The sequence below is a fragment of the Streptomyces sp. NPDC024687 genome (assembly GCF_055559055.1).
The window spans coordinates 115,344-167,242 of sequence record NZ_JBVHLJ010000015.1 but is presented as its reverse complement, the minus strand read 5'-3'; the positions used below and the strand labels follow the sequence as shown (position 1 = coordinate 167,242).

General features: G+C 70.5%; 39 protein-coding genes, 1 tRNA gene, 1 rRNA gene and 1 pseudogene (1 of these 42 only partly in view). 23 read left to right on the top strand and 19 right to left on the bottom strand.

Translation table 11 applies throughout. The annotated features are described in order from the left end of the window. The 3 genes from rrf to ACZ39I_RS39120 form a co-directional block, all read left to right on the top strand. Positions 1-91: ribosomal RNA gene (gene rrf / locus ACZ39I_RS39130) — 5S ribosomal RNA — on the top strand; the annotation flags it as partial. Positions 92-205: 114 nt separating this feature from the next. Continuing rightward, positions 206-868, top strand: a complete 663-nt coding sequence (locus ACZ39I_RS39125; RefSeq protein WP_467250114.1) for a DegT/DnrJ/EryC1/StrS family aminotransferase — start codon at positions 206-208, stop codon at positions 866-868. Between the two features lie 75 nt (positions 869-943). Continuing rightward, a tRNA-Thr gene (locus ACZ39I_RS39120) sits at positions 944-1,019 on the top strand. A gap of 47 nt (positions 1,020-1,066) precedes the next feature. Here the strand turns inward: ACZ39I_RS39120 and ACZ39I_RS39115 are convergent. Then, positions 1,067-3,820, bottom strand: a complete 2,754-nt coding sequence (locus tag ACZ39I_RS39115) for a SpoIIE family protein phosphatase (protein ID WP_467250109.1) — start codon at positions 3,818-3,820, stop codon at positions 1,067-1,069. Positions 3,821-4,216: 396 nt separating this feature from the next. Here ACZ39I_RS39115 and ACZ39I_RS39110 point away from each other — a divergent pair, with 396 nt between their 5' ends. The 9 genes from ACZ39I_RS39110 (at position 4,217) to ACZ39I_RS39070 (ending at position 18,577) form a co-directional block, all read left to right on the top strand. After that, a complete protein-coding gene (locus ACZ39I_RS39110; RefSeq protein ID WP_467250107.1) occupies positions 4,217-9,688 on the top strand; it encodes a HAMP domain-containing protein in 5,472 nt (1,823 codons plus the stop codon). Positions 9,689-9,932: 244 nt separating this feature from the next. Continuing rightward, on the top strand, positions 9,933-10,616 hold the full coding sequence (locus ACZ39I_RS39105) for a response regulator (protein WP_467250106.1): 684 nt from the start codon (positions 9,933-9,935) through the stop codon (positions 10,614-10,616). 143 nt (positions 10,617-10,759) lie between these two features. Continuing rightward, positions 10,760-13,483 carry a DNA translocase FtsK gene (locus ACZ39I_RS39100; protein ID WP_467250104.1) on the top strand — a complete coding sequence of 908 codons (2,724 nt, stop codon included), beginning with the start codon at positions 10,760-10,762 and terminating at the stop codon, positions 13,481-13,483. Positions 13,484-13,727: 244 nt separating this feature from the next. Then, entirely contained in the window at positions 13,728-14,564 is an 837-nt protein-coding gene (locus tag ACZ39I_RS39095) for a helix-turn-helix domain-containing protein (RefSeq protein WP_451477123.1), read from the top strand. Between the two features lie 92 nt (positions 14,565-14,656). Next, on the top strand, positions 14,657-16,153 hold the full coding sequence (gene rimO / locus ACZ39I_RS39090) for a 30S ribosomal protein S12 methylthiotransferase RimO (protein ID WP_467250102.1): 1,497 nt from the start codon (positions 14,657-14,659) through the stop codon (positions 16,151-16,153). After that, complete coding sequence (gene pgsA / locus ACZ39I_RS39085) at positions 16,150-16,989, top strand: CDP-diacylglycerol--glycerol-3-phosphate 3-phosphatidyltransferase (RefSeq protein ID WP_467250101.1); 840 nt, start codon at positions 16,150-16,152, stop codon at positions 16,987-16,989. Before rimO ends, pgsA begins: the two co-directional genes overlap by 4 nt. Beyond that, on the top strand, positions 16,986-17,531 hold the full coding sequence (locus ACZ39I_RS39080; protein ID WP_467250099.1) for a CinA family protein: 546 nt from the start codon (positions 16,986-16,988) through the stop codon (positions 17,529-17,531). Before pgsA ends, ACZ39I_RS39080 begins: the two co-directional genes overlap by 4 nt. A 109-nt stretch (positions 17,532-17,640) precedes the next feature. After that, complete coding sequence (locus ACZ39I_RS39075; protein WP_352382446.1) at positions 17,641-18,021, top strand: helix-turn-helix domain-containing protein; 381 nt, start codon at positions 17,641-17,643, stop codon at positions 18,019-18,021. Positions 18,022-18,229: 208 nt separating this feature from the next. Beyond that, a complete protein-coding gene (locus ACZ39I_RS39070) occupies positions 18,230-18,577 on the top strand; it encodes a hypothetical protein (RefSeq protein ID WP_467250096.1) in 348 nt (115 codons plus the stop codon). Here the strand turns inward: ACZ39I_RS39070 and ACZ39I_RS39065 are convergent. The 3 genes from ACZ39I_RS39065 to ACZ39I_RS39055 all read right to left on the bottom strand — a co-directional run bounded on the left by ACZ39I_RS39065 (position 18,525) and on the right by ACZ39I_RS39055 (position 25,496). After that, positions 18,525-19,289, bottom strand: coding sequence for an SDR family NAD(P)-dependent oxidoreductase (locus tag ACZ39I_RS39065; protein WP_467250094.1), 765 nt, complete (start codon positions 19,287-19,289; stop codon positions 18,525-18,527). The genes ACZ39I_RS39070 and ACZ39I_RS39065 overlap by 53 nt on opposite strands. 32 nt (positions 19,290-19,321) lie before the next feature. Beyond that, complete coding sequence (locus ACZ39I_RS39060) at positions 19,322-20,194, bottom strand: Fpg/Nei family DNA glycosylase (protein ID WP_467250092.1); 873 nt, start codon at positions 20,192-20,194, stop codon at positions 19,322-19,324. A 343-nt stretch (positions 20,195-20,537) separates the two neighbouring features. Further along, the gene (locus ACZ39I_RS39055) at positions 20,538-25,496 is read right to left on the bottom strand and encodes an ATP-dependent helicase (protein ID WP_467250090.1); all 4,959 of its coding nucleotides are present in this window, start codon (positions 25,494-25,496) and stop codon (positions 20,538-20,540) included. 190 nt (positions 25,497-25,686) lie between these two features. Here ACZ39I_RS39055 and ACZ39I_RS39050 point away from each other — a divergent pair, with 190 nt between their 5' ends. Next, the gene (locus tag ACZ39I_RS39050) at positions 25,687-26,442 is read left to right on the top strand and encodes an AzlC family ABC transporter permease (RefSeq protein WP_467250088.1); all 756 of its coding nucleotides are present in this window, start codon (positions 25,687-25,689) and stop codon (positions 26,440-26,442) included. Continuing rightward, a complete protein-coding gene (locus ACZ39I_RS39045) occupies positions 26,439-26,747 on the top strand; it encodes an AzlD domain-containing protein (RefSeq protein ID WP_467250086.1) in 309 nt (102 codons plus the stop codon). The genes ACZ39I_RS39050 and ACZ39I_RS39045 overlap by 4 nt, the downstream gene beginning before the upstream one ends. An 81-nt stretch (positions 26,748-26,828) precedes the next feature. Here ACZ39I_RS39045 and ACZ39I_RS39040 read toward each other — a convergent pair whose 3' ends face one another. Then, positions 26,829-27,773: a hypothetical protein gene (locus tag ACZ39I_RS39040; protein ID WP_467250084.1), complete on the bottom strand. Its 945-nt coding sequence runs from the start codon at positions 27,771-27,773 to the stop codon at positions 26,829-26,831. Between the two features lie 79 nt (positions 27,774-27,852). Between ACZ39I_RS39040 and ACZ39I_RS39035 the strand changes: the two genes are divergently transcribed. Together ACZ39I_RS39035 and ACZ39I_RS39030 are read left to right on the top strand one after the other, a co-directional pair. Further along, entirely contained in the window at positions 27,853-28,047 is a 195-nt protein-coding gene (locus ACZ39I_RS39035; RefSeq protein ID WP_467250082.1) for a DUF3046 domain-containing protein, read from the top strand. Positions 28,048-28,174: 127 nt separating this feature from the next. Next, positions 28,175-29,434 (top strand): AI-2E family transporter, encoded by a 1,260-nt coding sequence (locus ACZ39I_RS39030; RefSeq protein WP_467250080.1) that lies wholly within the window; start codon positions 28,175-28,177, stop codon positions 29,432-29,434. A 10-nt stretch (positions 29,435-29,444) separates the two neighbouring features. Here the strand turns inward: ACZ39I_RS39030 and ACZ39I_RS39025 are convergent. Further along, positions 29,445-30,273 (bottom strand): annotated as a pseudogene (locus tag ACZ39I_RS39025) (hypothetical protein). Continuing rightward, positions 30,273-30,500: a hypothetical protein gene (locus ACZ39I_RS39020; protein ID WP_467250078.1), complete on the bottom strand. Its 228-nt coding sequence runs from the start codon at positions 30,498-30,500 to the stop codon at positions 30,273-30,275. The pseudogene ACZ39I_RS39025 and the gene ACZ39I_RS39020 overlap by 1 nt, the downstream one beginning before the upstream one ends. A gap of 333 nt (positions 30,501-30,833) precedes the next feature. On the opposite strand from ACZ39I_RS39020, the gene recA reads away from it, so the two are divergent. Both recA and recX read left to right on the top strand, forming a co-directional pair. Continuing rightward, positions 30,834-31,958, top strand: coding sequence for a recombinase RecA (gene recA / locus ACZ39I_RS39015; protein WP_352382424.1), 1,125 nt, complete (start codon positions 30,834-30,836; stop codon positions 31,956-31,958). Between the two features lie 4 nt (positions 31,959-31,962). Next, the gene (recX, locus tag ACZ39I_RS39010; protein WP_467250076.1) at positions 31,963-32,892 is read left to right on the top strand and encodes a recombination regulator RecX; all 930 of its coding nucleotides are present in this window, start codon (positions 31,963-31,965) and stop codon (positions 32,890-32,892) included. 402 nt (positions 32,893-33,294) lie between these two features. Here the strand turns inward: recX and ACZ39I_RS39005 are convergent, their stop codons facing one another. From ACZ39I_RS39005 to ACZ39I_RS38975, 7 genes are all read right to left on the bottom strand, one after another. Further along, positions 33,295-33,831, bottom strand: coding sequence for a cupin domain-containing protein (locus ACZ39I_RS39005; RefSeq protein WP_467250074.1), 537 nt, complete (start codon positions 33,829-33,831; stop codon positions 33,295-33,297). A 76-nt stretch (positions 33,832-33,907) separates the two neighbouring features. Beyond that, the gene (locus ACZ39I_RS39000) at positions 33,908-33,955 is read right to left on the bottom strand and encodes a hypothetical protein (protein WP_309506048.1); all 48 of its coding nucleotides are present in this window, start codon (positions 33,953-33,955) and stop codon (positions 33,908-33,910) included. A 116-nt stretch (positions 33,956-34,071) separates the two neighbouring features. Then, entirely contained in the window at positions 34,072-35,676 is a 1,605-nt protein-coding gene (locus tag ACZ39I_RS38995; protein WP_467250072.1) for an FAD-dependent monooxygenase, read from the bottom strand. Positions 35,677-35,864: 188 nt separating this feature from the next. Next, positions 35,865-36,776 carry an amino acid ABC transporter permease gene (locus ACZ39I_RS38990; RefSeq protein WP_467250070.1) on the bottom strand — a complete coding sequence of 304 codons (912 nt, stop codon included), beginning with the start codon at positions 36,774-36,776 and terminating at the stop codon, positions 35,865-35,867. Then, on the bottom strand, positions 36,773-37,441 hold the full coding sequence (locus tag ACZ39I_RS38985; protein ID WP_467250068.1) for an amino acid ABC transporter permease: 669 nt from the start codon (positions 37,439-37,441) through the stop codon (positions 36,773-36,775). Before ACZ39I_RS38985 ends, ACZ39I_RS38990 begins: the two co-directional genes overlap by 4 nt. A gap of 106 nt (positions 37,442-37,547) precedes the next feature. Then, entirely contained in the window at positions 37,548-38,393 is an 846-nt protein-coding gene (locus tag ACZ39I_RS38980; RefSeq protein WP_467250066.1) for a glutamate ABC transporter substrate-binding protein, read from the bottom strand. 109 nt (positions 38,394-38,502) lie between these two features. Beyond that, positions 38,503-39,279: an amino acid ABC transporter ATP-binding protein gene (locus ACZ39I_RS38975; protein ID WP_352382412.1), complete on the bottom strand. Its 777-nt coding sequence runs from the start codon at positions 39,277-39,279 to the stop codon at positions 38,503-38,505. A 302-nt stretch (positions 39,280-39,581) separates the two neighbouring features. Here ACZ39I_RS38975 and ACZ39I_RS38970 point away from each other — a divergent pair, with 302 nt between their 5' ends. Continuing rightward, positions 39,582-40,268 (top strand): response regulator transcription factor, encoded by a 687-nt coding sequence (locus tag ACZ39I_RS38970; protein ID WP_403672931.1) that lies wholly within the window; start codon positions 39,582-39,584, stop codon positions 40,266-40,268. A 283-nt stretch (positions 40,269-40,551) separates the two neighbouring features. Continuing rightward, the gene (locus tag ACZ39I_RS38965) at positions 40,552-41,934 is read left to right on the top strand and encodes a sensor histidine kinase (RefSeq protein WP_467250064.1); all 1,383 of its coding nucleotides are present in this window, start codon (positions 40,552-40,554) and stop codon (positions 41,932-41,934) included. Here ACZ39I_RS38965 and ACZ39I_RS38960 read toward each other — a convergent pair. After that, complete coding sequence (locus ACZ39I_RS38960; protein ID WP_467250062.1) at positions 41,924-42,919, bottom strand: TAXI family TRAP transporter solute-binding subunit; 996 nt, start codon at positions 42,917-42,919, stop codon at positions 41,924-41,926. The genes ACZ39I_RS38965 and ACZ39I_RS38960 overlap by 11 nt on opposite strands. 536 nt (positions 42,920-43,455) lie before the next feature. Beyond that, positions 43,456-44,700: a cation:proton antiporter gene (locus tag ACZ39I_RS38955; RefSeq protein ID WP_467250061.1), complete on the bottom strand. Its 1,245-nt coding sequence runs from the start codon at positions 44,698-44,700 to the stop codon at positions 43,456-43,458. Between ACZ39I_RS38955 and ACZ39I_RS38950 the strand changes: the two genes are divergently transcribed. Next, positions 44,680-45,315 carry a response regulator gene (locus ACZ39I_RS38950; protein WP_467250059.1) on the top strand — a complete coding sequence of 212 codons (636 nt, stop codon included), beginning with the start codon at positions 44,680-44,682 and terminating at the stop codon, positions 45,313-45,315. The two genes, ACZ39I_RS38955 and ACZ39I_RS38950, sit on opposite strands and share 21 nt — an antisense overlap. Here the strand turns inward: ACZ39I_RS38950 and ACZ39I_RS38945 are convergent. Continuing rightward, a complete protein-coding gene (locus ACZ39I_RS38945) occupies positions 45,302-45,724 on the bottom strand; it encodes a hypothetical protein (protein WP_467250057.1) in 423 nt (140 codons plus the stop codon). The genes ACZ39I_RS38950 and ACZ39I_RS38945 overlap by 14 nt on opposite strands. A 100-nt stretch (positions 45,725-45,824) precedes the next feature. Further along, on the bottom strand, positions 45,825-48,713 hold the full coding sequence (locus ACZ39I_RS38940) for a SpoIIE family protein phosphatase (RefSeq protein WP_467250055.1): 2,889 nt from the start codon (positions 48,711-48,713) through the stop codon (positions 45,825-45,827). 169 nt (positions 48,714-48,882) lie between these two features. Between ACZ39I_RS38940 and rutA the strand changes: the two genes are divergently transcribed. Further along, positions 48,883-49,956 carry a pyrimidine utilization protein A gene (gene rutA / locus ACZ39I_RS38935; RefSeq protein WP_467250053.1) on the top strand — a complete coding sequence of 358 codons (1,074 nt, stop codon included), beginning with the start codon at positions 48,883-48,885 and terminating at the stop codon, positions 49,954-49,956. A 46-nt stretch (positions 49,957-50,002) separates the two neighbouring features. On the opposite strand, the gene argG is transcribed toward rutA, so the two are convergent. Further along, entirely contained in the window at positions 50,003-51,457 is a 1,455-nt protein-coding gene (gene argG / locus ACZ39I_RS38930) for an argininosuccinate synthase (protein ID WP_352382392.1), read from the bottom strand. Positions 51,458-51,602: 145 nt separating this feature from the next. On the opposite strand from argG, the gene miaB reads away from it, so the two are divergent. Beyond that, positions 51,603-51,899: the beginning of a tRNA (N6-isopentenyl adenosine(37)-C2)-methylthiotransferase MiaB gene (gene miaB, locus ACZ39I_RS38925; RefSeq protein WP_467250051.1), read on the top strand. It continues 1,230 nt past the right edge of the window; 297 of the gene's 1,527 nt are visible here — the first part of the coding sequence; the start codon lies at positions 51,603-51,605; its stop codon lies beyond the right edge, outside the window.

Here is a 51,899-nt window from a genome sequence, read left to right as displayed (position 1 = left end):
GCCCGGTTACATTTCGAACCCGGAAGCTAAGCCTTACAGCGCCGATGGTACTGCAGGGGGGACCCTGTGGGAGAGTAGGACACCGCCGAACAATCATTCAAAGGGTTGGATCCTGAACTTCGGTTCGGGGTCCAACCCTTTTTTGTTGGGCGTCACTTGAAGTTCACGTTGCGCAACCACCATCGTCGGCATGGGTACTGCTGCAATGCTCAGGGCCGCCGGCGTCGGAGTCGGTGACGAGGTCGTCGTACCGGCCTTCGGGAACGTGGAGGTCGCCGAGGCGGTGACACTCGCTGGTGCGCTTCCGGTGTTCGCGGACATACATCCGGTCAGCTACTGCCTTGACGCGTCCGCTGTCGAAGCGGCCATAACTCCGCGTACGGCGGCCGTCGTTGTCGTACACCGATTTGGGCGGCCGGCCGATATGGCAGGGCTCCTCGCGGTCGGGGGGCGGCGTGGGCTGTTGGTGCTGCAGGAGGGTGAGTCCGAGGCGCCGTACGACGAGATCGCTCAGCGTCGCGAGCGGGCCGGCTATCTCGACGGGAGGTTGCGCGGGGTGCGCACACCCGATGGCGGGGACGGGCACACCTACCAGCAGTACGTCGTGCGGGTTCCCGGTAACGGGCGGCCGGACCGGGATGCGTTCGCCCGGGCCCTGCGGAGCAAGGGAGTTGCGTGCCGCGTGCCGGTGAAGACGCCCGTGCACCGGTTGCCCGAATTCCGGCGTTGTGTGTCGCTGCCGGAGACGGAGCGAGCCGCTGACGAGACGCTTGCGCTGCCGGTGGAAGCTTCGCTGACCAAGCGGGACATGCAGCGCGTCGTGACCGCGTGCAATGCGCTCGGTGGACTGCTTCAGCCTGCTTCCTGAGCGAGTTGGGAGCACGGGTCTGTACGGGGTATGATCTATTCCGTTGCCGCGAGGGAAACCTCGAAAAGGCGACAGGCCCCCTTAGCTCAGTCGGCAGAGCGTCTCCATGGTAAGGAGAAGGTCAACGGTTCGATTCCGTTAGGGGGCTCCAGTCAAAAGGCCCCGCCCATTCGGGCGGGGCCTTTTTTGCGTTCTCCCTCAATCCTGCTGCAGGCCCGGGACACGCATGGCCAGGATCGCCATGTCGTCGGACGGGGCGTCCGAGGCGAAGCGCTCGACCGCGCGCATGATGCGGGCCGCGACCGCGCCGGCCGTCAGGCCCGTGCAGGTGGTGAGGACGTCGGCGAGACCGTCGTCGCCCAACATGCGGGTGCCTTCGCGGCGTTCGGTGACACCGTCCGTGACGCAGAGAAGGACGTCGCCCGGGTCGAGGGTGACCGTCTCCTCGTAGAGCTCCAGGTCCTCCATGACGCCGAGGAGCGGCTGGGGTTCGGCGGCCGGTTCCACGGTGCCGTCCTGGCGCAGGCGGAGCGGGAGCGGGTGGCCGGCGCAGACGACCTTCAGGCGGGCGCTGCCGTCCGCCTGCGGCCACAGCTCGCCGTAGAGGAGGGTCAGGAAGCGGCTGCGGGCGCCCTCGTCGAGGATCGCGGAGTTCAGACGCTCCAGGACGGCCGGGCCGCTCAGGCCCTCCCTGGCCAGGAGACGGAGGGCGTGCCGCGCGAGGCCCGTCACCGCCGCCGCGTTCGGGCCCGTGCCGCAGACGTCGCCGATGGCGAAGCCGTACGCGCCGTCGCTGATGGGGAAGACGTCGTAGAAGTCACCGCCGACCTCGTTGCCCTCGCCGGCCGCGCGGTAGATGACCTCGACCTCGACGCCGTCGATCTCGGGGAGCTCGGGCGGCAGGAGGCTGCGCTGGAGGGACTGGCTGATGGCCGTGCGCTCGGAGTAGAGGCGGGCGTTGTCCAGGGCGAGTGCGGCCCGGCGGGACAGGTCCTCGGCCAGTTCCAGGATTTCCTGGCGGAAGTGTTCGTCGGCGGGCTTGCCCAGGGTCAGCATGCCGATGACGCGGTTGCGGGCGACCAGGGGGAGCACGACGGTCTCGCCGCCCACCGCGGAGGCCGTGGCGAGCGTGGGGCCGATTCCGGAGGCGAGCTGGTGGGTGGGGCCGCCGCTGAGGCCGAGGCTGCGCATGGAGCTGCGCAGGGCCGCCTGGTGGGCCGCCTCGCCCGGCGCTGACCAGACCCGGGCGCCGGGGGTGGGAACCGGGTCCGGGGGCTGGACCTTCGACAGCAACGACTTGATGCCGTCGATGAGTTCCTCGTCCTCGTGCAGGACGTAGGACAGATAGGGATCCGAGGCCTGGTCGGCGATCGTGTAGACGGCGCACCAGGTGGCCAGGGTGGGGACGGTCATCTGGGCCATGAGGGCCAGCGTCTGGTCGCGGTCCAGGGTGCCGGCGAGGAGGTCGGACGCCTCGACGAGGAAGCTCAGGGAGCCGCGGCGCAGGCGTTCGAGTTCGCCCAGGCGGGCCGACTCGACGGCCAACGCGATGCGGTCGGCGGCGAATTGGAGGCGCAGGGCCTCTTCGTTCGAGTATCTGCCGGGGCCTTCGGCGGCCACGCCGAGGGAGCCGGTGAGGCGGCCCTCGACCTTCAGCGGGACTGTGACCACCGAGCGCATCCCGGTGCCGTTCAGGAGCGGTACGGCGCCGGGTACGGCCGAGAGGTCGTCGTGGACGGCCGGCATGCGGGCGGAGCCGTAGCGGCCGGGGCCTGCCTCGACGGGCACGCGCGCGAAGCGCTGGCGGGCGGAGGGCAGGCCGGTGGAGGCGCGGACCTCCAGCTCGGTCTCGTCGTCGGTCGCGAGGAGCAGGAAGGCGGAGTCGCCGTCGAGCATGTCGCGCGCGCGTTCGACAGTGCGCTGAAGGAGGCCGTCGAGGTCGTCCGGGGCCGGGGAGCCGATGAACACCTCGAACGGGTCGGTGCTCTGGCCGTCGGAGGAGGTGTTCGTGTCGGAGGCGGGGCCGCGCAAGGGCGTCTGGAGTACAGCGCGTTCGTGGTCGCGGACCAGGAGGCAGACGGTGGACGGCTCGCCGCCGGTGTCACGGACGCGCAGGTGGGAGGCGTAGACCGAGGTGACGCGGCCGTTGGATGCCCTTATGCCGTAGCTGCCCTCCCAGCGCGAGAGGTGGAGTGCCTCGACGATTCCGGTGCCGGTGCCGGGGGTGTGCGGCCAGGCTGCGAGGTCGGTCAGGGGCTTGCCGATGACCTGTTCGGCGGCATAGCCGAAGAGCTCCTCGGCGTCCTCGTTCCACGAGGTGATGGCGCACGTACGGTCGATCTGGATGACGGCCACGCGGACGCGGCCGTCGGCCAGCGGGAGGAGGTCCGCGGGCAGGGCCGGGCCGGCCGCGCGGGTGCCGACGGGGCGTCCGGGGAGGACGAGCTGGAACCAGACCTGCTTCTGGGTGGGTGTGTACTCGACGCCCCAGCGGGCGGCGAGCGCGGCGCAGAGCTGGAGACCGCGGCCACCCTCACGGTCGAGGTTGCCCATGTTGACGGCCTGGCCCTGGAGCGGGATCTCGCGCTCCGGATAGTGGTCGGCCACTTCGATCCGTACACCGTCGTCACTGCGCAGGCACAGAACATCGGCGGCGGTGCCCGCGTGCACCACGGCGTTGGTGACGAGTTCGCTGGTGAGGACCACCGCGTCGTCCACGATGTCGGCGAAGCCCCAGCCCTGGAGTGTGTCGCGGACGAAGGAGCGGGCGGTGGCTACCGATCGTCCGACGGGCTCGAAGCTGGCGGCCGCGCGCGCGGTGATCACAGAACTCCTCGACCGGTTGTCGACGTGCAGGGCTGCCTGACCGACCGGCTCGTGCCGCTGTTGCGGCAGGCCGCCCGTCGGCCGGGGGTCCGGGGGCTGTCCCCCCGGGATCAGTCCGGTGGTCATGTGTGCGGCCGCCCTCCGATGCCCGCTCGTGCTCGTGCCACCGCCCAGGCCGGACGGACCGGCTCGGCTGGACAGCCGCATGCAAGGTTACTTACCTTCGACGGCCATGCGGATGCCGGTCTGCAGTGTTTCCGTCCGGAGGGTGTGCGGACGATGTGCGAAGCTGCCGAACTGTTATGGCCTGGTTCAACCAGGGTGAAACACTGGGCAAGCTCCTGAAGAAGGTTCGGGCAGGCCGAGTGGCTTGCGCGTACGGCGGGCAGCAGCCCGTGGTGCGGCTTTGCATGCCTGGCTGACATATCGCTGTAGTAAGCAGAAGTGCGCGGCGTCAACCGGTGCGCCGCGCGGTATCACCCGAGCACAGCAGTAACGGTCGACCCCTGCGGGAGGGACACAGTGGAGTCTGGCGCAGCGACGCGGGGCACTAAAACGCGCGCGAAAGACGGACAGTCCCCGAGGGGCCGGCGCACACCGCGGAGCGGGACCACCGCGGTGGACACGGCCGCCCTGGACCGGCTGATGGCGGCGCTGGTCTCGATGCGTGACGGGAACTTCCGCAAGCGGCTCACGGTGTCCGGCGACGGCGTGATGTCGGAGATCGCGGCCGTTTTCAACGAGGTGGCCGACCGCAACCTGCACCTGACGGGTGAGCTGTCGCGGGTGCGGCGCATGGTGGGTCGTGAGGGAAAGCTCACGGAACGGCTGGAAACAGGCGCCTGTGAGGGCTCCTGGGCGTCCGCCATCGATGCCTCCAACGCGCTCGTGGACGACCTCGTACGGCCCGTCTCCGAGGTCGGCCGGGTGCTGTCCGCGGTCGCGGAGGGCGATCTGTCGCCCCGCATGGAGCTCAGGACCCAGGCGCCGGACGGGACGGGGCATCCGCTGCGCGGGGAGTTCCTGAAGGTCGGGCGGACTGTAAACAACCTTGTCGATCAGCTCTCGACGTTCACCGACGAGGTCACCCGGGTGGCCAGCGAGGTCGGTACCGAGGGCAAGCTCGGTGGCCAGGCACGCGTGCGTGGCATGTCGGGCTCCTGGAAGGACCTGACCGAGTCCGTCAACACGATGGCGTACCGGCTGACGGCCCAGGTGCGGGACATCGCGCTGGTGACCACGGCGGTGGCCAAGGGGGATCTGTCCCGGAAGGTCACGGTTCACGTGGCCGGCGAGATGCTGGAGCTGAAGAACACCGTCAACACGATGGTGGACCAGCTCTCGTCCTTCTCGTCCGAGGTGACCCGGGTCGCGCGCGAGGTGGGTGTCGAGGGCGAGCTCGGCGGCCAAGCGCAGGTGCCGGGTGTGGCCGGGGTGTGGAAGGACCTCACCGATTCGGTGAACCTCATGGCCGGCAACCTGACGGCCCAGGTCCGCGGGATCGCCCAGGTGACGACGGCGGTGGCCAGTGGTGACCTGTCGCAGAAGGTGACGGTCTCCGCACGCGGCGAGGTCGCACAGCTCGCGGACACGATCAACCAGATGACCGAGACGCTGCGGATCTTCGCGGACGAGGTCACCCGCGTGGCCAACGAGGTCGGTGCCGAGGGGCAGCTCGGCGGACAGGCGAACGTGCCGGGCGCGGCGGGGACGTGGAAGGACCTCACCGATTCGGTGAACACGGTCTTCCGGAACCTCACCACGCAGGTGCGGGACATTGCCGCCGTGACCACGGCGGTGGCCAACGGTGACCTGTCGCAGAAGGTCACCGTGGACGTGGCCGGCGAGATGCTGGAGCTGAAGAACACCGTCAACGGGATGGTGGACCAGCTGTCCGCGTTCGGTGCCGAGGTCACGCGCGTGGCGCGCGAGATCGGTGTCGAGGGCGAGCTGGGCGGGCAGGCGCAGGTGCCCGGGGCGGCCGGCACCTGGAAGGACCTCACCGACTCCGTCAACACGGCGTTCAGGAATCTCACCGGACAGGTGAGGAACATCGCCCAGGTGACGACGGCGGTGGCCAACGGTGACCTGTCGCAGAAGGTCACCGTGGACGTCTCCGGCGAGATGCTCCAGCTGAAGAACACCGTGAACACGATGGTGGACCAGCTCTCCGCCTTCGCCGACCAGGTGACGCGGATGGCCCGGGACGTGGGTACCGAGGGCCGGCTCGGCGGTCAGGCCGTCGTGCCCGGGGTCTCCGGGACCTGGAAGGAGCTCACCGACTCCGTCAACTTCATGGGCGGCAACCTCACCTCGCAGGTGCGGCAGATCGCCCAGGTGACGACGGCGGTGGCCCGGGGTGACCTGTCGCAGAAGATCGACGTGGACGCGCGCGGCGAGATCCTGGAGCTGAAGAACACCATCAACACGATGGTGGACCAGCTCTCCGCCTTCGCCGACCAGGTCACCCGTGTGGCCCGGGACGTGGGCACCGAGGGCCGGCTCGGCGGTCAGGCCCAGGTGCCCGGTGTGGCCGGTGTCTGGCGTGACCTGACCGACTCCGTGAACGGAATGGCAGGAAACCTTACTGCCCAGGTGCGCAACATCGCCCAGGTGGCCACCGCGGTGGCCCGGGGTGACCTGTCGCAGAAGATCGACGTGGACGCGCGCGGCGAGATCCTGGAGCTGAAGAACACCCTCAACACGATGGTGGACCAGCTCTCCAGCTTCGCCGACCAGGTGACGCGGGTGGCCCGCGAGGTGGGCACCGAGGGCATCCTCGGCGGCCAGGCCGAGGTGCAGGGTGTCTCCGGCACCTGGAAGGACCTCACGCAGTCCGTGAACTTCATGGCGAACAACCTGACCATTCAGGTGCGCAACATCGCCGAGGTCACCACCGCGGTCGCCAAGGGCGACCTCTCGAAGAAGATCACCGTCGACGCGAAGGGCGAGATCCTCGAGCTCGTCACCACCGTCAACACGATGGTGGACCAGCTGTCGTCCTTCGCCGAGCAGGTGACTCGGGTGGCCCGTGAGGTGGGCACCGAGGGGCAGCTGGGCGGTCAGGCGCGGGTACCGGGTGTCACCGGCATCTGGAAGGACCTCAGCGACAACGTGAACCTGATGGCCAACAACCTGACCATGCAGGTGCGCAACATCTCCCAGGTCGCGAACGCGGTCGCCAACGGCGACCTCACGCGGACGGTCACGATCGAGGCGCGCGGTGAGGTCGCGCAGCTCGCCGACACCTTCAACACCATGGTCAAGACGCTGAGCTCGTTCGCCGACCAGGTCACCAAGGTGGCCCGAGAGGTGGGCACGGACGGCATCCTCGGCGGCCAGGCGCGGGTGCCCGGTGTGGCCGGCACCTGGAAGGACCTCACCGAGTCCGTGAACCAGATGGCGTCCAACCTGACCGGTCAGGTCCGGAACATCGCCATGGTGACCACGGCCATCGCCAAGGGTGACCTGACCAAGAAGATCGACATCGACGCCCGCGGCGAGATCCTGGAGCTGAAGACGACCATCAACACGATGGTCGACCAGTTGTCGTCCTTCGCTGAGGAGGTCACCCGGGTCGCCCGCGAGGTGGGTACCGAAGGACAGCTCGGCGGCCAGGCACGCGTGCGTGACGTCGACGGCACGTGGCGCGACCTGACCGAGTCCGTGAACGAAATGGCAGGAAACCTTACTCGGCAGGTGCGGGCCATCGCGCGGGTCGCCACCGCGGTGACCCGGGGCGACCTGAACCTGAAGATCGACGTGGACGCGTCCGGCGAGATCCAGGAGCTCCAGGACTACATCAACAAGATGATCGCCAACCTGCGCGACACCACGATCGCCAACAAGGAGCAGGACTGGCTCAAGGGCAACCTGGCCCGTATCTCGGCGCTCATGCAGGGCCGCCGGGACCTGGAGGACGTGGCCTCGCTGATCATGAGCGAGCTGACGCCGGTGGTGACCGCGCAGCACGGCGCGTTCTTCGTGGCGATGCCACTCCTGGACGGCAAGGACATGAGCACCGAGGCCGAGGACCAGTACGAACTTCGGATGCTCGGGTCGTACGGCTACTCGATGGGCTCCATGCCGACGTCGTTCCGGCCGGGGGAGGCGCTCATCGGGACGGCCGCGGAGGAGAAGCGCACGATCCTGGTGGAGAACGCGCCCAGCGGCTATCTGAAGATCTCCTCCGGTCTCGGAGAGGCACCGCCCGCGCAGGTGATCGTCCTCCCGGTGCTGTTCGAGGGCAAGGTGCTCGGCGTCATCGAGCTCGCGTCCTTCACACCCTTCACACAGATCCAGAAGGACTTCCTCAACCAGATCGCCGAGATGATCGCGACCAGCGTCAACACCATCTCCGTCAACACCAAGACCGAGGTGCTGCTGAAGCAGTCCCAGGAGCTGACCGAGCAACTGCGGGAGCGGTCGGCCGAGTTGGAGAACCGGCAGAAGGCCCTCCAGGCGTCCAACGCCGAGCTGGAGGAGAAGGCCGAGCTGCTGGCCCAGCAGAACCGCGACATCGAGGTCAAGAACACCGAGATCGAGGAGGCGCGGCAGGTCCTGGAGGAGCGCGCCGAACAGCTCGCCGTGTCCATGCGGTACAAGAGCGAGTTCCTGGCCAACATGTCGCACGAGCTGCGGACGCCGCTGAACTCGCTGCTGATCCTCGCCAAGCTGCTCGCCGACAACGCGGACTCCAATCTCACCCCGAAGCAGGTCGAGTTCGCCGAGACCATCCATGGCGCGGGCTCCGACCTGCTCCAGCTCATCAACGACATCCTCGACCTGTCGAAGGTCGAGGCGGGCAAGATGGACGTCTCGCCGACGCGTATCGCGCTCGTGCAGCTCGTGGACTACGTGGAGGCCACCTTCCGGCCGCTGACCGCGGAGAAGGGCCTCGACCTGTCCGTGCGGGTCTCGCCCGAGCTGCCCGCCACCCTGCACACCGACGAGCAGCGGCTGCTCCAGGTGCTGCGCAACCTGCTGTCCAACGCAGTGAAGTTCACCGACTCCGGAGCCGTCGAGCTGGTCATCCGGCCCGCCGGGCGGGAGGTGCCGGTCGCGATCCGGGAGCAGTTGCTGGAGGCCGGTTCGCTGCGTGACCCGGACGCCGACCTGATCGCGTTCTCGGTGACCGACACCGGTATCGGTATCGCGGCCAGCAAAATGCGGGTGATCTTCGAGGCGTTCAAGCAGGCCGACGGCACGACCAGTCGCAAGTACGGCGGCACCGGACTCGGGCTGTCGATCTCGCGCGAGATCGCGCAACTGCTCGGCGGAGAGATCCACGCGCAGAGCGAGCCGGGACGCGGATCGACGTTCACGCTGTATTTGCCGCTGCACCCCAGCGAACTCCCGCCGCAGGGCTACCAGCACTCCATGCCCGCCCTGGAGGCCGGCGACCTCGTGGCGTCCGCGTCGGAGAACGGGCGGTCCGGGGGCGAGGTCGAGACGCCGGCCGAGGTGAGGTCGTACCAGGAGACACAGAACGGTGCCGCGGCGCTCTTTCGGCGTCGTCGCAGGACCGCACCGGCCCTCGAACAGCGGATCGGGCAGCCGGACCAGTGGTCGGCGGTGGAGCACCAGAGCACGCCGCAGCCGCGCCGGGGCATCCGGTTCGGCGGCGAGAAGGTGCTGATCGTCGACGACGACATCCGCAATGTCTTCGCGCTGACCAGCGTCCTCGAACAGCACGGACTGTCGGTGCTCTACGCGGAGAACGGCCGTGAGGGCATCGAGGTGCTGGAACAGCACGAGGACGTGGCGGTCGTCCTGATGGACATCATGATGCCCGAGATGGACGGTTACGCGACGACCAACGCGATCCGCAGGATGCCGCAGTTCGCCGGGCTCCCGATCATCGCGCTGACCGCCAAGGCGATGAAGGGCGACCGGGAGAAGGCGATCGAGTCGGGCGCCTCCGACTACGTGACCAAGCCGGTCGACCCCGATCATCTGCTGTCGGTGATGCAGCAGTGGATGCGGGGGGAGTGACGGGAATCAGCGAAGTTCACGTGGAGTTGCTGACTCAGTGTGTCCGGCGCCGTGTAGAAGTACGGGATTCGGGGAACCTTCTGGTCTCCCACTACGTTTCTGCTTCGTGCACAGTGACATCACGGTGACAGGGTGTGGCGACAGACAGGGTGCGGCTACGATGACCGGCACAAGGACGGGCGGCGAAAGGGAGTCGTCCCCAGGGGCGGCACCCGGTGCACATCCGGGGCGAGGAGGGCGGGCCATGGTGCAGAAGGCCAAGATCCTCCTGGTCGATGACCGGCCGGAGAATCTGCTGGCGCTGGAGGCCATCCTCTCCGCGCTCGATCAGACACTGGTGCGGGCATCGTCCGGGGAGGAAGCGCTCAAGGCGCTGCTCACGGACGACTTCGCGGTGATTCTGCTGGACGTCCAGATGCCGGGCATGGACGGTTTCGAGACCGCGGCGCACATCAAACGGCGGGAGCGGACCCGGGACATCCCGATCATCTTCCTCACCGCCATCAATCACGGGCCGCACCACACCTTCCGGGGATACGCGGCCGGTGCGGTGGACTACATCTCCAAGCCGTTCGACCCGTGGGTGCTGCGCGCGAAGGTCTCGGTGTTCGTCGAGCTCTACATGAAGAACTGCCAGCTGCGGGAGCAGGCGGCGCTGCTGCGGCTCCAGTTGGAGGGCGGCGGAGGCAAGGTGGCGGTCGGGGACGCGAAGGAGCCGGCGGGTCTGCTCGCCGAGCTGTCCGCGCGGCTCGCGGCGGTCGAGGAGCAGGCCGAGGCACTCTCCAAGCAACTCGACGACGAGTCGGCGGACGCGGCCGCGGTCGCCACCGCGGCCCATCTCGAACGCAAACTCACGGGGTTGCGGCGGGCGCTGGACGCGCTGGAGCCGGGCACCGGGAGCTCGCCGTCGGTGCCCTCGCAGAACTGATCGGAACTGACGCGTGGCGCAAGTGTTCCCGCGCTTCCCGCGGGTGAGCCCGCGTCAGCTCGGCAGCTCTCCAGGCGCGACACGAACGGGTGAAGCAGTGGGCACACGTGTCCGCGGTCGTCTCCACCGGTAATCTCACACCTATGGCCTCACGTCCCTCGGCAGCCAAGAAGCAGCCCGCCAAGAAGGCTGCCGCTCCCGCGAAGGGTCCGGCGCGGAAGGCCCCCGCGAAGAAAGCACCGGCGAAGAAGGCGCCCGCCAAAAAAGCCGCGGTGAAGAAGGTGGCGCCACCGAGGCCGGCGCCCAGCCCGACCGGAGGCGTCTACCGCCTCGTCCGGGCCGTCTGGCTCGGCCTCGCCCATGCCGTGGGCGCGGTGTTCCGCGGGATAGGGCAGGGCGCGAAGAACCTCGACCCAGCGCACCGGAAGGACGGCGTGGCACTCCTGCTGCTCGCTCTCGGCCTGATCGTGGCCGCCGGTACCTGGTCGAACCTGCGCGGTCCTGTCGGCGACCTCGTCGAGATCATCGTGACCGGCGCCTTCGGCCGGCTCGACCTGCTCGTGCCGATACTGCTCGCGGTCATCGCCGTACGGTTCATCCGGCACCCCGAGAAGCCCGAGGCCAACGGCCGGATCGTGATCGGTCTGTCGGCGCTCGTCATCGGCGTGCTCGGCCAGGTCCACATCGCTTGTGGCTCACCGGCCCGCAGCGACGGCATGCAGGCGATAAGGGACGCCGGCGGCCTCATCGGCTGGGGAGCAGCCACCCCGCTGACGTACACCATGGGCGAGGTCCTCGCCGTACCGCTGCTCGTGCTGCTGACGGTCTTCGGGCTGCTCGTCGTCACGGCCACCCCGGTCAACGCCATTCCACGGCGGCTGCGGGAGCTCGGTGTGCGGCTCGGGATCCTCCCGGAACCGGTGGAGGACGAACTCGGCGAGGACGACGAGCGCTACGACGAGCAGTGGCGCGAGGCGCTGCCCCCGCGTGGGCGCAGGCGAGGTCCCGCGCCCGAGTCGTACGACCCCGACGGAGCGGAGCAGCAGGCCCTCACGCAGCGTCGTGGGCGCCCCCGCCGGTCGGCGGTGCCGCAGCCCGCGATGGACCGGCAGATGGACGCCGTGGACATCGCCGCGGCCGCCGCGGCGGATCTGGACGGCGTCGTCATGCACGGCCTGCCGCCCTCGCCGCTGGTCGCCGACCTCACCCACGGCGTGAGCGTGGGCGACCGGGTGGAGACGACCCCCGTACCCACTCCGGTCCCGGCCGCGCGGCCCAAGCAGGAGACGCGCCCGAAGCAGGACAAGCTCAAGGTCGAGGTCGCCGACCTCACCAAGCCCGCCCCCGAGGCTCCGAGCGAACTGCCCCCGCGCGCGGAGCAGCTCCAGCTGTCCGGCGACATCACCTACGCGCTGCCCTCCCTCGATCTCCTGGAGCGTGGTGGCCCCGGCAAGGCGCGCAGCGCGGCCAACGACGCCATAGTGGCCTCGCTGACGAACGTCTTCACGGAGTTCAAGGTCGACGCCGCCGTCACCGGCTTCACGCGCGGGCCGACGGTCACGCGCTACGAGGTCGAACTCGGGCCCGCCGTGAAGGTCGAGCGGATCACCGCGCTGGCCAAGAACATCGCGTACGCCGTCGCCAGCCCCGACGTGCGGATCATCAGCCCGATCCCCGGCAAGTCCGCGGTCGGCATCGAGATCCCCAACACCGACCGGGAGATGGTCAACCTCGGTGACGTGCTGCGGCTCGCGGCGGCCGCCGAGGACGAGCACCCCATGCTGGTCGCGCTCGGCAAGGACGTCGAGGGCGGCTATGTCATGGCCAACCTCGCGAAGATGCCGCACGTGCTCGTCGCCGGAGCCACCGGTTCCGGTAAGTCGTCGTGCATTAACTGCTTGATCACTTCCATCATGGTCCGCGCGACCCCCGAGGACGTGCGCATGGTCCTCGTCGACCCCAAGCGCGTGGAGCTGACGGCCTATGAGGGCATCCCGCACCTGATCACGCCGATCATCACCAACCCGAAGCGGGCCGCCGAGGCGCTCCAGTGGGTCGTACGGGAGATGGACCTTCGCTACGACGACCTGGCCGCGTACGGCTTCCGGCACATCGACGACTTCAACGAGGCCATCAGGAACGGCAAGGTCAAACTGCCCGAGGGCAGTGAGCGGGAGCTCCAGCCGTACCCGTACCTGCTGGTGATCGTCGACGAGCTCGCCGACCTGATGATGGTCGCCCCGCGGGACGTCGAGGACGCGATCGTGCGGATCACGCAGCTCGCGCGCGCGGCCGGCATCCACCTGGTGCTCGCCACCCAGCGGCCGTCGGTGGACGTCGTCACCGGTCTGATCAAGGCCAACGTGCCCTCGCGGCTCGCCTTCGCCACGTCCTCGCTCGCCGACTCGCGGGTCATCCTAGACCAGCCGGGCGCCGAGAAGCTGATCGGCAAGGGCGACGGGCTGTTCCTGCCGATGGGCGCCAACAAGCCCACCCGTATGCAGGGTGCCTTCGTGACCGAGGACGAGGTCGCGGCGATCGTCCAGCACTGCAAGGACCAGATGGCGCCGGTCTTCCGGGACGACGTCGTCGTGGGCACCAAGCAGAAGAAGGAGATCGACGAGGAGATCGGCGACGACCTCGACCTGCTGTGCCAGGCGGCCGAGCTGGTCGTCTCCACGCAGTTCGGGTCGACCTCCATGCTCCAGCGAAAGCTGCGGGTCGGGTTCGCGAAGGCGGGTCGGCTGATGGACCTGATGGAGTCCCGGGGCATCGTCGGGCCCAGCGAGGGATCCAAGGCTCGTGACGTTCTTGTGAAGGCTGACGAACTGGACGGAGTGCTCGCGGTCATCCGCGGGGAGGCTTGATGAGAGCCCGGAGCGGGTGCGGCCACCGATGTTCGATCGTGACTCACCCGTAAGGGATCATCGAGCAACCGTTTCCCTTCGTCGTACGTCAAGTTGAGGGAAGCGAAAAGCTGCTGCCCCGCCATCGGTGTGTTCGGCCATTCCGATGGCGTACAAAGTCCCACCGCCCGGTTGCCCCACTCTTTCGCACCCCCCCTAGACTGAACCCCCAGCACAGGTGGCTATACGCTCGAAAGGCGCCCCCGTGTCCATCGGCAACTCCCCTGAAGACGAGCGTCCGTTCGAAGACGACCGGCAGGAAGCCCGCCTCTCCGTCGGCCACGCCCTGAAACAGGCGCGGATCGCGGCCGGGCTGACCGTCGACGACGTCAGCAACGCCACCAGGGTCCGTATCGCCATCGTGCATGCCATCGAGGCGGACGACTTCGCCCCCTGCGGTGGCGATGTGTATGCCCGGGGCCACATCCGGACCCTGGCCAAGGCCGTCCACCTGGATCCGGCTCCCCTGCTGGACCAGTACGCCGCCGATCACGGCGGCGGGCGTCCGGCCCCGACCCCGGCCGCCCCGCTGTTCGAGGCGGAGCGCATCCGTCCCGAGCGCCGCGGGCCCAACTGGACCGCGGCCATGGTCGCCGCGATCGTCGCCGTGGTCGGCTTCGTAGGGTTCACCGCCTTCAAGGGCGGCGACGACGGCGGGACGACGCAGGTCGCCGACGGCACCACGCCCGCCACGAGCAAGTCCCCGACGCCCAAGTCCGACAAGACCCCCGAGAGCCCGAAGCCCACGCCGTCGGACAGCGCCATCGCGGCGGCGCCCCAGGACAAGGTGACCGTCCAGGTCAGCGCCGCCGACGGAAAGAGCTGGATCCTCGCCAAGGACCACAACGGCCGGACCCTCTTCGACGGGCTGCTCACCCAGGGCAACAGCAAGACCTTCCAGGACAGCGACAAGATCAACCTCGTCCTCGGCGACGCCGGGGCGATCCAGCTGTACGTGAACGGCAAGAAGATCGACGACGACTGGCAGCCCGGAGCCGTGGAACGCCTGACGTACACGAAGGGCGACCCGCAGGTCGGCTAGACATCTGTTCGGTTTCTATCGCGAAGGGGTTGGCCGGGATCGGCCAACCCCTTCGACGTGGGGTGTCAGTGGGACGAAGTAGTCTTGAGCCCATGCCTGAACGCCGTACCGTCGCACTCGTCACTCTTGGCTGCGCCCGCAACGAGGTGGACTCGGAGGAGCTCGCAGGCCGTTTGGAGGCGGACGGCTGGGATCTCGTGGAGGACGCCGCAGACGCGGATGTCGCCGTCGTCAACACCTGTGGCTTCGTCGAGGCCGCCAAGAAGGACTCCGTCGACGCCCTCCTGGAGGCCAACGACCTCAAGGGCCACGGCAGAACCCAGGCCGTCGTGGCGGTGGGCTGCATGGCCGAGCGGTACGGCAAGGACCTCGCCGAGGCCCTGCCGGAAGCGGACGGCGTGCTCGGCTTCGACGACTACGCCGACATCTCCGACCGGCTCCAGACGATCCTCAGCGGTGGCATCCACGCCGCGCACACCCCGCGCGACCGGCGCAAGCTCCTGCCGATCAGCCCCTCCCAGCGCCAGGAGTCGGCGGCGTCCGTCGCGCTGCCCGGACACGCGCCGGCCGCCGAAGCCCCCGAGGCGGCACCCGCCGACCTTCCTGAAGGGCTCGCTCCGGCCTCCGGCCCCCGTGCGCCCCTGCGCCGCCGTCTGGACGGCTCCCCGGTCGCCTCGGTGAAGCTCGCCTCCGGCTGCGACCGGCGCTGCTCCTTCTGCGCCATCCCGTCCTTCCGCGGCTCCTTCATCTCCCGCCGCCCCTCGGACGTCCTCAACGAGACGCGCTGGCTGGCCGAGCAGGGCGTCAAGGAGATCATGCTGGTCTCCGAGAACAACACGTCGTACGGCAAGGACCTCGGAGACATCCGCCTCCTCGAGTCCCTCCTGCCCGAGCTCGCCGAGGTCGACGGTCTCGAACGCGTACGGGTCAGCTACCTCCAGCCCGCCGAGATGCGGCCCGGCCTGATCGACGTGCTCACCTCCACCCCCAAGGTGGTGCCGTACTTCGACCTGTCCTTCCAGCACTCCGCTCCCGACGTGCTGCGCGCCATGCGCCGCTTCGGCGACACCGACCGCTTCCTGGAACTGCTCGACACCATCCGCGGCAAGGCCCCCGAGGCCGGCGTGCGCTCCAACTTCATCGTGGGCTTCCCCGGTGAGACCGAGGCCGACCTCGCCGAGCTGGAGCGGTTCCTGAACGGCGCGCGACTGGACGCCATCGGTGTCTTCGGGTACTCCGACGAGGAGGGCACCGAAGCGGCGACGTACGAGAACAAGCTGGACGAGGACCTTGTCGCCGAGCGTCTGGCGCGTGTCTCCCGGCTCGCCGAGGAACTCGTCTCGCAGCGCGCCGAGGAGCGCGTCGGCGAGACCGTGCACGTGCTGGTCGAGTCCATCGACGAGGAGGGTGTGTACGGCCGCGGCGCGCACCAGGCGCCGGAGACCGACGGCCAGGTGCTGCTCACGAGCGGCGAAGGTCTGAGTGTCGGTCGTATGGTCGAGGCGAAGGTGGTCGGTACCGAAGGTGTCGACCTGGTGGCCGAGCCGCTCGACGGCTCGCGCGCGTGTAGTGAGGAGGCGGGCAGATGACCGGAGTTCCGGCGTCCGCTGCGGGTGGCCCTTCCGCCGCGAAGGGCGGACCGGCGGGCGCGGTCTCGGGCGCCGCGTCCGGCGCGGCACCGAGCACTCCCTCGGACCTGGTCTCCGGTACGGCTGCCGAGGTGCGCGCCGGTGCCGTCCCCGGAGTGGGGGTCGTGGCCGGAGCGGCTTCGGAGGCCGACGTCGACTCCGGCGCGAAGCCCGCGCGCGGGGGGAAGATCACGGCCGCGGCCATCAATCAGGCCAGCGTCTGGAACATCGCCAATCTGCTGACCATGCTCCGGCTGGTCCTCGTGCCCGGCTTCGTCGCCCTGATGCTGGCCGACGGCGGACACGACCCCGCGTGGCGCTCGTTCGCCTGGGCGGCCTTCGCGGTCGCCATGATCACCGACCTGTTCGACGGTCACCTGGCGCGCGCCTATAACCTCGTCACGGACTTCGGGAAGATCGCCGACCCCATCGCCGACAAGGCGATCATGGGGGCGGCGCTGATCTGTCTCTCCGGACTCGGCGACCTGCCCTGGTGGGTGACGATCGTCATCCTCGGCAGGGAACTGGGCATCACCCTGCTGCGTTTCCTCGTCATCCGGTACGGCGTGATCCCGGCGAGCCGGGGCGGCAAGCTCAAGACCCTCGGCCAGGGCATCGCCGTAGGGATGTACATCCTGGCGCTGACGGGGTGGCTGGCCACCGCGAGGTTCTGGGTGATGGCCGTGGCGGTCGTGCTGACCGTCGCGACCGGACTCGACTATGTGAGACAGGCCATTGTCCTGCGCAGGCAGGGAATCGCCGAGCGCAAGGCGGCGTTGGAGGAGACGGAAGCGTGAATTCCCCGGCCGCTCAAGTGGTGCAACTACTCACCGTGAAGGGTCAGACGCTCGCGGTCGCCGAGTCGCTCACCGGCGGGTTGGTTGCGGCGGAAATCACAGCGGCTCCCGGCGCGTCCCAGGCGTTCCGGGGGTCGGTGACCGCCTACGCCACCGAACTGAAGCATGAGCTGCTGGGTGTCGACGCCACCCTGCTGGACCAGCGAGGTGCAGTGGATCCGCAGGTCGCGGCCCAGATGGCGGCTGGAGTGCGCAAGGCACTCGGCGCCGACTGGGGCATCGCGACCACCGGAGTCGCGGGCCCCGAACCGCAGGACGGCAAGCCCGTCGGAACGGTTTTCGTGGCTGTCGACGGGCCCTCCGCGGGCGCGTCCGAGGCAACGGATGGCGGGAAAGTGACCGCGCTGCGGTTGAACGGCGACCGCGCGGAAATTCGTATGGAGAGTGTACGGAGCGTACTCGCACTCCTCCTGGAGGAGCTCGCGAGCGAACAGACCGGGAATGAGCGGGCACAGGATACGGAACGGAACGGGGGGTTTTGATGTTTGCAGCCCTGAGTGAACACGACATCGCTCCCCGCACGGCCGCGGCGCAAGGCGGTACGGTGGGGCGTGAAGGATGCGGCTACGCGGTCCGAGGAGGGAGCCACCGATGATTCTGCTCCGTCGCCTGCTGGGTGACGTGCTGCGTCGGCAGCGCCAGCGCCAGGGCCGTACTCTGCGCGAAGTCTCCTCGTCCGCCCGAGTCTCACTCGGCTATCTCTCCGAGGTGGAGCGGGGGCAGAAGGAGGCTTCCTCCGAACTGCTCTCCGCGATCTGCGACGCGTTGGACGTACGGATGTCCGAGCTCATGCGGGAAGTGAGCGACGAGCTCGCCCTCGCCGAGCTGGCCCAGTCTGCTGCGGCCACCCCCCGCGAGCCCGTACCGGCGCCCGTGCGCCCGATGCTGGGTTCTGTGTCGGTGAAGGGTGTGCCACCGGAACGAGTGACCATCAAGGCGCCGAGCGAAGCGGTGGACGTCGTAGCGGCGTGACGCTCGCGCTCGGTGTGCCATCGCTGATGGCTCGCCGAGAGGAAGTCTGCGAGGCCCCGGACGGGTTTCTCCAGCTGGTCTGGAGAGGCGCCGGTCGGGGTTTTCGTGCATCTTGGAGCGACGGCCGCGCCGATGCGTCCGTGTGCCCTTGGTGCGCCCTCCCCGCCGAATGGGGCGGCCGTCTAGCGTCCGGGCTGGAGGTGGCTGCATGGCGGGGCCGACAGTACGCCGGGGGATGGCTCTCGGGCTCGGGGCACTGTGGTGGTGCGCTGTGGCGCGGCTGGTGCTGGTCCCGGACGCTGGGGTGCTCGAAGGCGCGGTCGTGGCCGGTGGGTGGGGGCTGAGCCTGCTGCCGGTGCACTGTGTGCCGAAGGCGCGGGCCGCGGGGGCCGTCGCCGCCGGGCGGTGGCGTCAGGCGTGGCGGGCGGGGAGACCTGAGGGGGCGGTCGTGCACGCCGCGGAGGCCGGGGATGATGCTGCGGAGGCCGGGGATGAGGGTGCGGCTACCACGGCATCGCCACCCCGCCGTTCGGGCGGAGGATCTGGCCCGTCGTGAAGGACGAGGCGTCGCAGGCCAGGTAGAGCACGGCGTGGGCGATGTCCTCCGGTTCGCCCACGCGCTTGAGCGGGGACATGCGGGACATGAGCGCCTCGGTGCGGGCCTGGGCCACCTCGTCGTGGCGGTCGGTCATGGGGGTGCGGATCCAGCCGGGGGCGACGGCGTTGACCCGGATGCCGTAGCCGCCGACCTCGGTGGCCAGGGTCTTGGTGAGCTGGACCACGGCTGCCTTGGCCGCGCCGTAGCAGAGCAGGCCGGGGCCGCCCGTGTCCACGGCGCCGGAGGCCATCGTGACGATGCTCCCTCTCGTCTTCCGCTCGATCATCAGGCGGGCCGCTTCCTGGCAGGCGTGGAGCACACCCTTGAAGTTGACGTTCAGGACACGGTCGAGGTCCTCGTCCGTCGTCTCCAGGACCGGGCTGCTGTGCATGATCCCGGCGACCGCGGCCAGCACGTCCAGGTGCTCGCAGGAGGCGATGGCCTCACGGAGCTGTTCGCGGTCGGTGACGTCGAGGGGGTGGGCGTGCACGGTGCCGCCGGCGTCCTTGATCAAGGACGCCGTCTCGTGCAGTCCCGACGCGTCGAGATCGGCGCCGTGGACGGTGGCGCCCGCTTCGGCGAGCAGGACGGCACTCGCGCGGCCGATGCCACTGGCGGCGCCGGTGACGAACGCGGTGCGTCCGGTGAGGTCGTACGCGCTGACGGCCATGGAGCGACCGTACGAGCGTTTCTGACGGGGCGTCAATTGGTCGTACGGCGTGGGGTTCTGGGGGTGCCTTCGCCCGGTGCCCTGCGGTGTGGGGCCGGGGTCGGGCCGGTCTGGCAGTGCGGGCACCAGTACGTGGGGCGTTCTCGGGAGCCGTCGCCCTGGTCGGCGACGCGGATGGAGGTGTGGCAGCGCAGGCACGGGCGGGGGGCGCGGCCGTAGACGAACAGGTCGTTGCCGCGGCGGCCGGTCGTGGGGGTCGTGCCGGTCGTCCTGCGGATCGGGCGGTCGCGGTTGGCCTCCAGGAGTTTCTTGGCGAGCGCGGGGAGCTGTGCGGCGCGGTCTGCGGGGAGGGCGCCGACGGGGAGCCAGGGGGTGACGCCGAGCAGGAAGCAGAGTTCGCTCTTGTAGACATTGCCGATGCCCGCGAGATTGCGCTGGTCGAGGAGGGCCTCGCCGAGGGGGCGGGCCGGGTCCTGGAGCAGGTTGGCGAGGGCGCGCTCGGGGTCCCAGTCCGGGCCGAGGAGGTCGGGGCCGAGGTGGCCGACGGCCTTGTGCTCGTCCGCGGTGCGGATCAGTTCGAGGACGGGGAGGCGGTAGCCGACGGCTGTGCGGTCGGTGTTGGCCAGGATCGCGCGGATCTGGTGGGCGGGGCCGCCTGTCCAGCGCTGGTTCTCCGCGTAGACCTTCCAGGAGCCGTCCATGCGGAGGTGGGAGTGGAGGGTCAGGCCGCCTTCGATGCGGGTAAGGAGGTGTTTGCCGCGAGGGGTGACGTCCAGGACCCTGCGGCCTGTGAGGTCGGCTGTGGCGTACTTCGGCACCCTGAGGTCGCTGCGGGTCAGCACCTTGTCCGCGAGGGCTGTGTGCAGGCGCTTGGCGGCTTGCCAGACGGTGTCTCCTTCGGGCATGGGTCAAGGGTGGCATGGTGCGGCTGGTGGGCGCGGGTGGCGGGTTCGTTCTCGGCCTCGGCTTCGCCTTCGGCCGGTGTGGTCCCACCCGCACCACCCGTGCGACATTCGTGGTCGGGTGCGGGTGGCCCCTGTGGGGCGTGCTCGCCGTCGGCGGCTCCGGGGGGCGCGGTGGGGCGTTCGTGGGGTGGTCGCGCTCCTGTGGTGGCCGGGGGCCGGGGGCCGGTGCGCTGGGTGGGTGCTGGCGTTCGTGAGGCGCGGGGCCGCGCCGCGTCCCGCCCTCCCCCGGGCCGGGCGCGGGGCTGCGGCGACAGGGGTCAGGGTGCTGTGAGGTGTGGGGGAGTCAGGCGCGTAGCCGCAGACCCCGTGGGGTGGCGATGAAGCCCGCTGTTTCCAGGAGGGCGCCCAGGGGGGAGGTCAGGGCTGCGGTGCCGTTGACGCGTTCCACTGTGACGGTGCCCAGCGAACCGGCCTTGGCGGCTGCGGCGAGGGCCTCGGACGCCGTGCGGAGGCGGGGATCGTCGGTGGGGGTGGTGTCGGGAGCGGAGGGCCAGGCCAGCAGGGTCTTGCCGCCCCGCTCCATGTAGAGGGTGAGCTCGCCGTCCACGAGGACCACGAGGGAGCCCGCCTTGCGGCCCGGCTTGTGCCCTGCCTCGGTCGGGGGGTCGGGCCAGGGGAGGGCGGCGCCGTAGGCGTTGGCGGGGTCGGCTGCGGCGAGGACCACGGCTCGGGAGGCGTCGGAGGCGGTCTGCCTGCGGTTGCCGAAGCCGGAATCGTACGAGGGGGTGCCCTGCCAGTGCTGGGGGGTGGGCTGGGGTGGGTAGTCGCGCGGTGAGACGTACTCGTCGCGGGAGGCGGGGGACGCGGCGGGCGGGGAACCGAAAGTGGGGGCCGGGTCGGCTTCCTGGCCGGGGCCGTCGGGGTGGTCGAAGGCGCGGGTCCAGTCCCAGTCCTCGGTCGGGGGGTCGCCTTGGGCGCGGTCGTGGGTTGCCCCGGGGGCGTCGGGTGCCACATCCGAAGTCCAGATGTCGGGAGCGGCGGCCTCCGGCAGCGGCTCGCCGCGGTCGCGGGCGTTGGACACCGCGCGGAGACGGTCGACCGCGCCGTCCATGGCGAACTGGGCGGCGCCGAGACCCTCCACGACATACCCGCGGCGGGCCTGGCCACTGTCCTCGAAGGCGGAGAGGATGCGGTACGTCGCCGAGAAGCCGCCCTCCACACCCTCCGCCGACACGGCTCCCCGGGTGACCACTCCGTGCCGGTCGAGGAGGGTCCGGGCCAGGGCGTGGGCGCGCACGGTCGGGTCGGCCTCGCGGGCCGGGAGCAGGGACCAGCGGCCGGCGACGGTCGGCGGGCCGGTGCGGGAGGCGGGGCGGGCGGCCGAGGTGAGGGAGCCGTAGCGGCCGCGGGGGATCGTACGTTTGGCGCGGTGGGCGGTGGCACCGGCGGTGCGGCCGGAGCCCAGCAGGGAGCGCATGGGGGTGAGGGTGTCGTTGGTGAGCCGCCCGGACCAGGCCAGGTCCCATACGGCGTCGGCGAGTTGGGGATCGGTGGCGTCGGGGTGGGTGGTGGCGCGGACCTGGTCGGCGATCTGACGGAAGAACAGGCCGTAGCCGCCGGTGAGGGTGTCCAGGACGGACTGGTGGAGCGCCGTCAGCTCCAGGGGGTGGGGCGGTGGCAGCAGGAGGGGGGCCGCGTCCGCCAGGTACAGGGAGACCCAGCCGTCCTTGCCCGGGAGCGCGCCCGCTCCGGCCCACACGATCTCTCCGGCGGCGGTGAGCTCGTCGAGCATGGCCGGGGTGTAGTTCATGACGCGTGACGGCAGGACGAGTTTCTCCAGGGCGGAGGCGGGCACGGAGGCGCCCTGCAACTGCTCTACGGCACGCACCAGCCCGTCGATGCCGCGCAGGGAGTGGCCCTTGCCGATGTGCTGCCACTGTGGCAGGAACTGGGCCAGGGCCGATGGCGGCACCGGTTCGAGTTCGTGCCGCAGGGCCGCCAGGGAGCGGCGGCGCAGGCGGCGGAGCACGGTCGCGTCACACCACTCCTGGCCGATGCCCGCCGGGTGGAACTCTCCCTGGACCACACGTCCGCTCGCGGCCAGGCGCTGCAACGCACCCTCGGTGACCGCCGTGCCCAGGCCGAAGCGGGCGGCGGCCGTCGCCGAGGTGAAAGGGCCGTGGGTGCGGGCGTAGCGCGCGAGGAGGTCACCCAGAGGGTCCTTGACCGGTTCGGTGAAAGCCTCCGGGACGCCGACCGGCAGCGCTGTGCCGAGGGCGTCGCGCAGGCGCCCCGCGTCCTCGATCGCCGCCCAGTGGTCGGCGCCGCCGACCCGGACCTTGATCGCCCGACGGGCTCGGGCGAGTTCTTGCGCCCACTGTGGTTCGGCGCCGCGCTCGGCCAGCTCCGCGTCCGTGAGCGGGCCGAGGACGCGGAGGATGTCCGCGACGCCCTCGACGTCCTTGACCCGGCGGTCCTCGGCGAGCCACTGGAGCTCGCGCTCCAGCTCGGTCAGCACCTCGGCGTCGAGCAGTTCGCGCAGCTCCGCCTGGCCCAGCAGCTCGGCCAGCAGACGCGAGTCCAGCGAGAGGGCCGCCGCCCGGCGCTCGGCGAGGGGCGAGTCACCCTCGTACAGGAACTGGGCGACATAGCCGAAGAGGAGGGAGCGGGCGAAGGGGGAGGGCTCGGGGGTGGTGACCTCGACCAGGCGGACCCTGCGGGACTCCAGGTCGCCCATGAGCTCGACGAGACCGGGGACGTCGAAGACGTCCTGGAGGCACTCGCGGACCGCCTCCAGGACGATCGGGAACGAACCGAACTCGCTCGCCACCTGGAGCAGTTGCGACGCACGCTGGCGCTGCTGCCACAAGGGCGTGCGCTTACCGGGGTTGCGGCGCGGCAGCAGGAGCGCCCGGGCGGCGCATTCGCGGAAGCGGGCGGCGAACAGGGCCGAGCCGCCGACCTGGTCGGTGACGGTCTGGTCGACCTCGCCCTTGTCGAAGACGACGTCCGCGGCGCCCACCGGAGCCTGCTCGGCGTCGTACTCGGTGCCGCTCCTGGTCGGTTCCCGGTCGAGGAGGTCCAGGCTCATCATGTCGGCGTCGGGCAGTCGCAGGACGATGCCGTCGTCGGCGTGCATGACCTGGGCGTCCATGCCGTAGCGCTCGGAGAGCTTGGCGCCGAGGGCGAGGGCCCAGGGTGCGTGGACCTGGGCGCCGAAGGGGGAGTGGACGACGACCCGCCAGTCGCCGAGTTCGTCCCGGAAGCGCTCCACGACGATCGTCCGGTCGTCCGGGACATGGCCGCAGGCCTCGCGCTGCTCGTCCAGGTACGAGATGACGTTGTCCGCCGCCCATGCGTCCAGGCCCGCCGTGAGGAGGCGCAGGCGGGCGTCCTCCTTGGGCAGGGAACCGACCTCGCGGAGGAACGCGCCCACCGCGCGGCCCAGCTCGAGGGGGCGGCCCAGCTGGTCGCCCTTCCAGAAGGGGAGCCTGCCGGGGACGCCGGGGGCGGGGGAGACCAGGACGCGGTCGCGGGTGATGTCCTCGATGCGCCAGGAGCTGGTGCCAAGGGTGAACACGTCCCCGACGCGGGACTCGTAGACCATCTCCTCGTCGAGCTCGCCGACCCTTCCGCCGCCCTTCTTCGGGTCGGAGCCGGCCAGGAAGACGCCGAAGAGGCCGCGGTCGGGGATCGTGCCGCCGGAGGTGACGGCGAGGCGCTGGGCGCCGGGGCGGCCGGTGATCGTGCCGGCGATCCGGTCCCAGACCACGCGCGGGCGCAGTTCGGCGAAGGCGTCGGAGGGATAACGGCCCGCGAGCATGTCGAGGACCGCGGTGAAGGCGGACTCGGGGAGGGAGGCGAAGGGGGCCGCCCTGCGGACCGTGGCGAGGAGGTCGTCGAGCTGCCAGGTGTCCATGGCGGTCATCGCGACGAGCTGCTGGGCGAGGACGTCCAGGGGGTTCGCGGGGACCTTGAGGGACTCGATGGAGCCGGTCCGCATGCGTTCCGTGACGACCGCTGCCTGGACCAGGTCGCCTCGGTACTTCGGGAAGACCACGCCGGTGGAGACGGCGCCGACCTGGTGGCCCGCGCGGCCGACACGTTGCAGGCCGGAGGCCACGGAGGGGGGCGACTCGACCTGGATCACCAGGTCCACCGCTCCCATGTCGATGCCGAGTTCGAGGCTGGAGGTGGCCACCACGGCCGGGAGCCGGCCCGCTTTGAGGTCTTCCTCGACCAGGGCGCGCTGTTCCTTGGAGACCGAGCCGTGGTGGGCCCGGGCGATGACCTGGGGTGCGCCCTGGGCCGCGCCCGAGCCGCCCATGAGTTCGGCCGGGGCGTGGTGTTCGTCAAGGGGTTCGCCGGTGGCCCGCTCGTAGGCGATCTCGTTGAGGCGGTTGCAGAGGCGTTCCGCGAGGCGGCGGGAGTTCGCGAAGACGATCGTGGAGCGGTGGGACTGGACGAGGTCGGCGATCCGCTCCTCCACGTGGGGCCAGATGGAGGGGCGTTCCGCGCCTTCGCTGCCCTCGGCGACCGGGGAGCCGCCGAGTTCACCGAGGTCTTCCACCGGGACCACGACCGAGAGGTCGAACTCCTTGCCGGACTTCGGCTGGACGATCTCCACCTTGCGCTGGGGAGAGAGGTAGCGGGCGATCTCGTCCACGGGGCGGACCGTGGCGGACAGGCCGATGCGGCGGGCCGGCTTCGGGAGGAGTTCGTCCAGGCGCTCCAGGGAGAGGGCCAGGTGGGCGCCGCGCTTGGTGCCGGCCACGGCGTGGACCTCGTCGAGGATCACTGTCTCGATGCCGGTGAGCGCGTCGCGGGTCGCCGACGTCAGCATCAGGAACAGGGATTCCGGAGTGGTGATCAGGATGTCCGGGGGGCGGGTGGCCAGGGCCCGGCGCTCGGCCGGAGGGGTGTCGCCGGAGCGGATGCCCACCTTGACCTCGGGCTCGGGCAGGCCCAGGCGGACGGATTCCTGGCGGATGCCGGTGAGGGGGCTGCGGAGGTTGCGCTCCACGTCGACGGCGAGGGCCTTGAGAGGGGAGACGTACAGGACCCGGCAGCGCTTCCTGGGGTCCGCGGGCGGGGGTGTGGAGGCCAGCTGGTCCAGAGCGGCGAGGAAGGCGGCCAGGGTCTTGCCGGAACCGGTGGGGGCGACGACGAGCACGTCCGAGCCCTCCGAGATGGCCTGCCACGCGCCGGCCTGGGCGGTGGTGGGCGCGTCGAACGCCCCCGTGAACCAGCCGCGGGTGGCGGGGGAGAAGCCGTTCAGGGCTCGGTGTGCAGGGCTGACCATGCGTCCATCCTGCACCCGAGCACTGACAATGGCCCTGACCTGCGGGTTGTCCGCGGCGGTCGGGCGAGGGACGCCGGCGGCGTCTCCTCGCTGCTTCGCCCCCTCAAGGGTGCGGGGGCCCCCACGGACCGGGGTTGCCGGACAGGCTGCCCCGGCACCCGCGGGACGGCGTCGGCGTGACAATGGGCGCATGGCGGGTTTCAGGGAGCGGGCGCGGCACCGGCGCTATGCCCAGTCGCGTACGGACGCCGACGGTGGGGACAGGCCGGACGCCGCCGTCGTACGAGACGCCCTCGGGGTCGGGGTGGCCGTCGGACTGTCCGGGTTCGCCTTCGGGGTGACCTCGGCCGGCAGCGGGCTCACGCTGACGCAGACCTGTGCGCTCAGCCTCCTGGTGTTCACCGGTGCGTCCCAGCTTGCGCTCGTGGGAGCGCTCGCGGGCGGAGCAAGCCCTCTTGCAGCGGCCGCCGGGGCCTTCTTCCTGGGGGTGCGCAACGCGTTCTACGGGCTGCGGCTGTCGCAGTTGCTTGCCCTCCCGCGCCTGATGCGCCCCTTTGCCGCCCAGTGGGTCATCGACGAGACGGCGGCCGTTTCGCTGGCTCAGCCCACGCGGCGCAGTGCGCGCATCGGGTTCGCCGTCACAGGGCTGAGTCTGTATGTGCTGTGGAATCTGACGACCTTGCTGGGTGCCCTGGGAGCCGACGCGATCGGGGACACACGCGCGTGGGGGCTGGACGCGGCCGGGCCCGCCGTCTTCCTGGCGCTTCTGGCACCCATGGTGAAGAGCGGCACCGAGCGGGTCGTGGCCGGGCTCGCCGTGCTGCTGGGGCTCGGACTGCTTCCCGTGCTGCCCGCCGGGGTGCCGGTGCTCGCGGCCGCTCTTGCTGCGCCTCTTGTCCTGTGGGTGCGAGGACGTCGTGAGCGGGCGCGGGGGGAGGGGCGGTGAACGCCTGGGTCGCCATCGGTGCCACCGTTGTCGGTTGTTACGCCGTCAAGCTCCTCGGGCTGCTCGTGCCTGCGGGCGTTCTCGACCGGCCCCTCGTGAAGCGTCTTGCCGCGTTGCTGCCGGTGGCTCTTCTGGCCGCGCTCACCGCGCAGCAGACCTTCGCCGACGGGCGGGTGCCGGTGCTCGACGCGCGGGCCGCGGGGCTTGCCGCGGCCGCCGTGGCGCTGCTCCTGCGGGCGCCGTTCCTACTGGTGGTCGCGGCCGCGGTGGTCGTGACGGCGGGGGTACGGGCGATCGGGGCGTGACGGCGGCGGTGCGGGCCGTAGGGACGCGAGAGGCCGCCGTCACGCGCGTGTGGGCGTGACCCTTGTGTCGGCTGTGTCGGCTCAGCCGACTTCGCGGCCGTATGCGCGCAGGGTCTGCAGGGCTTCGATCGTCACCATGGGGCGCGCTTCGAAGGCCGTGGTGGGTGCCCAATGGCATCGGCGCGTCGGCCAGCCGCCGTCCTCTCGCTGTTCGGCCGCGAGGAAGTCCAGCGAACGGGACATCTCGTCGTCCGTGAACCACGCGCGCGCGAGGGAGTCCGGCGCCTTCGCGTAGTCGTGCGGGAAGTGGTGCTCACCCGGGGCGTAGCCGGGAAAGGCGGGGGACGCGTCGAGGTTCGAGGGGTCCAGCGCGGCCAGACGCTGCTCGCGCACCAGGCGGCCGAGGCGGTCGGCGGTCGCCTGCGCGCGCGGGCGGTCGGGGACGGAGTCCAGGAAGGTCAGGGCGGCCTGGATCTCGTCCGGGTGGGACACCTGGAGCGACTCCACGGCCTGCCAGCAGAAGTCCGTGGCCCGGAACAGCCAGGCGTGCCACACCTCGTTGCGGTGCAGCAGACCGACCACGGGGCCGGTGGCGAGCAGTTCGCTCGGCGGGGCGTCCACGACCGGCATATAGGGGGCCGTCGGATAGCCGCGCTGGGCGGGAGTGACCGCCGGAAGGGCGCCGTCCGGGGTGGACACGGAGGTGAGATAGCGGCAGACGCGCTCCACACGTTGTCCGCCGCAGCGTCCGACGGCGTCCAGCACGCGCAGGGCGTGAGCGGTGTGCAGGGGCTGGCTGACCGGGCCGCGCAGATCCGGCTCCAGCGCGTGGCCGTAGCCGCCGTCCGCGTTGCGGTAGGCGTCCAGGGCCGTCTCCACCGGGTCGGGGCCGCCGTTCAGAAAGTGGTACGCGAACAGACGCTGTTCCAGCACACGCGCGGTGAGCCAGACGAAGTGCTCGGCGCGGAAGAGCGGGGAGTGCGCCGGTGGCGTCTGGGGGAGTGGGGAAGCTCCTGTTTCGGGCATGCGTCAGACCGTAGGGCGGAAAGCGGTCTCGGCAAGCGGTCCCGGCCCAGGCCACCCCCGGGGGCGGGATACTGGAGTCATGCGGTTGACGGTCTTCTGGCAGCGGATGGCGGAACACTTCGGTCCGGGGTACGCCGACACCTTCGCGCGCGATCATGTGATGACGGAGCTCGGTGGGCGCACGGTGCACGAGGCGCTGAACGCGGGCTGGGACGCCAAGGACGTGTGGCGTGTGGTGTGCACCGTGATGAACGTTCCGGGCGAGCGGCACTGAGACGGCGTGGACATTCCGGGGAGACGTTGCGACCGGTGGGCGTGTATATCTCCCGAAAGTGGCACTGACCGGTCACGAAGATCGCAGGACGGCAGCCATTGTCAGTCAGGTGGGCGAGACTTGCTCCGTGGCACCCACTGACGAGTCCGGGCAGGCAGCCCAGCACGCATCTCCGCTCGGCACGACGCCTCCCACGCGGCCCCCGGCCGACGGCCCCGGGCCGAACGCCCGCATGCCGCGCTGGCTGCCGCGGGCCATGGTGCTCGCGCTCGCCCTCATCGCCGTGTTCCAGTTCGGCAGTTGGGCCTTCCACCAGCTGATAGGCCTGCTGACCAACATTCTCATCGCGTTCTTCCTGGCTCTGGCCATCGAACCCGCGGTGAGCAAGATGGCCGCGCGGGGCATGCGCAGGGGGCTCGCCGCCTTCTTCGTCTTCTTCGGTGTGCTGATCGTGACCGCCGGCTTCGTCACGCTGCTCGGATCCATGCTCGCGGGCCAGATCATCAAGATCGTCGAGGATTTCCCGGACTACCTCGACTCCGTCATCGCCTGGATCAACGGGCACTTCCACACCGAGCTGAAGCGGGTGGACGTCCAGGAGGGGCTGCTGCGCTCCGACTGGCTGCGCAACTACGTGCAGAACAGCGCCACCGGCGTCCTGGACGTCTCCGCCCAGGTCCTCGGCGGCCTCTTCCAGTTGCTGACGATCGGGCTGTTCTCGTTCTACTTCGCCGCGGACGGCCCCCGGCTGCGCCGCACGATCTGCTCCGTCCTGCCGCCCGCCCGCCAGGCCGAGGTGCTGCGCGCGTGGGAGATCGCCGTGGACAAGACCGGCGGCTACATCTACTCGCGCGGTCTGATGGCGCTCGCCTCCGGAGTCGCGCACTTCGTCCTGCTCCAGGCCCTCGACGTGCCGTACGCGCCCGTGCTCGCCGTGTGGGTCGGCCTGGTCTCGCAGTTCATCCCGACCATCGGCACCTACCTCGCGGGCGCCCTGCCCATGCTGATCGCCTTCACGGTCGATCCCTGGTACGCGCTGTGGGTGCTGGTCTTCGTGGTGATCTACCAGCAGTTCGAGAACTACGTCCTCCAGCCCAAGCTGACCTCGAAGACCGTCGACATCCACCCCGCGGTCGCCTTCGGCTCGGTCATCGCGGGCACCGCCCTCCTAGGCGCGGTCGGTGCCCTGATCGCCATTCCGGCGGTCGCCACCCTGCAGGCGTTCCTGGGGGCGTACGTGAAGCGGTACGCCGTCACCGACGACCCACGGGTGCACGGTCACCGGAGGCGGGGCGAGGGGCCCTCGCCGGTCACGCGTGTGCGTGCGCTGTGGCAGCGGCGGCGGCCGGAAACCCAGGACTCCGCCGACGGCGACGGCTCGTCCTGAGGGTGCGGGTTCAGTAGGTGAGGGCGGCCCACATCGCGGCGCCGATGACGGCCGTGACGTAGGAGCCGATCGCCGCGTACAGGAGCCGTCGCCGTAGTGGCTCGCTCCAGGGCGTGCGCGACAGCAGCCAGGCCAGTGCGGGCAGGACCAGGACCGCGTGCAGGCTCACACCGTGCAGCGGCTTGAGCGGGGCGGTCGAGTGGTAGGCCGCCTCCTGGTGGCCGGTGCGGGTGAGGACGACACCGCGCGCGATCATCGCGGCGCCCGAGGCGAGCGCGACCAGCAGGATGGCGAAGCCCGACCGCACCGCCAGGTCCATCCCCGCCGGGCCCGAGGGCCGGTGGCGGAAGGAGGCGACCGCGAACACCGTCAGCAGCACCACCAGGACGCCGCCGCCCACCGCCAGCGTCATGGACACCGCCGTGTCGAAGGGTGTCTCCATGTCGAGGTGCGAGGGCACCCCGCGCCACGCCTGGAGGGTGATACCGCCGACCTCCACCACACAGTCCGCCGCGAACACCGCGAGGAGCAGGGCCCGTGTCCGCGGGCCGAGGCGCAGATACGACGTGACCCAGGTGACCGCGATCAGGGTCACCCCGAAGGACACCCCGAACGTCACCGGCTTGCGCCAGGAGACCGGTCCGTCCCAGGGGCCGCCGTCCACGGCGACCCCAGGGGCCGCCGTCCACGGCGAACACCACCAGGTGCGCGAGCCCGGAGAGGACCAGGAGAAGACCGGTGATGTGGCACAGACGCTCCACGCGGCGAGCACCGCCTGCCCGCCGCCGTACCGACGTCCCGACCGGCGCCGCGGAAGCATTCGTCACGGCCGGGTCCATCACGCCCGCGCTCCCTTCCGGGCCAGGCAGGCCGCGGAGAGACGGTCGCCGATGTCCAGCGGCATGGTCGCGCCCAAAGCGATGAACAGGCCGACACCGAGGGCGAGCCCGGTCGTCCAGCCGTTCGTGCGCCAGGCCGGCAGGGCCGCCGCCGCGAGCGGGATGACGAGGCCGGGCGGCACGGGGGTGGTCGAGGTCGCTTCTCGGGTGCTCGTCGGGGTCTGCATGGCACAAGACTTGCGAGAACGGCCCGTCCGGTCGTCGTACCGCCGAAGGCACCTGAAGTACGCCGGGGGAAGTAGCCGCAAGGGGATCGGAGGAAGCCGCCGGAGCGGGCAGCGGGAAGTGTCCCGGGTGCCGCGTGGTGCGCTTGACACGAAAATCGAACATCCATTCATATGGAAGCTCCGGCGATGCCAACTACGGGCGTTTTGACATGGTTCGCATGGAGAAGTCCCCTAGTTATCCACAGGCTGGACGGGCGTCGGGGCGCATTGTCAGTGGCAGGCGTTAGCGTCTTTGACGTGAAGCGATCGACTCAAGCAAACCGGGTGGAACCCATGGCAGGAACCGACCGCGAGAAGGCATTGGATGCCGCTCTCGCACAGATTGAACGGCAGTTCGGCAAGGGCGCCGTCATGCGCCTCGGCGAGCGGCCGAACGAGCCCATCGAGGTCATCCCCACCGGGTCGACCGCACTCGACGTCGCCCTCGGTGTCGGCGGCCTGCCGCGTGGCCGCGTGGTGGAGGTGTACGGACCGGAGTCCTCCGGCAAGACCACGCTGACCCTGCACGCGGTGGCCAACGCGCAGAAGGCCGGCGGGCAGGTCGCCTTCGTGGACGCGGAGCACGCCCTCGACCCCGAGTACGCGAAGAAGCTCGGCGTCGACATCGACAACCTGATCCTCTCCCAGCCGGACAACGGCGAGCAGGCCCTGGAAATCGTGGACATGCTGGTCCGCTCCGGCGCCCTCGACCTCATCGTCATCGACTCCGTCGCAGCGCTCGTCCCGCGTGCGGAGATCGAGGGCGAGATGGGCGACAGCCACGTCGGTCTGCAGGCCCGTCTGATGAGCCAGGCCCTGCGGAAGATCACCAGCGCGCTCAACCAGTCCAAGACCACCGCCATCTTCATCAACCAGCTCCGCGAGAAGATCGGCGTGATGTTCGGCTCCCCCGAGACCACGACCGGTGGCCGGGCGCTGAAGTTCTACGCCTCTGTGCGACTCGACATCCGCCGCATCGAGACGCTGAAGGACGGCACCGACGCGGTCGGCAACCGCACCCGCGTCAAGGTCGTCAAGAACAAGGTCGCGCCGCCCTTCAAGCAGGCCGAGTTCGACATCCTCTACGGCCAGGGCATCAGCCGCGAGGGCGGCCTGATCGACATGGGCGTGGAGAACGGCTTCGTCCGCAAGGCCGGCGCCTGGTACACGTACGAGGGCGACCAGCTCGGCCAGGGCAAGGAGAACGCGCGCAACTTCCTGAAGGACAACCCCGACCTGGCCAACGAGATCGAGAAGAAGATCAAGGAGAAGCTGGGCGTCGGCGTGCGGCCCGAGGAGCCTGCCGCGGAGCCGGGTGCGGACGCCGCGGTGTCCGCTGCCGCGGACGACGTCGCGAAGGTGCCGGCTCCGGCGGCCGCGAAGGCGACGAAGGCCAAGGCTCCGGCCGCCAAGAGCTGATCCCGTGACACGGCGAACCGACTGGGCCGAGTACGAGGACGCTCCGCGAGGGTGGAGCGGAAAGGGCGACAGGGGTTCTGCTCGGCCGGACGGCGACGGGTACGGGGACGGCACGGGGCACGGAGCGGACGGGGGACACGGCCGTTCGGTGTCGTACGGCGACGACTTCGCTCACGGCGCCGGTCCGTCCTACCGCGGCGACCGTTCCCACAGTGACGGGGGGACGTACGGCGACGGTGGGCCGGGCGGCGACGAGTCCGGTGACGGGGCGGCGCGTGGTTCCGGGGCGTTCGGTCGGAGCTCGCGTCGAGGCGGAGCACCTGGCGCGGGCGGTACCCGCGGGCGTCGGCAGCGCCGGCGCGGCTTCGGGGACTCGCCCGGTGAGGACGGAGGCGGCCCCTCCTTGTCGAGGGCCGAGCAGGGGGAGCCTCCGGCGGACCCGGTGGAGCGGGCGCGGGCGATCTGTCTGCGCCTGCTCACCGGGACCCCGCGCACGCGGAAGCAACTCGCCGACGCGCTGCGCAAGCGGGAGATTCCCGACGACGCCGCCGAGGAGGTGCTGTCGCGGTTCGAGGAGGTCGGGCTGATCAACGACAGCGCGTTCGCGGAGGCCTGGGTGGAGTCCCGGCACCACGGCCGGGGACTCGCCCGGCGGGCGCTCGCCCAGGAACTGCGCACCAAGGGCGTCGATCCCACGCTGATCGACGCGGCCGTCTCGCAGCTCGACTCCGAGCAGGAGGAGACGACGGCCCGCGAACTCGTCGACCGCAAGCTGCGCGCGACACGTGGCCTCGACCGCGACAAGCGACTGCGCCGTCTCGCCGGCATGCTCGCCCGCAAGGGCTACTCCGAGGGGTTGGCATTGCGGGTGGTCCGGCAGGCGCTGGAGGAGGAGGGGGAGGAGACGGAGTTCCTCGGCGACGAGGGGTTCTGAAACGGGGGATCTTCGGCGAGCCGGTCCATCGGGGCTGGGGCAAGGGACGCCGCGTGGGAAAGGGCTACGCCTGGCGCGGGTGGAGGCATCGCCGAGCAGGCAGGACCGGGCGTCCCTGGCGGGCAGCGGGCCCGGGTGACCTCGGGGACGTGACCTGTGGTGGGGCCAGGAGTGTCCCTGACCAGGAAACGCCCGTCACCAGCATCCTCCGCCCGCCCCTACCTCTCGCCGACCTCGTGCAAGAGGCTCGCGGCGGCCGGCCCTGGGGAGACATCCCCCGGTAGCGACCCTGGGCTGCAGGACCGCCGAGGAGCAGGCAGCAGGAGCAGGGCAGTGCCGACCAGACCCTGTGCCCGTGCCCACCCTCCTCGACGGCCGCAAGGAGCTGCGCCCCCGGGGGCCTTACTGCCAGTCCTCCGGCCGCTCCACGTGCTCCAGTCGCAGGATCTGGCCCGTGCGGCTGTAGCGGCGGATCTGGGGGAGGGGCGGGTAGTAGGCGTGTACGGAGATCGCGTGGGCTTCGGTGGACTCGTTGAGGACCTCGTGGACGTGGTGCTGCCCGAAGGAGCGGCCCTTGCCGGTGGGCAGTCGTCGCTCGCGGTCGATCTCGTCGGAGAGTTCGAGGGTCTTCCAGCCGTCGGCGGGCAGCCGGGCGGCGAGGGAGTTCTCCTTGAGCTCGCCCGCGGCGGTGATGAAGGCGCCGACGGACTCGGCGTGGTCGTGCCACCCGGTGCCGGTGCCGGGCGGCCAGCCGATCAGCCAGGCCTCGCTGCCGCCGGGCCCTTCCAGGCGCACCCAGGTGCGGCCTTCGGGGTCGAGCGGAAGCGAGTCGATCAACTCGGCATCGGCGGCGGTGCGCCGTACGAAGTCGAGGAGTTCGGCCTGGGTGGGCGGCGCGACGGCGGCGGAGACCGAGGGGAAGGCGGGGGAGACAGACACGGGTACCGTCCTGAGAAAGTTCGCGACAGCGTGCCGTCGCACAGGCGCGGCACGCGGGAAAGATGGAGAGGCGAATTCAGCAGGACGGGCGACACACGCAACCCGCATAGCGGACGAGGTCCATATGGACCCTCCGCCACAGGCGCACACAGGTGTCGGTCACGATCCGGAGTACACCATGAGGGCCCGAGGCCTTTCAACTCACTGTCACTATGTGGACGCACAGTGACAGTGAGCACGTCAACGCGAGCCGGCCCCCGCGTCCGCCCCGGTCTTCGCCGGAGGTCCTCCGAGCGCCGTCTCGGCCGCCGAGTACAGGTCGGCCGGGCGGACTCCGCCCAGTGCCGTGACGAGGTGGCCGTCGGGCCGGACGAGGAGAATTGTGTGCGGGGCCGCGCCCGGGTACTCCTCGGCGACCAGGAGCTCGGCGGAGTGCGGCAGCGCGGTCACCGCCGCGACCAGGCGGGGCATGATTCCGGCGGTCACCCAGTGCTTGCGCTCCCACACCCCGGTGCCCGGCGCGATCAGGACGACGAGCAGCGCGCCACGGCCGAGGCGCTCGCGCAGCCGTACGAACGAGCCGTCCTCGGCGGTGACCCGCACATCCGCGACCGGCGAACCCGGGAGCGTGTCCACGGGCACCTCACCTTCGAGGTGCAGGGGCGCGAGGGGCGAGTCGGCGTACGCCCCCGGCGCGCCGAGCGGGCCGCGCCCCAAGTGACCATCCGTGAGCAACGCGTCGTGGCCGCGGGCCGAGCCGGGGACCACCGAGCGCAGGCCCCCCCCGCCGCGCAGCAGCGGCAGCGCCTGGTCGGCGGCGCGCAGCCGGCCGGCGACGACCGCGCGCCGCTCGGCCTGGTAGCTGTCGAGAAGGGCCTCGTGGGGGCCGTGGTGCCAGGCCAGGGCCAGTTTCCAGGCGAGGTTGTCGGCGTCCCGGAGGCTCTCGTCGAGCCCCTGTGTGCCCAGCGCCCCGAGGCAGTGCGCCGCGTCCCCGGCGAGGAAGACCCGCCCGGCGCGCCAACGGCGGGCCAGCCGGTGGTGCACGGTGTGGACTCCGGTGTCGAGGAGTTCGTACGGCGGTGTCGAACCGCCCGTCCAGCCGGCCAGGGTCTCCCGGACGCGGGCGACCAGGAGCTCGGGTGTGACCAGGTCCTTGCCCGGCGGCAGCAGCCAGTCCAGGCGCCACACGCCCTCGGGGAGCGGGCGGGCGCTGATCTCGCCGGCCGACGGTCCGGACGTCCGCCACGGCGGCATCCGGTGGAGCAACGCCCGGTCCTCCCAGGGGAGTTCCACGCGCAGGGCGGCGACCGCGTGGCGTTCCACGGCCGTACGGCCCGGGAAGCGGATGTCCTCGAGCTTGCGCACGGTGGAGCGCGTGCCGTCGCAGCCGGCCAGGTAACTCCCGCGCCACCACGTGCCCTTGGGGCCGCGGGTGTGGGCGGTGACGCCCGAGGGCTCCTGCTCGATGGTGTCGAGACGGCTGTCCGGGATCAGCTTGACCAGCCGCTCCTCGGCGAGGGCGGTGCGCAGGGCGCCGGTGAGGACGTGCTGGGCGAGGTGCAGGGGGGCGTCCCCGGCCTCGTCGAAGTCGACCTCGCGCGTCACCTGCTTGCGACGCATCGACCGCCATCCGGACCAGTGCACACCCAGCTCGGTGACCGGCACCCCGGTCAGCCGTGACATGAGGGCTGCGGTGTCCTCGTGCAGGACGGCGGTGCGCGCCAGGCGGGGTTCGTCCTTGCCGGGACCCTCGTCGAGGACCACGGAAGGGACCTCCTGACGCGCCAGCGCCAGGGCGAGCGTGAGCCCGACGGGCCCCGCTCCGACGATGATCACCGGGTCCACGGCGCGGCGCCCCCTGCCCGCAGCGGAATGCCGGGAGATGTATGTGAACAGGAGGTTGGAGCAGGGTGCGCGATCACAGAACGTATGCAACCTATTGCCGGTGCTTGCGTCAAGTGACGGAGGCAGTGGCGATCATGCCACTGCCTCCGTGTCGTCCGGGTGGACCGTTCAACCCACTTGACTGACTGTCAGAATCCGCCGCCGGTGTTCTCGCCGGTTCCGTAGGCACCGCGCACCGCCGCCGGGTTGACCTCCACCGTGTCCTCGCCGAGCACCGCCCCCGTGCTCTTCTTGCTGCGCCGCAGCCGGCGCTCCAGCCAGCCCGCGAAGCTGGTCAGGGTGAAGTTCAGCGCGATGAAGATCAGCCCCACGACGATGAAGCTGGGGACGACGTTGGCGTAGTTGGCCGCCAGCGTGCTGCGGGAGTTGAGCAGTTCGGTGAAGCCCAGCATCACGCCGCCCAGCGCGGTGTCCTTCACGATGACGACCAGCTGGCTGACGATGGCCGGGAGCATCGCGGTGACGGCCTGCGGGAGCAGGATGCTGGACATCGTCTGGCCCTTGCGCAGACCGACCGCGAAGGCCGCCTCCGTCTGCCCCTTGGGCAGTGAGAGGATGCCGGCCCGGACGATCTCGGCGAGCACCGAGGCGTTGTAGAGCACGAGGCCGGCGACAACGGCGTACAGGGGCCGCTGCTCACTGCTGACGTTCGTGTACTGGACGTAGAACTGGTTGGCGAACAGCATCAGCAGCAGGACCGGGATGGACCGGAAGAACTCGACCACCGTGCCGGCCACGCCCCGCACCCAGGCGTGGTCGGACAGCCGGGCGATGCCGAAGACCGCGCCCAGCGGCAGGGCGATCACCATGGAGATCGCCGCGGCCTTGAGGGTGTTGCCCAGGCCCGGCAGCAAGTAGGTCGTCCAGGCCTCACCGGTGGTGAAGGGCTCCCAGAGGTTCCACTCCAGCTGCTTCTTGTCGTCCATCTTCTGCCACAGCCACCACAGGAGGAGGACGAGCAGGAGGGCGAAGACGATGGACAGGACGACGTTGCGCCGTTTGGCGCGGGGTCCCGGAGTGTCGTAGAGGACCGAGCTCATCGCTTCACCGCCAGTCGCTTGGCGAGCCAGCCGAGGAGGAGGCCGGTCGGCAGGGTCAGTACTACGAAGCCGAGCGCGAAGACCGCGCCGACGGCGAGCGTCTGGGCCTCGTTCTCGATCATTTCCTTCATCAGGAGGGCGGCCTCGGCGACGCCGATCGCGGCCGCCACGGTGGTGTTCTTGGTGAGCGCGATGAGCACGTTGGCCAGCGGGCCGATGACCGAGCGGAAGGCCTGCGGCAGCACCACGAGGCGCAGGGTCTGGCTGAAGTTCAGCCCGATCGCGCGCGCCGCCTCGGCCTGGCCGAGCGGCACCGTGTTGATGCCGGAGCGGATCGCCTCGCAGACGAAGGCCGCGGTGTACGCGGTGAATCCGAGCACCGCCAGCCGGAAGCCCAGGGTGTCGAAGTTGTCCGCCGCGCCCAGCGTCATGCCGAAGATGTCGGCGAGGCCGAGCGAGGAGAAGACGATGATGACCGTGAGGGGGATGTTCCGGACGATGTTGACGTAGGCGGTGCCGAAGCCGCGCATCAACGGGACCGGGCTGACCCGCATCCCGGCCAGCAGGGTGCCCCAGATCAGAGAGCCGACGGCGGACAGGGCGGTGAGTTTCACCGTCATCCAGAACGCCCCGAGGACGTCGTAACCTTCAAGAAAGTCGAACACGATCTCCCGCGCTTCCGGGTGTGTGGCGTGTGTGGCGTACATGGACAGGCGCGGCGCGCCGCCGCCCTGATCGCGGCGGGCGGCGGCGCGCCGGTGGGTCCCCGCGTTACTTGACGATGACGCCGATCTTCGGGGCGGGCTCGTTCTTGTAGCCGGCCGGGCCGAAGTTCTTGTCGACCGCCTTCTGCCAGGAGCCGTCGCTGACCATCTTCTGCAGGGCGGCGTTGACCTTGTTCAGGGTCGCGGTGTCGCCCTTCTTCACACCGATGCCGTAGTTCTCGTTGCTCAGCTTGAGGCCGGCGAGCTTGAACTGGCCCTGGTATTTGTCCTGCGCAGCGAAGCCCGCGAGGATCGAGTCGTCCGTGGTCACCGCGTCCACGGCGCCGCTCTGCAGGCCGGCGATGCACTCGGAGTAGCCGCTGTACTGCCGCAGCTGGGCCTTCGGGGCGAAGTCGTCGTGGACGTTCTGCGCCGAGGTGGAGCCGGTCACGGAACACAGCTTCTCGCCGTTGAGGTCCGTGGCCTCGCTGATCTTGGAGTCCTTCTTGACCAGCAGGTCCTGGTGGGCCAGCAGGTACGGGCCGGCGAAGGCGACCTTCTGCTTGCGCTCGTCGGTGATGGAGTAGGTGGCCGCGATGAGCTTCACGTCGTTACGGGCGAGCGCGTTCTCGCGGTCGGCGCTCTTGGTCTCGACGAACTCGATCTGGTCGGGCTTGTAGCCCAGCTGCTTGGCCACGTACGTCGCCACGTCCACGTCGAAGCCGGAGAAGGAGCCGTCGGGCTTCTTGAGGCCGAGGCCGGGCTGGTCGTACTTGATGCCGATCTTGATCGTGCCGCCACCGCCGGAACTCGAACCGGAGCCCTCGTCCTTGCTGTCGCCGCCGCAGGCGGTCGCGGACAGGGCGAGGGCGAGAACGGCGGCCGAGGCGGCGGTGACCTTGCGGAGCTTCATGATGAACATCCTTTGGGTGGTGAAGAGAGTCGAGCCGTCGGTGGTCGATCCGGGTGGCACGTCAGCTGTGCGCTACGTCAACGATGTGACTCGTCAACGGTGTGACACGTCAGTGGTGCAGGATCTTCGACAGGAAGTCCTTGGCACGGTCGCTGCGCGGATTGCTGAAGAACTGGTCGGGCGCAGCCTCCTCGACGATCCGTCCGTCCGCCATGAACACCACGCGGTTTGCGGCCGATCGTGCGAAACCCATCTCGTGCGTGACGACGATCATTGTCATGCCGTCGCGGGCGAGCTGTTGCATGACCTCCAGCACCTCGTTGATCATCTCGGGGTCGAGCGCCGACGTGGGCTCGTCGAAGAGCATGACCTTGGGGTCCATCGCCAGGGCCCGGGCGATGGCGACACGCTGCTGCTGACCGCCGGACAGCTGGGCGGGGTACTTGTCCGCCTGGGTGGCGACGCCGACCCGGTCGAGCAGGGCGCGCGCCTTCTCCTCGGCCTTCTTCTTGTCGGCCTTGCGGACCTTGATCTGGCCCAGCATCACGTTCTCGAGCACGGTCTTGTGCGCGAAGAGGTTGAAGGACTGGAAGACCATGCCGACGTCGGCGCGCAGCCGGGCCAGTTCCTTGCCCTCCTGGGGCAGCGGCTTGCCGTCGATGGCGATCGAACCCGTGTCGATCGTCTCCAGGCGGTTGATGGTGCGGCACAGGGTGGACTTCCCGGACCCGGAGGGTCCGATGACCACGACGACCTCGCCGCGGGCGATCGTCAGGTCGATGTCCTGGAGTACGTGCAACGCGCCGAAGTGCTTGTTGACGCTCTTCAGGACGACCAGTTCGCCGGTCGCGGCCGCGTCTTCCTTGGCCACCGATACTTCGGTCATCGCTTACTGGCTCCGTCCTCCTCGGTTTCGGAGGACAGTAGTGACCCCATGCGACCAGCGTCATTAGTCTTGAGGGGAATCTGAGCATCACGATCCGATAGCAATCGGACACGTGTCGTAGCACTTGTGACCAGTAGCCATATCGGCCGGGTAACGGAACCCCGCCGCAACCGGAACCCTCTTGACGCCGTCCTCATCCATCAGCATGACTGCACGATGCGCACGCGCGCATGCGGAAGCACATTTCTACCTGTTCACTGCCTATTCAGATAGTACGTCCGATGGATAAAAGGGGGGCCGGGGTGAGACTTCTCCTCGTCGAGGACGACAACCACGTGGCCGCCGCGCTCTCCGCGGTGCTCGCCCGGCACGGTTTCGACGTCACGCACGCCCGCAGCGGCGAGGAGGCACTCCAAGCGCTCGTCCCCGAGGGCGACGGCTTCGGCGTCGTGCTGCTCGACCTCGGTCTGCCCGACCAGGACGGCTACGAGGTGTGCGGCAAGATCCGCAAGCGCACCAGCACCCCGGTGATCATGGTCACCGCCCGCTCCGACGTCCGCTCCCGCATCCACGGGCTCAACCTCGGCGCCGACGACTATGTGGTCAAGCCGTACGACACGGGGGAGCTCCTCGCCCGCATCCATGCCGTCAGTCGGCGCACCGTCCATGAAGACGCGCCCGGCGGCGCGGACACGGCGCTGGTCCTCGGCGCCGTACGCATCGAACTGCCGACCCGTCAGGTCACCGTGGACGGCACGGTCGTCCAGCTCACCCGGAAGGAGTTCGACCTCCTCGCGCTGCTCGCCCAGCGGCCCGGTGTGGTCTTCCGGCGCGAGCAGATCATCAGCGAGGTCTGGCGCACCAGCTGGGAGGGGACCGGGCGGACGCTGGAGGTGCATGTGGCGTCCCTGCGCGCGAAGCTGCGGATGCCGGCGCTGATCGAGACGGTGCGGGGGGTCGGGTACCGGTTGGTGGCGCCGGGGGTGTGAGGCAGTGGGGGTCGGGGGCCCGGCGGCGCCTCGGGGCCCGGAGCTGTGCGAGGCTCGGGGGAGGAAAACGGGTCGGGTGAGGGACGGTGGCTGTGGGCGCGGGTGAGCCGGGCGGTGAGGGTGCACGCGTGGGTGGCCGAGGTCGGGGGCGCGGCGGTCCGGCGTATCGGGGTCGTCCGGGTGCCGGGGTTCGGCCGTGCCGGGGTGCGGTACCGCCCGCACCTCGACATGCCGCTCGTGTGTGCTGGGGCTCGCGGCCGCGGTCCGGGGCGTAGGCGGGGTCGTGCGTACACGTCTGCTTCCGCTGCTCATCGTCCTCATGGCCGCCGTACTGCTGGCCCTGGGCGTGCCGCTCGCCATCGGTGTGGCCTCCGCGCAGCAGCAGAAGGTCGTCGTCGACCGGATCGACGACACCGCGCACTTCGCCGCGCTCGCCCAGTTCGTCACCGACGCCTCCGACGAGCGCCTGGAGACCCTGGAGAGCGAACTCGCCAGCTACTACAAGGTCTACGGCATCCGCGTCGGTGTCTTCTACGACGGTGACGTACCCATGGCCACGGCGCCCCGCGGGTGGTTCCTCCCCCGGACGGGCGAGGTGCGCGACGCGTTCGGTGAGGCCCTGCTCAGCCGCCGCAGCCAGGACCCCAAGCAGGTGTGGCCCTGGCAGCGGGGCCGGCTGGTCGTCGCCTCGCCGGTGATCCGGGACGGTGACGTCATCGCGGTCGTGGTCACCGACTCGCCCACCGGGCCGATGCGTTCACGGATCCTGCACGACTGGCTCGTCATCTTCGCGGGCGAACTCGCCGCCATGCTGCTGGCCGTGGGCGCCGCGCTGCGGCTGACCGGCTGGGTGCTCAGGCCCGTACGGGTCCTCGACGCCACCACGCACTCGATCGCGAGCGGGGCCCTGAAGTCCCGGGTCGCGGTCGCCGGCGGGCCGCCCGAACTCCGGCGCCTGGCAAGGTCGTTCAACGAGATGGCGGACAACGTCGAGGACGTCCTGGAACAGCAGCGGGCCTTTGTCGCCGACGCGTCCCATCAGCTGAGGAATCCGCTCGCCGCCCTGCTGCTCCGTATCGAGCTGCTCGCCTTCGAACTCCCCGAGGGCAACGCCGAGATCGCCTCCGTGCAGGCGGAGGGAAAACGGCTGGCCCAGGTCCTCGACGACCTCCTCGACCTCGCGCTCGCCGAGCACACCGAGGCGCACCTGAGAGTCACCGACATCGGCGAACTCACCGCCGAACGCGTCGCCGCCTGGACACCCACCGCGGAGGCCAAGGGAGTGCGGCTGGTGGGGAGTTGTCCGCCCACCACCGCCTGGGCCGACCCCGTAACCCTCTCCAGCGCCCTCGACGCGGTCATCGACAACGCGCTCAAGTTCACCCCGGAGGGTGAGACCGTCGAGGTCACGGTCGCCGCGGACGGGGAGACCTCGACGGTCGTCGTCGCCGACCGCGGACCAGGGCTCACCGACGAGGAACTCGCGCGGGTCGGCGACCGGTTCTGGCGCAGCGGACGGCACCAGAACATCAAGGGGTCCGGCCTCGGACTGTCCATCTCGCGGGCACTGCTGGCCGCCGGGGGCGGCGCGATCTCGTACGGCCACCATGAGCCGCACGGGCTGGTCGTGACCGTCTCCGTGCCCCGCAGCCGTCCTACGGCTTGACCGAGCGGTAGTAGCGGCGGGCGCCGTCGTGGAGGGGGACCGGGTCGGTGTAGATCGCCGTGCGTACGTCCACCAGCTGGGCGGAGTGGACGTCGTGGCCGATGCCGTCCCTGCTCTTGATCACGGTCCGGGTGAGCCACTCGGTGAGCTCGGGGTCCATGTCCTTGCGGGTGATCAGCAGGTTGGAGACGGCCATCGTCGGGACGGTCCTGTTGTTCTGGACGGACGGGTACGCCGACGCCGGCATGTTGGTGGCGCGGTAGTAGCGGGTGGGCGCGCCCTCTGTGTGCAGCTTCGCCACGAGGGAGGGCTCGATCGGGACGAAGCGGAACGCGGAGCGTTCGGCCAGCAGCTTGAGGCCGTCGGTGGGCACGCCGCCGGACCAGAAGAACGCGTCCAGGCCGTGGCCGAGGAGCCTGGGGCCGGTGTCGATCCCCTGGGCGCTGGGCCGGATGTCCTTGTCCGGGTCGATGCCGGCGGCGTTGAGCACGCGGTCCGCTATCAGCCGTACGCCGGAGTTGGGGGCGCCGATGGAGACGCGTTTGCCCTTCAGGTCGGCCAGGGTGCGGATGTCCGAGTCGGCGGGGACGACGAGCTGTACGTAGTCGTCGTAGAGGCGGGCCACGCCGCGGAGCTGGTCGGCGCCGGGGTCGCCGTTCTGCTGGTACGTCTCCACCGCGTCGGCCGCGGCGATGGCGAAGTCGGCCTTTCCGGTCGCGACGAGTCTGACGTTCTCCTGGGAACCCGCGCTGGTCTCCAGTTCCACTTTCAGGTCCGGCATGTCCTTGTGGATCTCGTCGCGGAGGAGCCGGCCGTACTTCTGGTAGACGCCCGCCTTCGTGCCCGTGCTGAAGGTGATCGTGCCGGTCGGGGGGCTCTCACCCAGTGGGAGCAGCCACCACAGGAGCAGACCGAGGGCCACGAGGGTGGCGGCCGCGGTCTGGAGCGCCTGGCGGCGGGTGGGGCGGGGGAACGGCTTGGGCATGGCGGTGATCCTGCCAGGGGGGATGGGGGGCGGCCAGTAGGGGTGCGGGTTCGGTGGGGGCGGGCGTCTTTGCGCAGTTCCCCGCGCCCCTGGATGCCTGCGGCGGCCTGTTCCGGTCCGGTGGGGGCGGGTGTAGCGCGTGGGGTTTGGTGGGTGGGTCGGTGCCGGGGTGGGGGTGTCCGTCCTCGGTCCGGCGGCTCGGCTGCTTTGGCTGTGCTCGGTGCCGGACGCCGGCCGCTGCGGGCGGACACCCCCCCACCCCGTCCCCTTCGCGCCGTACGCGGCCAACGGCCCGTCGTGGCGCGCGGTCCGTGAACGGTCCGTCGTGGCGCGCGAGGTAGCGAACGGCCCGTCGCGGCGCAGGTGACTGCAACCCCGTTAGGGGCGCGGGGAACTGCGCGACCAACCCCCACCGGCCCGCACCCGCCCCACAACCTGACCCGGCACCCCAATAGGCGCCCGGTTCAAGCCCAGCGCAGCGGCACCGCGGGGAACTGCGCGACCAGCCCCCACCGGCCCGCACCCGCGACAGCCCTTCAGGCCCCGTCCCGCCCCACCGACGCCTCCGCCACCCGCGAACCGCTCTCCGCTGCTGTCGGAGACTCGCGGTGGGCCGTCAGTCTCGTTGCCAGGGGCTCTGTGTAGCGGGCCGTGAGGGGGCCGAAGATGACCAGGATGAGGACGTAGGCCGTGGCCAGGGGGCCGAGGCTGGGTTCTATGCCGGCCGAGACCGCCAGGCCCGCTATGACGATCGAGAACTCGCCGCGGGCCACCAGCGCGCCGCCCGTGCGCCAGCGGCCCTTGGGGGAGATTCCGGCTCGGCGGGCCGCCCAGTAGCCGGTGGCGATCTTTGTGGCTGCCGTGACCAGGGCCAGGGCCAGGGCGGGGAGCAGGACCGGGGGGATGCTCGCCGGGTCCGTGTGGAGGCCGAAGAAGACGAAGAAGACCGCGGCGAAGAGGTCGCGCAGGGGGCTCAGGAGAGTGTGGGCGCACTCCGCCACCTCGCCCGAGAGGGCTATGCCGACGAGGAACGCGCCCACCGCTGCGGACACCTGGAGTTGCTGGGCCACGCCTGCCACCAGGATCGTCAGGCCCAGGACCACCAGGAGGAGCTTCTCCGGGTCGTCGCTGGAGACGCAGCGGGAGATCAGGCGGCCGTAGCGGACCGCCACGAAGAGGACCAGGCCGGCCGCCCCGAGGGCGATCGCCAGGGTCAGGCTTCCGGCCAGCAGCCCCGCGCCGGCCACGAGGGCGGTGACGATGGGCAGGTAGACCGCCATCGCCAGGTCCTCCAGGACCAGGACGCTGAGGATCACCGGGGTTTCCCTGTTGCCGACCCGGCCGAGGTCGCCCAGGACCTTGGCTATGACGCCCGAGGAGGAGATCCAGGTGACGCCCGCCAGGACCACCGCCGCCACCGGGCCCCAGCCGAGGAGGAGTGCGACCGCCGCTCCCGGGAGGGCGTTGAGGGCGCCGTCGACCAGGCCCGAGGGGTAGTGGGCCTTGAGGTTGGTGACCAGGTCGCCCGCGGTGTATTCGAGGCCGAGCTCCAGCCGGTCTCGGGGGGAGTCGAACTCCTCGTGCGCGACAACGGCAGGGGGCTGGGCAGAGCGCCCGAAGGGGCCGGGATCCAGGGGATGCGGGAGCGGGCGCTGCTGGTGGGGGCGGTGTTCTCGGTGCGGGCCGGTCCCGGGCAGGGGACGGACGTGCGGTTGCGGATACCGGTCGCCGCGGGGGCGCGCTGATGCGGGAGCCCGCGTGTGCTGCTCGCCGACGACCACACCCTCGTACGACGAGGGGTCCGGCTGATCCTGGAGGGAGAGCCGGACCTCACGGTCGTGGCCGAGGCGGGCGACGGCGCGGAGGCGGTGGAGCTGGCACGCGCGCGTGAGGTCGATCTCGCCGTACTGGACATCGCCATGCCGCGGATGACCGGGCTCCAGGCGGCTCGCGAGCTGTCCCGGCGGCTGCCGGACCTGCGGATCCTGATCCTGACGATGTACGACAACGAGCAGTACTTCTTCGAGGCGCTCAAGGCCGGGGCCGGCGGATACGTGCTCAAGTCCGTCGCCGACCGTGATCTCGTCGAGGCGTGCCGGGCCGCCGCACGCGACGAGTCCTTCGTCTACCCCGGTGCCGAACGGGCCCTCGTCCGCTCCTACCTGGACCGGCTGCACCGCGGTGACGACCTGCCCAGGCGGGCCGTCACCGAACGCGAGGAGGAGATCCTCAAGCTGGTCGCCGAGGGGCACACCACGAAGGAGATCGGCGAGCTGCTGTTCATCAGTGCGAAGACGGTCGAGCGGCACCGCGCGAACCTGCTGCACAAGCTGGGGATGCGGGACCGCCTGGAGCTGACCCGGTACGCGATACGGGCTGGGCTCATCGACCCCTGAGGCCGGCCCTGACACCTCGGACACTCCGGCGTCGCCGGATCACGTACGTGCCCGCCAGCCCGGCCCCGCCGAGCGCCAGCGCCACTCCCACGGCCCGCTCCCAGCCGGCCGGCCCCGTACTGCCGCCGACGCCCCCCTGCACACCGAGCGTCGGAAGCGGCGTGTCCGCACTCACGTCGGTGTCGCCCCTGTGCGGCAGCACCTCGCAGGCGATGCCGTCGTCCCGGCCCTGGTCCTCGTCGAGCCGGTTGGGGTCGGAGCGGTCGAGGTCGAACTGCTCCTGCGCGTCCTCCTGGAAACGGAAGTCGACGCAGTCCAGGTCGCCCTGTGCGTGTGCGACGCCGGTCAGCGGTCCGGCGGTGGCCAGGACGGCCAGCGCGGCGCCGGTGAGCGTGATGCGTATTGCCATGGGTCGTGCCTTTCGGGTGGGGCCGGAACAGCCGTCACCACGACGCTAGGGACGCGCCCCGCATCCGGCCCGTCGAGCTGGGCCGAACGGGCGCGCGTCGTCACAGGAGCGCGTCCCAGTCCTCGTCGAAGTCCGAGGGGTTGAGGAAGAGCACGTCCGGCGGCTCGGCCGGGCCCCGCAGAGACTGTTCCGTCCAGATGCACTTGCCCGTGGGGGTGTAGCGGGCGCCCCAGCGGGTGGAGAGCGCCGAGATGAGCTGGAGGCCCCGGCCGCCCTCGTCGGTCTCCGCGGCGTGGCGGATCCGGGGCATGGTCTGGCTGCCGTCGTAGACCTCGCAGATCAGCTCGGTGGTGTGCAGCAGGCGCAGCCGGACCGGTCCGCGGGCGTGCCGGACGACATTGCCCACCAGTTCGCTGACCAGCAGTTCCGTGGTGGCGGACAGGTCGTCCAGGTCCCAGGCCGCGAGCTGTTCGCGGACGTGGCCGCGGGCCTGGCTCGCCGCCTTCGGGTCCTCGGGCAGGGACCAGGCGGCCATCCGGTCGGCCGGCAGCGCGTGCAGCCGTGCCACCAGGAACGCCGCGTCGTCGGCCGCCGGCTGGTCCGCCGGCAGCAGACCGGCCGTCAGCCTGTCGCACAGCCGTTCAAGGTCTACGGCGGTCCCGTCGGCGTGGGCGGCGCCGAGCAGCCGCGCCAGCTCGGCCATGCCCTCGTCGATCTCCCGCTTCGCCGACTCCACCAGCCCGTCGGTGTACAGCACGAGCAGACTCTCCTCGGGCACCTCCAACTCGGCTGTCTCGAACGGTGGCTTGGCCGCGCCCAGCGGGGGATCGGCGTCCGGCTCGGGGAAGTGCACGGTTCCGTCGGGCCGTACCAGAGCGGGCGGCGGATGGCCGGCCCGGGCGATGGAGCAGACCCGGGTCGTCGGGTCGTAGAGCGCGTACAGACAGGTGGCGTACGACGCCTCGCTCATGCCGCCGACGATGTCGTTGAGGTGGCCGAGGATCTCGTCGGGCGGCAGCTCCAGGTCGGCCAGGGTGTGCACCGCGGTGCGCAGCCGGCCCATGGTGGCCGCCTCGGGCAGGCCGTGGCCCATCACGTCGCCGACGACCAGCGCGACCCGCCCGCCCGACAGCGGGATGATGTCGTACCAGTCGCCGCCCACGTCCGCGCCCTGCCCGGCCGGCAGATAGCGCGCGGCCGCCGTGCACGCGGGCAGGTCGGGCAGGGCCTGGGGCAGCAGACTGCGCTGGAGTTCCCGGGACCGGGTGTGCTCGGCGTCGTAGAGGCGGGCCCGCTCCAGGGACTGGGCGACCAGGGCGGTGATCGTGGTGAGCAGCGCGCGTTCCTCGTCGTCGAGGAGCCGGTGGCGGTCGAAGGAGACCACGCAGACGCCGAAGGTGTGCCCGGACGCAGTCAGCGGCAGGAACGCCCAGGACTTCTTGTCGCCGCGGGTGGGGAAGTCGGCGAGTTCGGGATAGAGGGTGGCGTACTCGCGCGCCGAGGAGATGAACAGCGGGAGACCGGACGCGATCGTGTCCCAGGCGGGGTCACCGGTCGTCGAGCGGCGGCGGCTGTCGAGGAGGGCCACGAAGTCCCGCGGGTAGCCGACCGCGCCGACGTGGTGGAGCCGGTCGCCCTCGCTGACCTGGACCATCAGCCCGGAGGCGGCGAACGGCGGCAGCACCCGGCGGGCGACCGCTTCCACCACGTCCCGTGAGGTCGTCGCCTTGGCGAGCTCCGTGGTCAGCTCGGCGATCCGCACCGCCCGCTCGGCCGCGGCCCGCTCCGCCGCCTGCCGCTCCTGCGCCAGCCGGCGCTTCTCCGTGACGTCCTGGAAGTAGAGGGTGCGGCCGTCGGGTCCCGGCACCAGCCGTACGTGCAGTCGCCGCCGGCACTCCGCGATGTACACGTCGAACCCGGCGGACCTCTCGTCGGCCGCGGCCTGCAGACAGCCCTCCTTCAGACCCGGGACCTGCCGGGTGGCCGGCAGGTCCCACAGCAGGCGCCCGAACAGCTCCTCCTCGGAGAAGCCGAGGAAGCGTTCCGCCTCCAGGTTGGCGAAGGTGATCCGCCACTCGTCGTCCACCGCGAGGAAGCCGTCGCTCATGTGTCTCAGAGCTCTGCTGAGGGCGCCGCGCGCGGTGGGCGACTCGTTGCTCTCCCAGCCCACCCCGATCATCCGGAGGGGCTCGCCCCGCTCGTCGTAGGTGGCCCGGCCGCGGGCCTGCGTCCAGCCCCAGGTGCCGTCCAGGCGCCGTACGCGGTACTCGGCCTCGTACACGCTGTGGTCGAGGATGGCCCGTTGCGCCGCCGCCAGCGTGGGTGCCAGGTCGTCGGGGTGGACGATGCGCATCCAGTTGTCGATCCGGCCGGTGAAGTCGGCCGGGCGGGTGCCGTACAGCGCCAGGGCGGCCTCGTCCCAGATCAGGTCGCCGTTGCGGATGTCCCAGTCCCAGGAGCCGACCTGAACCTCCTTCAGGGCCTGCCGGAGCCGTTCGCCGCCCAGTTCCGCCCGGGAGGGGCCGGAAGGCGGCGGGGCCTGGGCCATCCGGTCCTCGGTCCAGGCGACGACGTCCCGTAGGAAGCCCCAGTGTTCCGGCGTGGGTTCACCCTGCTCGCCGGCCAGGACGGTGAGCGCGCCGATACTGCGTCGGCCGCTGAAGACGGGCAGGGCGGCGAGGCCGGTGCCGGGCCAGGGAACCTCGTCCGGCGCGTCCTGGGACAGCGGCACCCAGACGCCCTCGCCCTGCTGGAGTGCGCGGGCCGGGGCCAGGGGGCCCTCCTGGTCGACGATCTCCCAGGAGCGGGTGAGAGTGGGCGGCAGGCCGACGGACGACACCAGGCGCAGCGCGGACATCGGGCCGCGCAGGTGCACGGTCCCGCCGAGCGCGCCCAGCTCACCGACCGCGTGCCCGAGCGCCAGCCGGAAGACCTCGCTCTCGGTCGCACCAGGGGTGACCGTGCCGAGGAGAGCGAGCCGCGCGTTCATGGAGGGAACTTATCGTTCCCGTTTCCGTCCGAAACCTGCTTCACAGTTTCCGACGAGCTGTTTCCCGGCACTCCCTCACCTCAACTCCCCATGTTTCACAGGAAGTTGTCGAAACATCAGCCGTGTACCGTGCCGTCGCACCGGGCAGTCTCCGATCATGAGGAGCGGCATGGACATCGGTGTCTTCATCCCCATCGGCAACAACGGCTGGCTCATCTCGAAGAGTTCCCCGCAGTACATGCCGAGCTTCGAGCTCAACAAGGCGGTCGTGCAGAAGGCCGAGGAGCACGGGCTCGACTTCGCCCTCTCGATGATCAAGCTCAAGGGCTTCGGCGGCGAGACCGAGTTCTGGGACCACTGCCTGGAGTCGTTCACGCTGATGGCGGGTCTGGCCGCGGTCACCGAGCGGATCAGGCTGTACGCCTCCACGCCCATCCTCGCCCTGCCGCCGGCCATCGTCGCCCGCATGGCGGTCACCGTCGACTCCATCGCCCCCGGGCGGTTCGGCGTCAACATCGTCACCGGCTGGGCGCCCGGCGAGTACACGCAGATGGGTGTGTGGCCCGGCGACGAGCACTTCGGCAACCGGGACGCGCGCGCCGAGGAGTACGTGACGGTGATGAAGCAGCTGTGGAGCGAGGGCGTCAGCAACTTCAAGGGCGAGTTCTACGAGATGGACGACTGCGTGCTCTCACCGCGGCCGGCGAACGGGCACATCGACATCGTGGCCGCCGGACAGAGCGGCACGGGCATGCGGTTCGCCGCCGGGTACGCCGACTACAACTTCATCCTGGGCAGCGGTGTGAACACCCCGCTCGCCTTCGCGGACAGCGCGGCCACGCTCGTGGAGGCGGTGCGGGAGACCGGCCGGGACGTCGGTGCGCTGTCCCTGTTCATGGTCGTCGCCGACGAGAGCGACGAGGCCGCCCGCGCGAAGTGGCAGGACTACCACGACGGCGCCGACCGCGCGGCGCTGGCCTACATGGCGGGGGAGTCGGCCACGGACACCACCGCCGACGACTCCTCCACGGCCCGCACCATCGTGCTGCCCGAGGGTGCCGTGAACTTCAACATGGGGACGCTCGTCGGGTCGTACGAGAGTGTCGCGCGCATGCTCGACGAGATCGCCGGGGTCGAGGGGACCAAGGGGATCATGCTCGTCTTCGACGACTTCCTCGACGGGATCGAGAAGTTCGGGACGCGGATCCAGCCGTTGATGCGGTCGCGGGAGGGGCGGGCATGAGAAGAGGCCGGCGCTGTCTCGCACCGGCCCCTTCCGCACAGGTCACTCAGTCCGTGCCGAACTCCATCGCCGCCCGGTCCAGCAGGGCCTCGTCCTCCGAGACCTCGCCGCGGGAGGCGATCGCCTCGGCGCCGCCCTCGGGCAGTTCCGGCATGGTGCCGATCAGGCCCGTCGCGGCGGCCTGGGAGGCGCCGATCGTGGGGCTGCCGGTGCCGATCAGGCCGAGACCCGCGTACTGCTCCAGCTTGGCGCGGGAGTCGGCGATGTCGAGGTTGCGCATGGTCAGCTGGCCGATCCGGTCCACCGGGCCGAAGGCCGAGTCCTCGGTGCGCTCCATCGACAGCTTGTCCGGGTGGTACGAGAACGCCGGGCCCGTGGTGTCGAGGATCGAGTAGTCCTCGCCGCGCCGCAGACGCAGGGTGACCTCGCCGGTGATCGCCGCGCCGACCCAGCGCTGGAGCGACTCGCGGATCATCAGGGCCTGCGGGTCCAGCCAGCGGCCCTCGTACATGAGACGGCCCAGTCGCCGGCCCTCGTTGTGGTACTGGGCGACGGTGTCCTCGTTGTGGATCGCGTTGACGAGCCGCTCGTAGGCCGCGTGGAGCAGGGCCATGCCGGGGGCCTCGTAGATGCCGCGGCTCTTCGCCTCGATGATCCGGTTCTCGATCTGGTCGGACATGCCCAGGCCGTGCCGACCGCCGATCGCGTTGGCCTCCATGACCAGGTCGACGGCGGAGCCGAACTCCTTGCCGTTGATGGTCACCGGACGGCCCTGGTCGAAGCCGATCGTCACGTCCTCGGGCGCGATCTCGACCGACGGGTCCCAGAACTTGACGCCCATGATCGGCTCGACGGTCTCGATGCCGGTGTTGAGGTGCTCCAGGGTCTTGGCCTCGTGCGTGGCGCCCCAGATGTTGGCGTCGGTGGAGTACGCCTTCTCCGTCGAGTCCCGGTACGGCAGCTGGTGCGCGACCAGCCACTCGGACATCTCCTTGCGGCCGCCGAGCTCGGTCACGAAGTCCGCGTCCAGCCAGGGCTTGTAGATCCGCAGGTTCGGGTTGGCGAGCAGGCCGTAGCGGTAGAACCGCTCGATGTCGTTGCCCTTGAAGGTCGAACCGTCGCCCCAGATCTGGACGTTGTCCTCCATCATGGCCCGCACCAGCAGCGTGCCGGTGACGGCACGGCCCAGGGGCGTGGTGTTGAAGTACGCCCGCCCGCCCGAGCGGATGTGGAACGCGCCGCAGGTGAGCGCGGCCAGGCCCTCCTCGACCAGCGCGGCCCGGCAGTCGACCAGGCGCGCGATCTCGGCACCGTAGGCCTGCGCGCGGCCGGGCACCGAGTCGATGTCGGGCTCGTCGTACTGCCCGATGTGCGCGGTGTAGGTGCAGGGGATGGCGCCCTTGTCGCGCATCCACGCGACCGCGACGGAGGTGTCGAGACCGCCGGAGAAGGCGATGCCGACGCGTTCGCCGGCGGGGAGGGACGTGAGGACCTTGGACATAGGAAGATTATGCATCACCACGTATGGTCATGCAAAGCCCCCCTGGTTGCCCCCTACGTGATTCACGTCATCGAGGGGCGTACCGCTCCGTGCCGGCCGTGGGCGGCCGGGTTCTGCCGCTCCGGCAAGCGCCTACCCTTGACCCATGACCATCAGCAGCGACCGGAGCCCGGCAGTGGACGTTTCATCTCCGAAAACGTATGAAGTGCGCACGTATGGGTGCCAGATGAACGTCCACGACTCCGAGCGATTGTCCGGCCTGCTGGAGGAGGCGGGGTACGTGCCCGCCCCCGAGGGTTCCGACGGGGACGCGGACGTCGTCGTCTTCAACACCTGCGCGGTGCGGGAGAACGCCGACAACCGGCTCTACGGCAACCTCGGCCGGCTGGCGCCGCGCAAGGCCTCGCGGCCCGGTATGCAGATCGCGGTCGGTGGCTGTCTC

What these genes read in the sequence shown, in the direction of transcription:
- ACZ39I_RS39125 (WP_467250114.1), top strand. Translation starts at nt 206, where the DNA reads ATGCTCAGGGCCGCCGGCGTCGGAGTCGGTGACGAGGTCGTCGTACCG.
- ACZ39I_RS39115 (WP_467250109.1), bottom strand. Translation starts at nt 3,820, where the DNA reads ATGACCACCGGACTGATCCCGGGGGGACAGCCCCCGGACCCCCGGCCG.
- ACZ39I_RS39105 (WP_467250106.1), top strand. Translation starts at nt 9,933, where the DNA reads ATGGTGCAGAAGGCCAAGATCCTCCTGGTCGATGACCGGCCGGAGAAT.
- ACZ39I_RS39100 (WP_467250104.1), top strand. Translation starts at nt 10,760, where the DNA reads ATGGCCTCACGTCCCTCGGCAGCCAAGAAGCAGCCCGCCAAGAAGGCT.
- rimO (WP_467250102.1), top strand. Translation starts at nt 14,657, where the DNA reads ATGCCTGAACGCCGTACCGTCGCACTCGTCACTCTTGGCTGCGCCCGC.
- pgsA (WP_467250101.1), top strand. Translation starts at nt 16,150, where the DNA reads ATGACCGGAGTTCCGGCGTCCGCTGCGGGTGGCCCTTCCGCCGCGAAG.
- ACZ39I_RS39075 (WP_352382446.1), top strand. Translation starts at nt 17,641, where the DNA reads ATGATTCTGCTCCGTCGCCTGCTGGGTGACGTGCTGCGTCGGCAGCGC.
- ACZ39I_RS39070 (WP_467250096.1), top strand. Translation starts at nt 18,230, where the DNA reads ATGGCGGGGCCGACAGTACGCCGGGGGATGGCTCTCGGGCTCGGGGCA.
- ACZ39I_RS39065 (WP_467250094.1), bottom strand. Translation starts at nt 19,289, where the DNA reads ATGGCCGTCAGCGCGTACGACCTCACCGGACGCACCGCGTTCGTCACC.
- ACZ39I_RS39060 (WP_467250092.1), bottom strand. Translation starts at nt 20,194, where the DNA reads ATGCCCGAAGGAGACACCGTCTGGCAAGCCGCCAAGCGCCTGCACACA.
- ACZ39I_RS39055 (WP_467250090.1), bottom strand. Translation starts at nt 25,496, where the DNA reads ATGGTCAGCCCTGCACACCGAGCCCTGAACGGCTTCTCCCCCGCCACC.
- ACZ39I_RS39050 (WP_467250088.1), top strand. Translation starts at nt 25,687, where the DNA reads ATGGCGGGTTTCAGGGAGCGGGCGCGGCACCGGCGCTATGCCCAGTCG.
- ACZ39I_RS39040 (WP_467250084.1), bottom strand. Translation starts at nt 27,773, where the DNA reads ATGCCCGAAACAGGAGCTTCCCCACTCCCCCAGACGCCACCGGCGCAC.
- ACZ39I_RS39035 (WP_467250082.1), top strand. Translation starts at nt 27,853, where the DNA reads ATGCGGTTGACGGTCTTCTGGCAGCGGATGGCGGAACACTTCGGTCCG.
- ACZ39I_RS39020 (WP_467250078.1), bottom strand. Translation starts at nt 30,500, where the DNA reads ATGCAGACCCCGACGAGCACCCGAGAAGCGACCTCGACCACCCCCGTG.
- recA (WP_352382424.1), top strand. Translation starts at nt 30,834, where the DNA reads ATGGCAGGAACCGACCGCGAGAAGGCATTGGATGCCGCTCTCGCACAG.
- ACZ39I_RS38990 (WP_467250070.1), bottom strand. Translation starts at nt 36,776, where the DNA reads ATGAGCTCGGTCCTCTACGACACTCCGGGACCCCGCGCCAAACGGCGC.
- ACZ39I_RS38980 (WP_467250066.1), bottom strand. Translation starts at nt 38,393, where the DNA reads ATGAAGCTCCGCAAGGTCACCGCCGCCTCGGCCGCCGTTCTCGCCCTC.
- ACZ39I_RS38975 (WP_352382412.1), bottom strand. Translation starts at nt 39,279, where the DNA reads ATGACCGAAGTATCGGTGGCCAAGGAAGACGCGGCCGCGACCGGCGAA.
- ACZ39I_RS38960 (WP_467250062.1), bottom strand. Translation starts at nt 42,919, where the DNA reads ATGCCCAAGCCGTTCCCCCGCCCCACCCGCCGCCAGGCGCTCCAGACC.
- ACZ39I_RS38945 (WP_467250057.1), bottom strand. Translation starts at nt 45,724, where the DNA reads ATGGCAATACGCATCACGCTCACCGGCGCCGCGCTGGCCGTCCTGGCC.
- ACZ39I_RS38940 (WP_467250055.1), bottom strand. Translation starts at nt 48,713, where the DNA reads ATGAACGCGCGGCTCGCTCTCCTCGGCACGGTCACCCCTGGTGCGACC.
- rutA (WP_467250053.1), top strand. Translation starts at nt 48,883, where the DNA reads ATGGACATCGGTGTCTTCATCCCCATCGGCAACAACGGCTGGCTCATC.
- argG (WP_352382392.1), bottom strand. Translation starts at nt 51,457, where the DNA reads ATGTCCAAGGTCCTCACGTCCCTCCCCGCCGGCGAACGCGTCGGCATC.